48 protein-coding genes and 1 tRNA gene (1 of these 49 only partly in view) are annotated in these 57,671 nt (G+C 67.5%); 3 read left to right on the top strand and 46 right to left on the bottom strand.

Going from position 1 to position 57,671, the window contains the following annotated elements; genetic code table 11:
- Window positions 1-49 precede the first annotated feature (49 nt).
- The 10 genes from E3O28_RS02470 to polA form a co-directional block, all read right to left on the bottom strand.
- The gene (locus E3O28_RS02470; protein ID WP_134415123.1) at window positions 50-676 is read right to left on the bottom strand and encodes a superoxide dismutase; all 627 of its coding nucleotides are present in this window, start codon (window positions 674-676) and stop codon (window positions 50-52) included.
- A gap of 125 nt (window positions 677-801) precedes the next feature.
- Window positions 802-1,782 carry a DNA-binding protein WhiA gene (gene whiA / locus E3O28_RS02465; protein ID WP_104100550.1) on the bottom strand — a complete coding sequence of 327 codons (981 nt, stop codon included), beginning with the start codon at window positions 1,780-1,782 and terminating at the stop codon, window positions 802-804.
- 98 nt (window positions 1,783-1,880) lie between these two features.
- The gene (rapZ, locus tag E3O28_RS02460; RefSeq protein WP_104100549.1) at window positions 1,881-2,756 is read right to left on the bottom strand and encodes an RNase adapter RapZ; all 876 of its coding nucleotides are present in this window, start codon (window positions 2,754-2,756) and stop codon (window positions 1,881-1,883) included.
- A gap of 62 nt (window positions 2,757-2,818) precedes the next feature.
- Entirely contained in the window at window positions 2,819-4,687 is a 1,869-nt protein-coding gene (uvrC, locus tag E3O28_RS02455; protein ID WP_104100548.1) for an excinuclease ABC subunit UvrC, read from the bottom strand.
- 17 nt (window positions 4,688-4,704) lie between these two features.
- A complete protein-coding gene (uvrA, locus tag E3O28_RS02450; protein ID WP_233191356.1) occupies window positions 4,705-7,572 on the bottom strand; it encodes an excinuclease ABC subunit UvrA in 2,868 nt (955 codons plus the stop codon).
- A 98-nt stretch (window positions 7,573-7,670) separates the two neighbouring features.
- Window positions 7,671-9,734, bottom strand: a complete 2,064-nt coding sequence (gene uvrB / locus E3O28_RS02445; protein ID WP_134342446.1) for an excinuclease ABC subunit UvrB — start codon at window positions 9,732-9,734, stop codon at window positions 7,671-7,673.
- A 10-nt stretch (window positions 9,735-9,744) separates the two neighbouring features.
- On the bottom strand, window positions 9,745-10,374 hold the full coding sequence (coaE, locus tag E3O28_RS02440; protein ID WP_104100572.1) for a dephospho-CoA kinase: 630 nt from the start codon (window positions 10,372-10,374) through the stop codon (window positions 9,745-9,747).
- Window positions 10,375-10,473: 99 nt separating this feature from the next.
- Window positions 10,474-11,931: a 30S ribosomal protein S1 gene (rpsA, locus tag E3O28_RS02435; RefSeq protein ID WP_104100545.1), complete on the bottom strand. Its 1,458-nt coding sequence runs from the start codon at window positions 11,929-11,931 to the stop codon at window positions 10,474-10,476.
- A gap of 178 nt (window positions 11,932-12,109) precedes the next feature.
- Window positions 12,110-13,786, bottom strand: coding sequence for a DUF885 domain-containing protein (locus E3O28_RS02430; RefSeq protein WP_134415122.1), 1,677 nt, complete (start codon window positions 13,784-13,786; stop codon window positions 12,110-12,112).
- Window positions 13,787-13,861: 75 nt separating this feature from the next.
- Window positions 13,862-16,540, bottom strand: coding sequence for a DNA polymerase I (gene polA / locus E3O28_RS02425; RefSeq protein WP_134415121.1), 2,679 nt, complete (start codon window positions 16,538-16,540; stop codon window positions 13,862-13,864).
- 56 nt (window positions 16,541-16,596) lie between these two features.
- On the opposite strand from polA, the gene E3O28_RS02420 reads away from it, so the two are divergent.
- The gene (locus E3O28_RS02420; protein ID WP_134415120.1) at window positions 16,597-17,073 is read left to right on the top strand and encodes a hotdog fold thioesterase; all 477 of its coding nucleotides are present in this window, start codon (window positions 16,597-16,599) and stop codon (window positions 17,071-17,073) included.
- Between the two features lie 19 nt (window positions 17,074-17,092).
- Here E3O28_RS02420 and E3O28_RS02415 read toward each other — a convergent pair whose 3' ends face one another.
- On the bottom strand, window positions 17,093-17,698 hold the full coding sequence (locus E3O28_RS02415; protein WP_104100541.1) for a response regulator: 606 nt from the start codon (window positions 17,696-17,698) through the stop codon (window positions 17,093-17,095).
- A gap of 38 nt (window positions 17,699-17,736) precedes the next feature.
- Between E3O28_RS02415 and E3O28_RS02410 the strand changes: the two genes are divergently transcribed.
- Window positions 17,737-17,822, top strand: a tRNA-Leu gene (locus E3O28_RS02410).
- A gap of 93 nt (window positions 17,823-17,915) precedes the next feature.
- Here the strand turns inward: E3O28_RS02410 and E3O28_RS02405 are convergent.
- The 32 genes from E3O28_RS02405 to pyrR all read right to left on the bottom strand — a co-directional run bounded on the left by E3O28_RS02405 (window position 17,916) and on the right by pyrR (window position 55,347).
- A complete protein-coding gene (locus tag E3O28_RS02405; protein WP_233191355.1) occupies window positions 17,916-18,395 on the bottom strand; it encodes a hypothetical protein in 480 nt (159 codons plus the stop codon).
- Window positions 18,392-19,312 (bottom strand): DUF6545 domain-containing protein, encoded by a 921-nt coding sequence (locus tag E3O28_RS02400; RefSeq protein WP_134415119.1) that lies wholly within the window; start codon window positions 19,310-19,312, stop codon window positions 18,392-18,394. The genes E3O28_RS02405 and E3O28_RS02400 overlap by 4 nt, the downstream gene beginning before the upstream one ends.
- 122 nt (window positions 19,313-19,434) lie before the next feature.
- Entirely contained in the window at window positions 19,435-19,929 is a 495-nt protein-coding gene (locus tag E3O28_RS02395; protein WP_134415118.1) for a hypothetical protein, read from the bottom strand.
- 322 nt (window positions 19,930-20,251) lie between these two features.
- Window positions 20,252-21,697, bottom strand: coding sequence for a pyruvate kinase (gene pyk / locus E3O28_RS02390; RefSeq protein WP_104100538.1), 1,446 nt, complete (start codon window positions 21,695-21,697; stop codon window positions 20,252-20,254).
- 110 nt (window positions 21,698-21,807) lie between these two features.
- Window positions 21,808-23,265 (bottom strand): glutamate synthase subunit beta, encoded by a 1,458-nt coding sequence (locus E3O28_RS02385; RefSeq protein ID WP_104100537.1) that lies wholly within the window; start codon window positions 23,263-23,265, stop codon window positions 21,808-21,810.
- Window positions 23,258-27,835, bottom strand: coding sequence for a glutamate synthase large subunit (gltB, locus tag E3O28_RS02380; RefSeq protein ID WP_134415117.1), 4,578 nt, complete (start codon window positions 27,833-27,835; stop codon window positions 23,258-23,260). The genes E3O28_RS02385 and gltB overlap by 8 nt, the downstream gene beginning before the upstream one ends.
- Window positions 27,836-27,959: 124 nt before the next feature.
- Complete coding sequence (gene lgt / locus E3O28_RS02375) at window positions 27,960-28,937, bottom strand: prolipoprotein diacylglyceryl transferase (RefSeq protein WP_241972972.1); 978 nt, start codon at window positions 28,935-28,937, stop codon at window positions 27,960-27,962.
- Window positions 28,938-29,027: 90 nt separating this feature from the next.
- Window positions 29,028-29,864 carry a tryptophan synthase subunit alpha gene (gene trpA / locus E3O28_RS02370; RefSeq protein WP_104100534.1) on the bottom strand — a complete coding sequence of 279 codons (837 nt, stop codon included), beginning with the start codon at window positions 29,862-29,864 and terminating at the stop codon, window positions 29,028-29,030.
- Window positions 29,861-31,078 (bottom strand): tryptophan synthase subunit beta, encoded by a 1,218-nt coding sequence (trpB, locus tag E3O28_RS02365; protein WP_104100533.1) that lies wholly within the window; start codon window positions 31,076-31,078, stop codon window positions 29,861-29,863. Before trpB ends, trpA begins: the two co-directional genes overlap by 4 nt.
- A complete protein-coding gene (gene trpC / locus E3O28_RS02360; protein ID WP_104194870.1) occupies window positions 31,079-31,849 on the bottom strand; it encodes an indole-3-glycerol phosphate synthase TrpC in 771 nt (256 codons plus the stop codon).
- A gap of 4 nt (window positions 31,850-31,853) precedes the next feature.
- Entirely contained in the window at window positions 31,854-32,078 is a 225-nt protein-coding gene (locus E3O28_RS02355) for a DUF6704 family protein (protein ID WP_104100531.1), read from the bottom strand.
- Window positions 32,079-32,178: 100 nt separating this feature from the next.
- Complete coding sequence (locus E3O28_RS02350) at window positions 32,179-32,826, bottom strand: Trp biosynthesis-associated membrane protein (RefSeq protein ID WP_134415115.1); 648 nt, start codon at window positions 32,824-32,826, stop codon at window positions 32,179-32,181.
- Window positions 32,827-34,368 carry an anthranilate synthase component I gene (locus tag E3O28_RS02345; protein WP_134415114.1) on the bottom strand — a complete coding sequence of 514 codons (1,542 nt, stop codon included), beginning with the start codon at window positions 34,366-34,368 and terminating at the stop codon, window positions 32,827-32,829.
- A gap of 2 nt (window positions 34,369-34,370) precedes the next feature.
- Window positions 34,371-34,790 (bottom strand): phosphoribosyl-AMP cyclohydrolase, encoded by a 420-nt coding sequence (hisI, locus tag E3O28_RS02340; RefSeq protein WP_104100528.1) that lies wholly within the window; start codon window positions 34,788-34,790, stop codon window positions 34,371-34,373.
- Window positions 34,791-34,828: 38 nt separating this feature from the next.
- Window positions 34,829-35,590: an imidazole glycerol phosphate synthase subunit HisF gene (hisF, locus tag E3O28_RS02335; protein ID WP_104100527.1), complete on the bottom strand. Its 762-nt coding sequence runs from the start codon at window positions 35,588-35,590 to the stop codon at window positions 34,829-34,831.
- A gap of 51 nt (window positions 35,591-35,641) precedes the next feature.
- Window positions 35,642-36,481 carry an ATP phosphoribosyltransferase gene (gene hisG / locus E3O28_RS02330; RefSeq protein ID WP_104194874.1) on the bottom strand — a complete coding sequence of 280 codons (840 nt, stop codon included), beginning with the start codon at window positions 36,479-36,481 and terminating at the stop codon, window positions 35,642-35,644.
- 78 nt (window positions 36,482-36,559) lie between these two features.
- On the bottom strand, window positions 36,560-36,823 hold the full coding sequence (locus E3O28_RS02325; protein ID WP_104100525.1) for a phosphoribosyl-ATP diphosphatase: 264 nt from the start codon (window positions 36,821-36,823) through the stop codon (window positions 36,560-36,562).
- A 12-nt stretch (window positions 36,824-36,835) separates the two neighbouring features.
- Window positions 36,836-37,504: a ribulose-phosphate 3-epimerase gene (gene rpe, locus E3O28_RS02320; protein WP_134342455.1), complete on the bottom strand. Its 669-nt coding sequence runs from the start codon at window positions 37,502-37,504 to the stop codon at window positions 36,836-36,838.
- Between the two features lie 774 nt (window positions 37,505-38,278).
- Window positions 38,279-39,727, bottom strand: a complete 1,449-nt coding sequence (locus E3O28_RS02310) for a transcription antitermination factor NusB (RefSeq protein ID WP_134415113.1) — start codon at window positions 39,725-39,727, stop codon at window positions 38,279-38,281.
- Window positions 39,724-40,641, bottom strand: coding sequence for a methionyl-tRNA formyltransferase (gene fmt / locus E3O28_RS02305; RefSeq protein WP_104100522.1), 918 nt, complete (start codon window positions 40,639-40,641; stop codon window positions 39,724-39,726). The genes E3O28_RS02310 and fmt overlap by 4 nt, the downstream gene beginning before the upstream one ends.
- A complete protein-coding gene (locus E3O28_RS02300; RefSeq protein ID WP_134415112.1) occupies window positions 40,642-42,732 on the bottom strand; it encodes a primosomal protein N' in 2,091 nt (696 codons plus the stop codon). It abuts the gene before it with no gap.
- 19 nt (window positions 42,733-42,751) lie between these two features.
- The gene (gene metK, locus E3O28_RS02295) at window positions 42,752-43,945 is read right to left on the bottom strand and encodes a methionine adenosyltransferase (RefSeq protein ID WP_104100520.1); all 1,194 of its coding nucleotides are present in this window, start codon (window positions 43,943-43,945) and stop codon (window positions 42,752-42,754) included.
- Between the two features lie 167 nt (window positions 43,946-44,112).
- Entirely contained in the window at window positions 44,113-45,327 is a 1,215-nt protein-coding gene (gene coaBC / locus E3O28_RS02290; protein ID WP_104100519.1) for a bifunctional phosphopantothenoylcysteine decarboxylase/phosphopantothenate--cysteine ligase CoaBC, read from the bottom strand.
- A 20-nt stretch (window positions 45,328-45,347) separates the two neighbouring features.
- Complete coding sequence (rpoZ, locus tag E3O28_RS02285) at window positions 45,348-45,605, bottom strand: DNA-directed RNA polymerase subunit omega (protein WP_104100518.1); 258 nt, start codon at window positions 45,603-45,605, stop codon at window positions 45,348-45,350.
- A gap of 61 nt (window positions 45,606-45,666) precedes the next feature.
- On the bottom strand, window positions 45,667-46,587 hold the full coding sequence (gmk, locus tag E3O28_RS02280; RefSeq protein ID WP_134415111.1) for a guanylate kinase: 921 nt from the start codon (window positions 46,585-46,587) through the stop codon (window positions 45,667-45,669).
- Entirely contained in the window at window positions 46,580-47,494 is a 915-nt protein-coding gene (gene pyrF / locus E3O28_RS02275) for an orotidine-5'-phosphate decarboxylase (protein WP_174720170.1), read from the bottom strand. Before pyrF ends, gmk begins: the two co-directional genes overlap by 8 nt.
- On the bottom strand, window positions 47,491-50,778 hold the full coding sequence (carB, locus tag E3O28_RS02270; protein WP_104100517.1) for a carbamoyl-phosphate synthase large subunit: 3,288 nt from the start codon (window positions 50,776-50,778) through the stop codon (window positions 47,491-47,493). Before carB ends, pyrF begins: the two co-directional genes overlap by 4 nt.
- Entirely contained in the window at window positions 50,778-51,953 is a 1,176-nt protein-coding gene (gene carA / locus E3O28_RS02265) for a glutamine-hydrolyzing carbamoyl-phosphate synthase small subunit (RefSeq protein WP_233191353.1), read from the bottom strand. The genes carB and carA overlap by 1 nt, the downstream gene beginning before the upstream one ends.
- A gap of 1 nt (window position 51,954) precedes the next feature.
- Window positions 51,955-52,488: a hypothetical protein gene (locus E3O28_RS02260; protein WP_104194880.1), complete on the bottom strand. Its 534-nt coding sequence runs from the start codon at window positions 52,486-52,488 to the stop codon at window positions 51,955-51,957.
- Window positions 52,481-53,830, bottom strand: coding sequence for a dihydroorotase (locus tag E3O28_RS02255; RefSeq protein WP_134415110.1), 1,350 nt, complete (start codon window positions 53,828-53,830; stop codon window positions 52,481-52,483). Before E3O28_RS02255 ends, E3O28_RS02260 begins: the two co-directional genes overlap by 8 nt.
- Window positions 53,831-54,781, bottom strand: coding sequence for an aspartate carbamoyltransferase catalytic subunit (locus tag E3O28_RS02250; protein WP_104171013.1), 951 nt, complete (start codon window positions 54,779-54,781; stop codon window positions 53,831-53,833).
- Window positions 54,781-55,347 (bottom strand): bifunctional pyr operon transcriptional regulator/uracil phosphoribosyltransferase PyrR, encoded by a 567-nt coding sequence (gene pyrR / locus E3O28_RS02245; RefSeq protein ID WP_134415109.1) that lies wholly within the window; start codon window positions 55,345-55,347, stop codon window positions 54,781-54,783. Before pyrR ends, E3O28_RS02250 begins: the two co-directional genes overlap by 1 nt.
- Window positions 55,348-55,517: 170 nt before the next feature.
- Here pyrR and E3O28_RS02240 point away from each other — a divergent pair, with 170 nt between their 5' ends.
- A complete protein-coding gene (locus E3O28_RS02240; RefSeq protein ID WP_134400845.1) occupies window positions 55,518-55,727 on the top strand; it encodes a hypothetical protein in 210 nt (69 codons plus the stop codon).
- Window positions 55,728-55,744: 17 nt separating this feature from the next.
- Here the strand turns inward: E3O28_RS02240 and E3O28_RS16575 are convergent, their stop codons facing one another.
- From E3O28_RS16575 to efp, 3 genes are all read right to left on the bottom strand, one after another.
- Window positions 55,745-56,623, bottom strand: coding sequence for a DUF4190 domain-containing protein (locus tag E3O28_RS16575; RefSeq protein WP_347232362.1), 879 nt, complete (start codon window positions 56,621-56,623; stop codon window positions 55,745-55,747).
- A 141-nt stretch (window positions 56,624-56,764) separates the two neighbouring features.
- Window positions 56,765-57,184: a transcription antitermination factor NusB gene (nusB, locus tag E3O28_RS02230; protein WP_104100510.1), complete on the bottom strand. Its 420-nt coding sequence runs from the start codon at window positions 57,182-57,184 to the stop codon at window positions 56,765-56,767.
- On the bottom strand, window positions 57,184-57,671 hold the 3' portion of the coding sequence (gene efp / locus E3O28_RS02225) for an elongation factor P (protein ID WP_104100509.1). It continues 73 nt past the right edge of the window; the window shows 488 of its 561 coding nt (coding positions 74-561); the start codon falls outside the window, past its right edge; its stop codon occupies window positions 57,184-57,186. Before efp ends, nusB begins: the two co-directional genes overlap by 1 nt.

The following is a 57,671-nucleotide window of genomic DNA, read 5'->3' as shown; positions in this document are numbered from 1 at the left end:
TGGTGGGTGAATCGGACGGGCTGCGGGCCCCCGTGGGGGCCCACTCCTCTCAGGAAAGGAGCAGCAGTCCGGTGGTCTTTTCGCGTGCGATGGTGAAGCGTTCCTGGACGTTGGCCCAGTTGACGATGTTCCAGAACGCCTTCACATAGTCCGCACGAACGTTGCGGTAGTCGAGGTAGTACGCGTGCTCCCAGACGTCGAGCATCAGCACCGGAATCGTGCCGGCCGCAAAGTTGGCCTGCTGGTCGAAGAACTGTTGAATGATCAGGCGCTGGCCGATCGAGTCCCAGGCGAGAACCGCCCAGCCGGAGCCCTGTACGCCAAGGGCCACGGCCGTGAAGTGGGCCTGGAACTTGTCAAAGGAACCGAAGTTGTCCTCGATTGCGCTAGCCAGGTCACCGGTGGGCTTGTCTCCGCCATCGGGCGACAGGTTGGTCCAGAAGATCGAGTGGTTGACGTGGCCGCCCAAGTTGAACGCGAGGTCCTTCTCGAGCTTGTTCACAAAGGTGAGGTTGGCGCTGTCGCGAGCCTCGGCCAGCTGGGCCAGGGCTGTGTTGGCCCCGGTGACGTAGGCCTGGTGGTGCTTTCCGTGATGGAGTTCCATGATGGTGCCGCTGATACTCGGCGCAAGAGCCGAGTAGTCGTAGGCCAGAGCCGGAAGTGTGTATTCAGCCAAGGTGCATCTCCTCTGTAGTTGTCGGCGCGAAACGCTCCGCCACCCGTTCGTAAGCAACCATTCCAGTCTACTCAGGATGCGCTGTGGCTGTGACGAACGTGGATGAACGCTGAACGCCGGGCAGGTCAGACGTCATCGAGGTCGGCCGGGAGGTTCGCGTCCGTGCCCGGGATGCCCAGGTCGGCGGCCTTCTTGTCGGCCATGGCCAGCAGGCGACGGATGCGGCCGGCGACGGCATCCTTCGTCATGGGCGGGTCCGCGTGGTGACCGAGCTCGTCGAGGCTGGAGTCGCGGAAGGAGAGGCGCAGCTCGCCCGCATACCGGAGGTGCTCCGGGATCTCCTCGTCAAGGATTTCCATGGCGCGCTGCACGCGCGCGCACGCGGCCACCGCGGCCTGAGCGGAGCGGCGCAGGTTCGCGTCGTCGAAGTTGACCAGTCGGTTCGCAGTCGCGCGCACTTCGCGACGCTGGCGGAGGGCCTCCCAGTTGAGCACGGTCTCCTGCGCCCCCATCTGCACGAGCATGGCGCCGATGGCGTCGCCGTCGCGGATGACGACCCGGTGCACACCCCGAACCTCACGCGCCTTGGCGACGACTCCGAGGCGGCCGGCGGCTCCCACGAGGGCCATGGCAGATTCGTTCCCGGGGCAGGTGACCTCCAGCGCCGCCGAACGACCCGGGTCGGTCAACGAGCCGTGGGCGAGGAAGGCTCCACGCCAGACAGCGGCGATCTCTTCCTTCGAGCCCGTGGTGAGCCGGTTCGGCAGACCGCGAATCGGGCGCCGTCTCGCGTCGAGCAGCCCGGTCTGGCGCGCGAGGGTTTCGCCGCCGTCAAGCACTCGCACCAGGTAGTGGCTGGCGCGCCTCAGGCCGGCGGCGGGGATCACGGTCACGTCGCTGCGCACGCCGTAGAGCTCGGCGAGATCTTTGCGCACCCTCCTGGCGAGGAGAGGGGTGTCGAGCTCTGACTCGATGGCGATCCGGCCGGAAATCATGTGCAGTCCGCCGGAGAAGCGGAGAATGGTGGCCAGTTCCGCTGCACGCACCGTGGTCTTTGAAATTTCGACGCGAGCAAGCTCGTCTTTGACGTCGGCGGTGAGTGCCAATCGCTTGTCCATTCTGTCGTCCTGGCCTGATGTGGGGCCGAGTTGTAGTCGTTCTGGCCGGAGTGGGCGTCTGCTGGATGCAGTCGCCCGTGACCGGGTTATTCCCGTCCGAGGTCGCGGTTCTTGACGCTGACCGCGACACCGGGGAAGTCCTTGACCAGGGCCGCGATTTCCGCGGCCATGGCGACCGAGCGGTGCTTGCCGCCCGTGCACCCGACCGCGATGGTCGCGTGGCGTTTGTTCTCCCGCTGGTACCCCGCGAGGACCGGTTCCAGGGCCGCCGCGTAGTGCGAGATGAACTCCCGCGCCCCGGTCTGGGCGAGAACAAAATCCCGCACCTCGGAGTCTTGGCCGTTGTGGCTGCGCAGTTCGGGAACCCAGAACGGGTTGGGAAGGAAACGCACATCGGCGACCATGTCGACGTCGGTGGGAAGGCCGTACTTGAAGCCGAAACTCATCAGCGTGACGTGCACCCCGGCGGCGTCCTCGGCGGCGAAGCGGTCCGAGATCGACGTGGCCAGCTGGTGGATGTTGAGATCGGAGGTGTCGATGACGAGGTCGCAGGACTCGCGCACGGCGCTGAGCTTGACGCGCTCGGCCGCGATGCCGTCAAGGATCGTGCCGTCGCCCTGCAGCGGATGCGGTCGTCGCACGGATTCGAACCGTCGCACGAGCACGTCGTCGCGGGCTTCGAGGAAAATGACCCGTACCTGGGACGTCTTGCGCAGCGAGTGCAGGATCTCCTGGAAATCGGTGAAGAAGTCTCGGCCGCGGATATCGACCACGGCAGCGATCTTCGGCAGGCTGGTGCCGGCCCGGCCGACGAGTTCGGCCAGCGGGCGCAGCATCTGCGGCGGAAGGTTGTCGACGACGTACCAGCCCAGGTCTTCCAGCGCGTTGGCCACGGTGGAGCGGCCTGCGCCGGACATCCCCGTCACGATAAGCATTTCCTGCCTGTCGTTCTCCGTTGTCATTCTGGACTGCGCCTTCGATCGGGTGGAACCTAAGTGTCCAGCCTACCGATCAGCCGGACCGTTCAGGCGCGCAAGTGGCGATGAATCGCCTCGGCCAGCACCGGACCGATGCCGCGAACGTCGGCAATCGCCTCCGCCGGCGCCTCCTTGAGCCGGGTGACGGAGCCGAAATGCTGCAGGAGCACCTTGACTCTGGCCGGGCCGAGACCGGGGACCTCGTTCAGCACCGACGTGATGTCCCGCTTCCTTCTCGAGCGCTGGTGCATGATCGCGAACCGGTGCGCCTCGTCGCGGATGCGCTGGATCAGGAACAGGGCGTCACTGTTGCGCGGCAGGATCACCGGGTAGTCGGAGTCCGGCAACCAGATTTCCTCGAGCCGCTTCGCGATTCCGCACAGCTGGATACCGGTGACGCCGGATTCGCGCAGCGCCCGCGCCGCCGCGGCCACCTGAGGCTGGCCGCCGTCGACGATGAGCAGGTTCGGCTGGTACCGGAACTTCTTGCGCGTCACCGTGGCATCGGCCTCGCTCTCCGGCGCCGCTTCCTCGTCGGGGATCAGGTAGGCCAGGCGGCGGGTAAGCGTGCGGTAGATGGAGTCCGTGTCATCCGTGGACTCGGGGATGCTGAACCGGCGGTACTCGTCGGTTCGCGGCAACCCGTCTTCGAACACCACCATGGAGGCGACGATGTTGGTGCCGCTCAGGTGCGAGACGTCGTAGCATTCCATCCTGAGCGGCGCGGAGGGCATCTCCAACGCCTCCTGGATGTCTTCGAGGGCCTTGGACCGGGCGACGAAGTCGGAGCTCCGCCGGGTCTTGTAGAGCATCAAGGCATGCTTGGCGTTCTGGGTCGCCGTGGCGAGCAGGGCGGCCTTCTCGCCCCGCTGGGCAGCGACAAGCCGGACCTTGCGTTTGCCGACGCCGGCCAGCCAGGTTTCCAGCGCCGCGGCGTCGTCGGGCAACTCCGGCACAACGATCTCCCGCGGAGGCACGGCTCCGGAGCCGTAGGCCGTCAGCATGATCGAGTCGATCAGGTCGCTCGTCGTGAGGTCCAGTTCCTTGTCGACCATCCAGCCGCGCACACCGCGGATGCGGCCGCCCCGCACGATGAACAACTGCACCGCCGCGGCGAGTTCATCCTGGTCGATGGCGAACAGGTCGATGTCGACGCTGTCGCGGAGCACGACGGCGCTCTTCTCCAGAACGGCGTTCAGCGCCCGCACCTGGTCGCGCCGTTTGGCGGCGACCTCGTAGTTCTGGCCCACCGCGGCATCCTTCATCTCCGCGGTCAGCTGGTTGATCAGCTTGCGATCCTGGCTGCCCATGAAGCTGACGAACTCATTTACGATCACCCGGTGCTCCTCGATGGAGACCAGGCCGGAGCAGGGGCCGAAGCACCGCCCGATCTGCCCGCCGAAGCAGGGCTTGCCGGACTGAATGGCCCGTTTGTAGTTGGCGTTGTTGCAGGTACGGATGGGGAAGGCTTTGAGCATCAGCTCGATTGTCTCGTGCACGGCCCAGACCTTCGGGTACGGTCCGAAATACCGGGCGCCGCGGATGCCGGTGGTGCGGGTGACGAGAGCCCGCGGCGCCTCGTCGGCGAGGGTCACCGCGAGGTACGGGTAGGACTTGTCGTCCTTGAACCGCACGTTGAAGGGCGGGTCGAACTCGTTGATCCAGGTCCACTCCAGCTGGAGGGCCTCGACCTCGGTGCCGACGACCGTCCACTCAACCGAGCTGGCCGTGGTGACCATGCGCCGGGTGCGCTCATGCAGGCTGCTCAGCGGGGCGAAGTAGTTCGCGAGCCGCGCCCGCAGGTTCTTGGCCTTGCCGACATAGAGTACCCGCCCGGTTTCGTCACGAAATCGGTACACCCCGGGACTCGTGGGGATCTCGCCCGTCTTGGGGCGGTAGCTCAGCGCATCGGACATGATGGTTCCTGAGGCGGTCAGTGTGCCGCCAGGATCTCCTTCAGGAACACGCCCGTGTGGCTCTTCTTCACGGTGGCGACGTGCTCCGGGGTTCCGGTGGCAAGCACGCGGCCCCCGCCGGAGCCGCCCTCGGGACCAAGGTCGATCACCCAGTCCGCGGACTTTATCACGTCGAGGTTGTGCTCGATCACGATTACGGTGTTGCCCTTGTCGACCAGGCTGTTCAGCACAAGCAGCAGTTTGCGCACGTCTTCGAAGTGCAGGCCGGTCGTGGGCTCGTCGAGCACGTACACGCTGCGGCCATTGGACCGGCGCTGCAGCTCGGTGGCCAGCTTGACGCGCTGGGCCTCGCCGCCGGACAGCGTCGTGGCGCTCTGGCCGAGGCGCACGTAGCCGAGGCCGACCTCGACGAGGGTGTTCAGGAACCGGTGGATGGACGAGATCGCCTCGAAGAAATCGGCGGCCTCGCTGATCGGCATGTCCAGCACCTCGGCGATGCTTTTGCCCTTGTAGTGCACGGTGAGGGTGTCGCGGTTGTAGCGCGCTCCCCCGCAGACCTCGCAGGCAACGTAGACGTCGGGCAAGAAGTTCATCTCGATTTTGATCGTGCCGTCGCCTGAGCAGGCTTCGCAGCGGCCGCCCTTGACGTTGAAGCTGAACCGGCCGGGCAGGTAGCCGCGCGCCTTAGCCTCGATCGTCTCGGAGAAGAGGGTGCGGATCTTGTCGAAGACGCCGGTGTAGGTGGCAGGGTTGGAGCGCGGCGTGCGCCCGATCGGGGCCTGGTCGACGTGGATGACCTTGTCGAGCTGCTCGAGCCCGGTGACGCGAGTGTGCCGGCCGGGGAGTTTGCGGGCGCCGTTGAGCCGGTTGGCCAGTACCCGGTACAGGATGTCGTTGACGAGAGACGACTTGCCCGATCCGCTGACGCCGGTCACGGCCGTGAACGTGCCGAGCGGGAAGCTGACCGACACCTTCTTGAGATTGTTGGCCTCCGCGCCGATAACCGAGATTTCGCGCGCCGGGTCGATCTCGCGCCTGGTGGCCGGGGTCGGGATGGATCTGCGGCCGGCAAGGTAGTCCCCGGTCAGCGACTCCGTGTTGGTGAGCAGGTCGGCGTAGGAACCGGAATGCACGACATGGCCGCCGTTGACGCCGGCGCCCGGACCGATGTCGACTACCCAGTCGGCCGTCTTGATGGTGTCTTCGTCGTGCTCAACCACGATCAGGGTGTTCCCGAGGTCGCGCAGGGTAACCAGGGTCTCGATCAGCCGTCGGTTGTCGCGCTGGTGCAGGCCGATGCTCGGTTCGTCGAGCACGTACAGCACCCCGGTCAGGCCGGACCCGATCTGGGTGGCCAGACGGATGCGCTGCGCCTCGCCGCCCGACAGGGTCGCCGCGGCCCGGGCCAGATTGAGGTAGTTCAGGCCGACGCGGATCAGGAAGTCCAGGCGCGCCTTGATCTCTCGCAGCACCTGCGCGGCGATGACGGCCTCCCGGTCGGTCAGCTCGAGCTTGTTCATGAAATCGCGGGCGTCGGTGAGACTGAGGTTGCAGACATCAGCGATGCTGGCCCCGTGCACGAGCACGGCGAGGACCTCGGGCTTGAGCCGGGTTCCGGAGCAGACGGGGCAGTCGACTTCGCGCAGGTATTCTCCCCAGCGGGCGCGCTGGGTGTCGGACTCCGCCTGCAGGTACTGACGTTCAATGTAGGGCACGACGCCCTCGAAGCCGGAGGTGTAGCTCATCTCCCGGCCGTAGCGGTTCTTCCACTTCACCTTGACCTCGAAGTTGTCGCCGCGCAGAACGGCGTCCTGCACCTCGGCGGGCAGTTCGCCCCACGGGGTGTCGAGGGAGAAGTCCAGGTCTCGGGCGAGCCCGTCGAGGAGCTTCTCGTAGTACTGGAACAGTCCCTTGCCCTGCGTGGTCCAGGGCAGCACGACGCCGTCCGCGATGCTGAGCTCGGGGTCGCCGAGAAGCAGGTCTGCGTCGACCGACATGCGCGTGCCGAGCCCGGAGCACTCAGGGCAGGAGCCGAAGGGCGCGTTGAAGGAGAATGTGCGCGGCTCGATCTCGGTGAGCTGCACGGGGTGGTTGTTGGGACAGGAGAGCTTCTCCGAGTAGCTTTGCCAGGCCTCGTCGCCCTCCCGGTCGACGTAGTTGATCTGCACGATGCCATCGGTCAGCTTGAGCGCCGTCTCAAGGGAGTCTGTGAGCCGGCTCAACAGGTCGGGGCCGGCGACCAGACGGTCGATGACCACGAAGATGTCGTGTTTGAGCTGCTTCTTCAGAACGGGCGGCTCGTTGAGCTGGATCGGGGTGCCGTCGACGATGGCGCGGGAATAACCGCCCGCTGCCAGTTCCTTGAACAGGTCGACGAACTCGCCCTTTTTTTGGGATACGACCGGGCTGAGCACCTGGTAACGGACGCCCTCATCGAGTCCCATCAGCTGGTCGGCGATCTGCTGCACGGTCTGTGCCTGGATGACCTCGCCGCAGACGGCGCAGTGCGGCACACCGATGCGCGCCCAGAGCAGCCGCATGTAGTCGTAGACCTCGGTGATGGTGCCCACGGTCGACCGAGGGTTGCGGTTGGTAGATCTCTGGTCGATGGAGACGGCAGGGCTCAGGCCCTCGATGAAGTCGACGTCGGGTCGGTCGACCTGGCCCAGGAACTGCCTGGCGTACGCGGACAGCGATTCGACGTAGCGCCGCTGGCCCTCCGCGAAGATGGTGTCGAACGCGAGCGAAGACTTGCCCGAGCCGGACAGCCCCGTGAAGACGACGAGCGAATCGCGCGGAATCTCGAGGTCCACGTTGTGCAGGTTGTGCACACGGGCGCCACGAACGTTGAGTTTTGATCCGGTCTCTACCTTGGAAATTGACACCATTCGATTCTATGCAGCGTCACGCGTCCAACCCTGCGAATCAGCACGCCCTGAGCGAACAAATGTTCGAAGTCTAGCCAGCCAGTCCAATCATCCGATCAGATGTGGCCGGCCTTCTCCATCTGGCGCAGCTCGCGCTTCAGCTCGGATACCTCGTCGCGGAGCCGGGCCGCGAGCTCGAACTTGAGCTCCCCCGCCGCCTCGAGCATCTGGCCGTTCAGGTCGGCGATAATCGACTCAAGGTCGTTCGCGCCGTTCGCGGCCAGTCCCTGCCGGCGCGGTGTCGCCGCGACGCCCTTGCGGCGGGTGTCGCGGCCGGCCAAAAGCTCGGCGGTGTCCGCCTCTTCCCGAGCGAGAACCTCAGTGATGTCAGCGATCCGTTTGCGCAGCGGGGTGGGATCGATGCCGTGAAGGGTGTTGTAGGCCACCTGCTTCTCGCGGCGGCGGTCGGTCTCGTCGATCGCGCGCTCCATCGAGGCTGTGAGCCGGTCGGCGTACATATGCACCTCGCCGGAGACGTTGCGGGCCGCGCGGCCGATGGTCTGGATCAGCGAGGTCGCCGAACGGAGGAAGCCCTCCTTGTCGGCGTCGAGGATGGCGACAAGCGACACCTCGGGCAGGTCGAGCCCCTCGCGGAGCAGGTTGATGCCCACGAGGACGTCGTAGACGCCGGCCCGCAGCTCAGTGAGGAGTTCGACACGACGGAGCGTGTCGACATCCGAGTGCAGGTACCGCACCCGCACGCCGGCCTCAGTGAGGAAGTCAGTGAGTTCCTCGGACATCTTCTTGGTGAGCGTGGTGACCAAGACGCGTTCGTTGCGGTCGACGCGCTTGTGGATTTCCTCGAGAAGGTCGTCGATCTGGCCCTTACTGGGCTTGACGATGATCTGCGGGTCGATCAGCCCGGTGGGACGGATGATCTGTTCAACGATGCCGTCGGCGATGCCCAACTCGTACTTGCCGGGGGTGGCGGAGAGGTAGACGGTCTGGCCGACGCGCCCCTTGAACTCCCCGAATTTGAGCGGTCGGTTGTCGAGGGCGCTCGGGAGCCGGAACCCGTGATCGACGAGTGTGCGCTTGCGCGAGGAGTCGCCCTCGTACATGGCGCCGATCTGCGGCACCGTGACGTGGGACTCGTCGATGACCATCAGGAAGTCGTCAGGAAAATAGTCGAGCAGGCAATGCGGCGCCTCCCCCGGTTGCCGCTGGTCGATGTGCCGGGAATAGTTCTCGATGCCGGAGCAGAAACCGATCTGCTCCATCATCTCCAGGTCAAACTGCGTGCGCATGCGCAGGCGCTGGGCCTCGAGCAGTTTGCCCTCGCGCTCCAGCTGTTCAAGCCGTTCGGCGAGCTCCTCCTGAATGGTGCCGATGGCGCGCTCCATCACGTCCGTGCTGGCCACGTAGTGCGAGCCGGGGAAGACGGCAACGGAGTCGAGCTTCCTCACGATGTCGCCGGTGAGCGGATGCAGGCTGTAGAGCGCCTCGATCTCGTCGCCGAACATCTCGATGCGGATGGCGAGTTCTTCGTACATCGGGATGATCTCGATGGTGTCGCCGCGCACCCGAAAGTGGCCGCGAGAGAAGTCGATGTCGTTGCGCTGGTACTGCATGGCAACGAACTTGCGGATCAGCCAGTCCCGGTTGACCTGTTGACCGACCTGGAGAGCGACCATGGCCTCGAGGTAGCCTTCGGGCGTGCCGAGGCCGTAAATGCAGGAAACCGTGGAGACCACGATGACGTCGCGCCGGCTGAGCAGGGAGTTCGTGGTGGAGTGCCGTAGGCGCTCGACCTCCGCGTTGATCGAGGAGTCCTTCTCGATAAAGGTGTCGGTCTGGGGCACATAGGCCTCGGGCTGGTAGTAGTCGTAATACGACACGAAATACTCGACGGCATTGTTGGGCATCAGCTCACGGAATTCGTTCACGAGCTGCGCGGCGAGGGTCTTGTTATGGGCGAGCACCAGGGTCGGCCGCTGCACCTGTTCGATCAGCCAGGCCGTGGTCGCCGATTTGCCCGTTCCGGTGGCGCCGAGCAGCACGATGTCGGTCTCTCCGGCGTTGATGCGGCCGGCCAGCTCGGCGATCGCTGTGGGCTGGTCGCCGCTCGGCGTGTACTCGCTCACCACCTCGAACGGATTAACAGAGCGCGTGGGTTCCATGCTCGTCAGTCTACGGAGCGCCTCTGACAATGCGCTGCTGACCCTGACCCCGCACCTGGTCCCACAGCACGTCGACCTGCTCCAGGGTCTGCTCAAGAGTGCCGCCCGTGTCGATGACGACGTCGGCGATCCTGTGACGGTCGGCGTCACTGGCCTGGGCGCGGATCCGGCGCTCCGCTTCGCCGACATCCATCGCCCGCAGCTCGACCATGCGGCGCACCCGGGTCGGCTCGTCGGCCTGGGTGACGACGACGAGGTCGAAAGGATGGTCGACGCCTGCCTCCACCAGCAGGGGCACGTCGTACACGACGATCGCGTTGCGGTCGGCATCTTCCGCCTCGCGGATCAGTGCGTTCGAGCGCGCGCGCACCTCGGGGTGCACGATCGCGTTGAGGCGGTCCAACGCCTCCGGGTCGCGGAACACGACCGCGCCGAGCGCCACCCGGTTCAGGCTGCCGTCGGGCAGCAACACCGCGTCACCGAAAGCATCCGCGATCTTGACGAGCCCCGGGGTGGCGGGCCCGACCACGACCCGCGCGAGTTGGTCGGCGTCGATGTGCACGGCCCCGTGCTGCACTAGCCGCCGCGCGACGGTGCTTTTTCCGGATGCGATCCCGCCGGTCAGTCCAATCAAGTACACACTTGCCATGCTAACGGCCCTCGATGGACGAACCGGCATCCGCCGGCGAAGCGAAAAAAGGCCGCACCCCGGAGGGTGCGGCCTTCAGTCAGCTCGGTGCTAGTTGGAGCTGGAGAGCTTCTCGCGCAGTGCTGCGAGGGCCTCGTCGTCCGCGAGCGTGCCGGCGCCGGCCGTCTCGTTCGAGAAGGTGTTGCCTGCGGCGGACGGGACATCGCTGACGGCGGTGATCTCGTCGTTCGCGGAGGCAACCTGCTTCTTGTGGGCTTCCCAGCGAGCCTGGGCCGCAGCGTAGTCCTGCTCCCACTTCTCGCGCTGGGTCTCGAAGCCTTCGCGCCACTCGTTGGTCTCCGGGTCGAAGCCCTCGGGGTACTTGTAGTTGCCCTGGTCGTCGTACTCGGTGAGCATTCCGTAGAGCGCCGGGTCGAACTCGGTGCCCTCGGGGTCGACACCGTCGTTGGCCTGCTTGAGGCTCAGCGAGATGCGGCGACGCTCGAGGTCGATGTCGATGACCTTGACGAAGACCTCGTCGCCGACCGACACGACCTGCTCGGCGAGCTCGACGTGCTTGCCGGAGAGCTCGGAGATGTGAACGAGTCCCTCGATGCCCTCGGCAACGCGAACGAACGCGCCGAACGGAACGAGCTTGGTGACCTTACCCGGTGCAACCTGGCCGATGGCGTGGGTGCGAGCAAAGACCTGCCACGGGTCTTCCTGCGTGGCCTTGAGGGAGAGCGACACGCGCTCGCGCTCGAGGTCGACCTCAAGGATCTCGACGGTGACTTCCTGGCCAACCTCGACGACCTCGCTGGCGTGCTCGATGTGCTTCCAGCTGAGCTCGGAGACGTGAACCAGACCGTCAACGCCACCCAGGTCGACGAACGCACCGAAGTTGACGATCGACGAGACAACACCCTTGCGGACCTGTCCCTTCTGAAGGTTGTTGAGGAACGTGGTGCGGCTCTCGGACTGAGTCTGCTCGAGCAGCGCACGACGGGACAGCACGACGTTGTTGCGGTTCTTGTCGAGTTCGAGGATCTTGGCCTCGATCTCCTGGCCCAGGTACGGGGTCAGGTCGCGAACACGGCGCAACTCGATGAGCGAGGCCGGGAGGAACCCGCGGAGTCCGATGTCCACGATGAGGCCACCCTTGACAACCTCGATGACCGAACCGGTGACAACGCCATCCGACTCCTTGATCTTCTCAACGTCGCCCCATGCACGCTCGTACTGAGCACGCTTCTTGGACAGGATGAGACGGCCTTCTTTGTCTTCCTTCTGAAGAACGAGGGCCTCAACCAGGTCGCCGACCTTGACGACCTCAGAGGGATCGACGTCGTGCTTGATGGAAAGTTCGCGGGAGGGGATGACGCCCTCGGTCTTGTAACCCACGTCGAGGAGAACCTCGTCGCGGTCGATCTTCACCACGGTGCCCTCGATGAGGTCTCCGTCGTTGAAGAATTTCAGAGTCTTTTCGACCGCGGCAAGAAAGTCTTCAGCAGATCCAATGTCGTTGATGGCGACCTGCTTGGGTGCCCGTTCGGTCGTTGCGTTTGTCATGTAGTAGTTGCTCCAGGATGGACATAGTTCGGGCCACACACGGGAAGAACTCGTGCTTGTGCACCATGCATGGCGGTGGACAGTTCGTCACAAGCGTGACAGTCAAGCTTAGCTGTTTGCGGGAGAGGCCGGCAACTTGCCCGTCCCCCACGGAAGCTACGCCGATCGACCCCGAACGTTAACCGAGCATCGCCGCCTGGAGGGTGTCCAGGCCGACCCCGCCGAGATCGAGGGCCTTGCGGTGGAACTCCTTGATCGAGAAGGCGTCACCCTCGCGCTCCCTGTAACTGTCCCGCAGCTGCTCCCAGATGCGCTGGCCGACCTTGTAGGACGGGGCCTGCCCCGGCCAGCCGAGGTACCGGTTCACCTCGAACTTGACAAAGCTCGCGTTCATGTTCACGTTCCGGCCCAAGAACTCCAAGGCGTAGTCGGCGGTCCAGGGGCCCGAACCGTCGGGCAGCCGCTTCTCGAGGTGCACGCCGATGTCGAGGACGACGCGGGCGGCGCGCATCCGCTGCCCGTCCAGCATGCCGAGACGGTCGGCCGGGTCATCGAGGTAGCCCAGCTGCTCCATCAGACGTTCCGCGTAGAGCGCCCAGCCCTCGGCGTGACCCGAGGTGCCGGCCAGCTGGCGGCGCCAGGTGTTCAGCTTGGCCCGGTTGTAGACGGCCTGGCCGATCTGCAGATGGTGGCCGGGCACGCCCTCGTGGTAAACGGTGGTCAATTCGCGCCAGGTGTCGAATTCGGTGATCCCGACCGGCACCGACCACCACATCCGGCCCGGGCGGGAGAAGTCGTCCGTAGGCCCGGTGTAGTAGATGCCGCCTTCCTGGGTGGGGGCGATCAGGCACTCGAGGCGTTTGATCTCGTCGGGGATGTCGAACTGGGTCTCGGAGAGCTCGGCGACGGCTCGGTCGCTGGTCTCCTGCATCCATTTCTGCAGGGCGTCGGTGCCGTGCAGCTTGCGGCTGGGTTCGGTGTCGAGGAACGCAATGGCCTCGGGCACGCTCGCGCCCGGCTTGATCAGGTCGGCGATGCTCTCCTGCTCGGCGACCATCCGCGCCAGCTCCTCCACGCCCCACTCATAGGTTTCGTCGAGGTCGATGGTCGCGCCGAGGAAACGGCGGGACTGCAGCAGGTAGAGGTCGCGACCGATGGCGTCACGGGTGGGGGCCCTGCCCTCGAGCTCGGTGCCGAGGAAGTCCGCCAGCGTTCCATAGGCCGCGGCAGCGGCACGCGCCCGGGTGTCGAGATCCTTGGCCAGCGAGGCCGGGAGCGCTCCCGTGTCGTGGCCGGCGTTGGCGGCGAGCTCGGCGAAGAAGCCGTCGTTCGCCGCGTGGCGCCGGGCCTGCAGGATGACTTCCTGCACTTGACGCCGGGCAGGCATACTGCCGCGCTCGATGCCGAGACGCAGGGTCTGGATGTAGCCGTCGATGGCCCCGGGCAGGGCGCGCAGACGGGCGCAAACGGTGTCCCAGTCGGCGACGGTGGCGGTGGGCATCAGGTCGAAGACCTCCCGGATGCCCTGGGCCGGCGACGCGATCACGTTCAGGTCGCGCAGCGGCAATCCGGCTTCGGCGCTCTCGACGTCGAGGGCGAGCGAGCTGCGCAGGTCGGTGCGGGTGACGACGTCGACGTCGTCGACTGCCGTGGCCGCGTCGAGGCGGGTGATGAAGGATCGGGCCGCGTCGACCCTGCGGTCCAGCCCGTCCGGGGAGTAGTCGCCGAAGCGGCCGTCAACCTCGGTGCGGCCGATGTACGTGCCCACGGTCGGGTCGATATCGACGAGGGTGTCCACCCAGTCCTCGGCGATCCGGTCGATCGGCGTGGGGGTGCGCTGCTTGTCGGTTGTCATGACCCGAGCCTAGAACACGCGCTCGACCGCGGGCGGAGCGCCGGACCTCGCATTCGGGCGGCTGGTAGTCGGTGCCTAGTGGGCGGCGGCATCCCAGTTGTCGCCGCGGCCGACCTGCACGTCGAGCGGCACCAACAGGTCCGCTGCGGTCTCCATCCGGTGCGTCACGACCTGGCGGAGCGCATCCCACTCCCCCGGGGCAACCTCAAAGATCAGTTCGTCGTGTACCTGAAGCAGCATGCGCGACTCCAAATTGCCGTCGATCAGGTCCACGGCGATCCCGTTCATCGCGATCTTCATGATGTCGGCGGCCGACCCCTGGATCGGCGCGTTGAGGGCCGCGCGCTCCGCGTTCTCGCGTACGACCCGGTTGGCGCTGTGCAGCTCGGGGAACGGGCGGCGGCGGCCGAATATGGTGGCCGTGTAACCATCTATTTTGGCCTGCTCGACGACATTGCGCAGGTAGTCGCGTACCGCGCCGAACCGGGCGAAGTAGTCTGTGATGAGCTGCTTGGCCTCCTTCGTCTCGATGCGCAGCTGCCGGGACAGCCCGAAGGCGCTCAATCCGTAGGCCAGGCCGTAGGACATGGCCTTGACCTTGGAGCGCATCTCGTTCGTGACGTCTTCCGGCGCCACGCCGAACACGCTTGCGCCGACGAACCGGTGCAGGTCTTCGCCGGCGTTGAAGGCCTCGATCAGTCCCGCGTCGCCGGAAAGGTGCGCCATGATGCGCATCTCGATCTGCGAGTAGTCGGCGGTGAGCAGGCAGTCGGCCCCGTTGGCCGCGTGGAATGCGGCCCGGATGCGGCGGCCCTCCTCGGTGCGCACCGGGATGTTCTGCAGGTTGGGGTCGGTGGAGGAGATCCGACCGGTGGCCGTGCCGATCTGCACGTACGTGGTGTGGATACGTCCCGTCTCGTCGATGGCCTTGTCCAGGGTCTCCACGATCTGGCGCAGCTTGGTGGCGTCGCGGTGCTGCAACAGCATGTCAAGGAACGGATGCGGGTTGCTGGCCTGCAGGTCGGCCAGAGCCCCGGCATCCGTGGAGAACCCGGTCTTGTTCGCCCGGGTCTTGGGCATGCCGAGCTGGTCGAACAGCACCTCCTGCAACTGCTTGGGTGAACCGAGGTTCACCTCGCGGCCGATCTCGGCGTAGGCGCCGGCGGCCAACCCGGCGGCGCGCTCGCCCAGCTGGCCGGACAGTGCCGACAACTGGTCATGGGAGACGGCCACGCCGGCCAGTTCCATGTCGGAGAGTGCCAGCAGGGTGGGCATCTCGATGGTGGTGAGCACCTCGCGGGACCCGTCGTCGAGCATCGCGTCGATGGCCGCGGCCACCCGGAACGTGTACCAGGACTCCACCGGCACGCCCCCGGCCTCGTTCTCGGCCGGGATCAGCTGGTTGGGGTCGGTCACCGGCAGGGTTTCGCCCAGGTATCGCAAGACGAGGGTAGCGAGGGTTTTGTCCGGCACCCCGGGGCGCAGTAGCCAGCCCGCGATCAGGCTGTCGAACACCAGCCCCGAAAAGTCCAGGTTGCTGCGGCGGAGCGCCTTGATCTGGCTCTTGGCGTCGTGCATGATCTTGGGCGAGTCGCTGGCCAGCCAGGCCTCGAATGCGAGGTAGTCCGTGCGTCCGGGCTGCCAGGGCAGGTTTACCGACTCGGTCGGTCCGGACACTCCGAAGCCGATGGCCTTGCCCTCGTGTACCTCGACGGAGAGAGCGAGGCCCTGCGGGGAGGCGACCGTGGCCCGGGCGATCCACGCGGCCAGCTCCTCGTCGAGCAGGTCCTGGGCGGCGGGGGCCTGAGGCGCGGCGACCAGCACTTCCTCCGGCACGACCACGGCGACGCCTCCGGTCGCGCCGGCGCCCTCAAGCTTGATCACGCGGTCAAGCAGGGTGCGAAACTCGAGCCGACCGAACACAGCGCGCACGGCCGGTTCGTCGATGGGGCGCCGCACGAGGTCGGGGAGCTCCACCGGGAGGTCGAGGTCGGTGACGAGGTGGTTGAGTCGCCGGTTGCGGATCGCGTTCTCTTTCTGCTCGCGCAGGTTGTTGCCGACGACGCCCTTGATCTCCTCGGCGTGTTCCAGGATGCCGTCGAGGCTGCCGTAGAGGCCGAGCCACTTCACGGCGGTCTTCTCCCCCACCTTGGAGATCCCGATCAGGTTGTCGCTGGTCTCGCCGACCAGGGCCGCGACATCCGGGTATTGTGCCGGCTCGATGCCGTACTTCTCGCGCACCCGGGCCGGGTCGTAGCGGGTGAGCGCCGAGACGCCCTGGCTGGCCGGGTAGAGCAGGGTGACGTTTTCGTTGACGAGTTGGATCGTGTCCCGGTCCCCCGAGACCACCAGGACATGGAAGCCTTCCTGGTTGCCGCGCACGGACAGTGTTGCGAGGATGTCGTCGGCCTCGAAGTCTTCCTTGGTCAGCGTCGTGATGTTCATCGCAGCCAGGGCCTCCTGCAACAGCGGCACCTGCCCGATGAACTCGCTTGGCGTGCTGGCCCGCGTGCCCTTGTAATCGGCGTATTCGCGCGTTCGAAAGGAGAACCGCGAGATGTCGAACGCCACGGCGATGTGCGTGGGCTTCTCGTTGCGCAGCAGACTGAGCAGCATGGACAGGAACCCGTGGATGGCGTTGGTGTGCTGCCCGTCGTGGGTCTGGAAACTGTCCACGGGGAGGGCGTGGAACGCCCGGTAGGCCAGGGAATGGCCGTCGATGATCATCAGGGTAGGCTTTTCGGAATCTGACACAGAGATAGCCTACAAGCGTCATCCGGCGCGGGCAGGTGCAGCGACCGAAGGTGACTATGATCCAGCAGACCACGGACGCCCTCGAGTGGGTCCAGCAGCGGGGAGCCGGCTCCCTGGCCGAAAAGATGGGCATCGAGTTCGTCGAGTTCACCATCGAGCGCGCGGTGGCACGGATGCCCGTCGAGGGCAACACGCAACCGGCGATGCTCCTGCACGGTGGCGCCTATGTCGTGCTGGGCGAGTCGCTGGGCTCGATGGCCGCCAATCTGCACGCCGGTCCCGGCCGCCTGGCGGTGGGGATCGAGATCAATGCCACGCATACCCGGTCGGCGACGTCGGGCTTCGTCACGGGTGTCTGCACGCCGGTGCACCTGGGCCGTACGCTCACGACGCACGAGATCGCGGTCACGGATGATCAGGGCAGGCGCTGCTCGACGATCCGGATCACCAATCTGATCAAGGAACTGACGAACCGGCCCGAGACGCAAGACCTTAGGCTTGAAAAACGGCCAGGCATCAACCCCGAAGGGTGATCTGCCCGGCCGCCGAAGGTTACTTCTTGGCGCTGAGTTGCTCGATAATCGCCTGGGCGACGTCGTGCATGGTGAGCCGGCGGTCCATGGACGCCTTCTGGATCCACCGGAAGGCCTCGGGCTCGGTGAGCCCCATCTTCTCGTTCAGCAGGCCCTTGGCCCGGTCGACGAGCTTGCGGGTCTCGAAGCGCTCGACGAGGTCGGCCACCTCGGCCTCGAGGGTGATGATCTGGCTGTAGCGCGACAGCGCGATCTCGATGGCGGGCAGCAGGTCGTTCGGGGTGAACGGCTTGACCACGTAGGCCAGCGCGCCCGCTTCCGTGGCGCGCTCGACGAGTTCTTTCTGGCTGAACGCGGTCAGCAGCACGACGGGGGCGATGTGCGCCTTGGTGATGCGCTCGGCCGCGGAAATTCCGTCGAGGTGCGGCATCTTCACGTCCATGATGACCAGGTCGGGCCGCAGCTCGGTGGCCAGGGCGACAGCGGTTTCTCCGTCGCCGGCTTCACCGACCACCTCGAATCCGGCGTCACGGAGGATTTCGACGATATCGAGGCGGATGAGGGACTCATCCTCGGCAACGACAACGCGGCGAGGAGGTACTGGGGTGGAGTCTTGGTCGGTCACGGGGGAAAGCCTACGGTATTCTGGAGCAGGTGTTGTGAGCCGGTGTGGCGGAATGGCAGACGCGGAGCACTCAAAATGCTTTGTTCGCAAGGACGTGTGGGTTCGAGTCCCACCACCGGTACCAACACCCCCAGGCAGAAATTTCCGCCGAGTCGGGCCGTTTCGGCTCTGCCGGGGCGTCAGCGCCAGTCGGTGCGTCGGCCAGACCGTCAGCCCGTCAGCCCTCAGCGGGTCGCGCGGCATCGCCGCGCTGCATGTCCTCTTCCAGGAGCGCGGTGATCGACCGCAGCGTCTCCGGGGACACATCCCCGAGCGTGCGTGCCGCGAAGTTGACCACGCGCTGGGCACGCAGGCTTTTCACGAACGCGAGCTGGGAATCGACGCGGTCGGGGAGGTCGCAGTCAGAGCCCAGCAGGTACTCCGGCGGGATACGGAAGAACTCGCCGATGCCCGTGAGCAGGTCGACGTCTGTCACGAGAGGCCCGTCCCCGGTGATCATGTAGGCCCACCGGGCTCGGGAGAGCGACAGGCCCCGCGCCTGCAGTCCCGCGGCGATCTGCTTGTAGGTGTGCGGCGTGTTGCCCTCGGCGACGACCACGTCAAGCAGGAGGTTGAGCTTGCGTGCCAGTTCCCGCTGCGGACTGATCGGTTCGCCGGGGATGCTGGGCCCGTCGTCGGCTGCTCGCGGGTCAATCACGATGTGTGGTCCTGTCGGGGTGTCGCGGGGCGGGCAAGGGTGGTGACGATCGAAGCTGCGGCGGGGATGGCCCGCACGTGGTTCTCGGCGGCGTTGATCAGTGTCCGTTCGGATACCGTCAGGCTCTGGTCTGGGTTGAGGAGCAGGCTATCCCGCACCTCGACGTAACGCCGGTACAGGTGAGCGCCGGGAGCCCGCACGAGGAGCAGCCCGACGCGCGAGAGGTCGCGCTCGATGCTGAGCTCCGGAGATCCGGCCAGCAGGCGCTCCCACAACGGAGTGATCTGCCACAGCAGCACCCGGTTGCGGCTGGTCTTCGCCAGGGCCTGGATACCCACTTCCATGGCAGTCAGACCCAGACCCAGGCCGAGGCAGACGGGAGCGGTGGCGAGGGCGATGTGGTAAGCGGTGTATGGCCACCCGTCAAAGGAGAAGACCGGACTGAGAAGGGCTGCGGTCACGCTCGCGAAGCTGACGATCGTGTAGACCAGAACCCCGAGGCAACCGAGCACAACGAGAGCGAGAGACGCCCGAGTGATCAACCGATGCTGAAGGCGCAGATCGGACGCGCATGCCGCACCTACCGACACGGAGAAGAGGGCCATCGCAATCCACGTGGTGGACGAGTAGGCGGCGAAATCCCAACGATTCGGAAAAGCCTCGTGGATCTGGTCTCGAAAACGCCAGTCTCCGCCGAAGAATAGGACAGCTTGGGCGGTGACAATTGCGCCGGTGACGAGTGCGGTCACCTGATTCCTACGCCGCGTGAGACCGCCCACGGACACGGCCTCCTGCACGATGCCGTCCAGGAGACCAATGGTAACGATCGCCGTTGCATGAAAGCTGAAGTAGGCGACGTTGTCCCCACCCAGTAGTCCGTCGACGGCGTTGTACACGACGTAAGGCTGCAGGGTCATTGTCGTCCCGAAAGCAACGAGGACCCAGAAGAGACGGCGACGACGACCGCGAAGGAGTGACGGCACGCACAATATTGTGGCGATCCAGATCAACGCCGACACCGATAGCAGGATGATCTGCACTACAGCACCCGGCCGAAACCGGTTCGGGGGCCGTTGGCCGTTTCGGCGCTGTCTCCGGACATGATCAGGGCCAGCCGGTCGCCGATCGCCTCGGCCAGGGCTTCCTGCTCGTCGGTGAAGTTGCTGCGGGACAGCGCGTATGCGATCGAGTCGAGCGGGATGAGGGGTGCGAGCAGCGCGACCCGCTCGGCCGGCATCAGCTGCTTCTCATGCCGCAGGATCATGTGGCCGAACTCATGGTTGATGAACTGCTGGCGGTGCACGGCGGAGTCCGTCGGCGCATGGTGGATGCGCTCGAAATTCTCCCCGGCGACCTCGATCCACAGCCCGCAGACTCCGGATTCTACGAGCCGCGGACTCGCCGCACGAATCAGGATCGCCTTGCCGCGCAGACCTTCCATGTACCGGTGCAGCGTCGCGGCGGTCAGCGGACGCGGGAGGGTGAGGGTGGCCACCAGTTCGCGCGCCCGCTCGGTGCGTGCTTCGTAGTTCACGTCCTGCTCCCCCCTGTGCGCCGCTGTCCCGTGGCGCCGGACCATGACATTAGACATGTCCAACAGGTGCTAGCCTGAAATGAGGTTGGACATGTCCACGCTACCGGGTCGGGGGACCCGCGCACGCCACGGACCGTCCAGTCGCGCTCCGGCTCGGAGTGTTCACGCGCACAGCCTCATGGGCGACACTGAAGGGGAACAGGGTGTCGCCCGGGGGCGGTGGGTCACAGAATCACGGCGCTCGGCTGTGCCGCGCAGATTTGACAGCACGAGAAAGCCCCGCCACCCGAAGCCGGGCGGCGGGGCTTTCTCCGTCGCGGCGCTACTTCTTCGCGTACGCCGGGTGAACTTCATTGTGGGCATCGCCGACGCGGTGCACACGGATGTCGTTCGTGGAACCCGCGATGCCGGGAGGGGAACCGCTGATGACGACGACCTTGTCACCGAGCTGTGCCAGACCCTGGCCCAGCAGGATGTCATCCACCTGTCCGAACATGGCATCCGTGTGGGTGACCCGGTCGACCAGGTAGGTCTGGATGCCCCAGGTGAGGGCCAGTCGACGACGGATACCGGGCTCCGGGGTGAAAGCCAGCATGGGGATCTTCGACCGCAGCCGGGACATCCGTCGGGCCGAGTCACCGGACTCCGTGAAGATGCACAGGAACTTCGCTTCGACGAACTCGGCGACCTCGATGGCGGCGAGGGTAATCGCACCGCCCTGGGTACGCGGCTTGTTCGTCAGCGGAACGATACGCTCCAGGCCGTGGTCCTCGGTCGACGCGACAATCCGCGCCATCGTCTGGACCGTGACGACGGGGTACTCGCCGACGCTGGTCTCGCCACTGAGCATGACCGCATCCGCGCCGTCGAGCACGGCGTTGGCGACGTCAGACGTCTCCGCGCGGGTCGGCACCGGGCTGTGGATCATGGACTCGAGCATCTGCGTCGCCACGATGACCGGCTTGGCCATGCGACGAGCGAGCTCGACCGCCTGCTTCTGCACGATCGGAACGGCCTCGAGCGGCAGCTCCACGCCCAGGTCGCCACGGGCCACCATGATGGCGTCGAACGCGTCGACGATGCCCTCGAGGTTCTCCACGGCCTGCGGCTTCTCGATCTTCGCGATCACGGGAACGCGGCGTCCTTCTTCGGCCATGATCTCGTGCACGCGGGTGATGTCGGCGGCGTCCCGAACGAACGACAGCGCGATCAGGTCCGTGCCGAGGCGGAGACCCCAGCGCAGGTCGGCCTCGTCCTTTTCGGACAGGGCCGGCACGTTGACGGCGACACCGGGCAGGTTGATGCCCTTGTTGTTCGACACGGGGCCGGCAACGATCACCTTGGTCGTCACGACGGTGTCGTTCGTGGCCACCACCTCGACCTTGACCTTGCCGTCGTCGATCAGCAGGAAGTCGCCGGGCCTGACGTCCTGGGGCAGGCCCTTGTACGTGGTGCCGGAGAGTTCCTTGGTACCCAGGATTTCTTCTGTGGTGATCTTAAAAATGTCTCCGAGGGCAAGTTCGTAAGGGCCGCCTTCGAATTTTCCGAGACGGATCTTCGGTCCCTGCAGGTCGACCATGACGGCGACGGCACGACCGGAGTCGTTCGCTGCTTTGCGTACATTCGCATAAACACCCTCGTGGACCTGGTAGTCCCCGTGGCTCAGGTTCATCCGGCAGACGTCGACACCGGCATCGATAAGGGCACGAATTTGATCGTAGCTGGCTGCTGCCGGCCCGAGCGTGGCGACAATTTTGGCGCGTCTCATTCTGAAAGAACTCCGGTTTCCGCGCTGTTTCGGCGCATATTCTCTGTTGATGGTTGGGAGACCACGGGGTGGTGGATCTCTTGGAATCGAATCACTGGATCAGTGACCAATCAGATTGCGAAGGCATGATCGGACGGTTTGACCGGTGCAGGCAGTTGCGTCTCGCCTTCGAGGAATTTGTCGACGGCTGCCGCAGCAGCCCGACCTTCGGCGATCGCCCAGACGATGAGCGACTGGCCACGGCCGGCATCACCAGCAACGAACACGCCTTCATGGCTGGTCTGGTAATTAACGTCACGCTCGACATTACTCCGCCCATCGACCGGCACGTGCAGCTGGTCGGTCAGCTCGCGTGATTCAGGACCGGTGAAGCCCATGGCCAGGAGAACCAGATCCGCAGGGATCTCGCGCTCCGTTCCGGCCTTGGGCACCCGGCGTCCGCCCCGGAATTCGGTCTCGGCCACGCGGATGGCGCGCACCTCACCCGCTTCGTTGGCCAGGAACTCCACCGTCGACACCAGGTACTCGCGGTTGCCGCCCTCTTCGTGGGCGCTCGACACCTCGAACAGCGTCGGTGACAGCGGCCACGGCTGGTGTTCCGCCCGTTCCATGCCCGGTTGGCGGCCGATGGCGAGATTCGTGACGGATGCCGCGGCCTGGCGGTGCGCGGTACCGATACAGTCGGCGCCGGTGTCGCCGCCGCCGAGTACGACCACGTGCTTGCCCTCGGCGGTGATCTGCTGGTCAACAGTGTCGCCGGCGCCGACCTTGTTCTGCTGCACGAGGTATTCCATGGCGAAGTGCACTCCGGGCAGGTCGCGCCCGGGGATCGGCAGGTCGCGGGGTACCAGGGCCCCCGTGGCGACCACCACAGCGTCATAGCGGGCCCGGAGGTCATCCCAGGTGATGTCGACCCCGATGGTGACGCCTGCTCGGAAGCGGGTGCCCTCGGCCGTCATCTGGCCGAGTCGGGTCTCGAGGTGCTTCTTCTCCATCTTGAAGTCCGGGATGCCGTAACGTAAAAGCCCGCCGATCCGGTCGTCGCGCTCGAAGACCGCCACCGTGTGACCGGCCCGCGTGAGCTGCTGCGCGGCCGCGAGGCCGGCCGGGCCAGAGCCGACGACCGCGATCGTCTTGCCGGTGAGGCGTCCGGGCGGCTGGGGCTGCACCCATCCGTTGGCGAAGGCCTGGTCGATGATGGAGACCTCAACCTGCTTGATCGTGACCGGCGGCTGACTGATTCCGAGAACGCAGGCCGACTCACAGGGTGCCGGGCAGAGACGCCCGGTGAACTCCGGGAAGTTGTTGGTGACATGGAGACGTTCGATGGCCTGTCGACCCTCGTCCCGCCAGGTGAGGTCGTTCCATTCCGGAATGATGTTGCCGAGCGGGCAGCCCTGCTGACAGAACGGCACACCGCAGTCCATACAGCGGCCGGCCTGGCGTTTCAGTTGCGTCGCGTCGCCCTGCTCGTAGACCTCTTTCCAGTCCATCAGACGAACGGATACGGGACGGCGGGCCGGAAGCTCCCGGTCCGTGGTCTTGAGGAATCCTTTCGGATCAGCCATTGGTTGCCTCCAGAATGCGGTTCCAAACGACGACGCCATCGGGGTCGAGGCCCTCGTCGACGGCGATCTGCCTGGTTGCCAGGACGGCCGCGTAGTCGCGCGGTAGCACCTTGACGAATGTGGACATGGTGGTCTCGAAATCGGCCAGCAGCCGGGCCGCCAGGGCGGACTCGGTCTGGTCATGATGCTGTCCGAGCAAGTCGCGCACGATCTCGCGGTCCGCGCCGCCGAGCGGCAGAAGTGTGAGTTCGCCGGAGTCGAGGGCCTGCCGGTTGACATCCTCGGTACGAAGACCGTAGACGTAGGCGGTTCCGCCAGACATACCGGCACCCAGGTTGCGCCCCGTTTCGCCCAGGATGACCGCCAGTCCCCCGGTCATGTATTCGAGGGCGTGATCTCCGACGCCCTCGACGACGGCGGTGGCCCCGGAGTTGCGCACCAGGAAGCGTTCGCCCACGATGCCGCGGATGAACATGCTGCCCTGGGTCGCGCCGTAGCCGATGACGTTACCGGCGATCACGTTCTGCTCGGCCGGGAACAGGCTGCCCCGGTCGGGTCGCACGGTGATCTGGCCACCGGAGAGACCCTTGCCGACGTAGTCGTTGGAGTCACCCTCGAGCCGCAGGATGATGCCGCTCGGCAGGAACGCGCCGAAGGACTGTCCGGCACTACCGGTGAGGGTGACGTCGATGGAACCGGACGGCAGCCCGTTCTCGCCGTGGCGCACGGTGACCTCGTGGCCGAGCATGGTGCCCACGGCCCGCTCGGTGTTTCGGATGGGCAGGGAGATCGAGACCTGCCCACCATGTTCAAGCACACTGGCGCTCTGCCGGATCAGTTCGTTGTCGAAGTGGAGCTCAAGTTCGTGCTCCTGAGGGCGACCGGACTGCCGGGGCTCCCCCGCGGAGAAGTCCGGACCGACGAGGATGGGCGACAGGTCGAGTCCGGAGGCCTTCCAGTGCGTAAGCGCCCCGTTGACGTCGAGCACCTCCCGGTGGCCGATGGCCTCGTCGAGGCTGCGGAATCCGAGCTCGGCGAGGTACTCGCGCACCTCCTGAGCGATGAACTCGAAGAAGTTGATCACGTGCTCGGCCTTGCCAGTGAAACGTTTGCGCAGCTCGGGATTCTGGGTGGCCACCCCGACGGGGCAGGTGTCCAGGTGGCAGACGCGCATCATGACGCAGCCCTCCACGATCAGCGGGGCGGTAGCGAAGCCGAACTCCTCGGCGCCGAGCAACGCTCCGATGATGACGTCACGGCCGGTCTTCAACTGGCCGTCGACCTGCAGCACGACCCGGTCGCGCATCCCGTTGAGCATCAGGGTCTGCTGCGTTTCGGCCAGGCCGAGTTCCCAGGGGGTCCCCGCGTGCTTGAGGGAGTTGAGCGGGCTCGCGCCGGTTCCGCCGTCGTGACCGGAGATGAGAATGACGTCGGACAGGGCCTTGGCCACTCCGGCGGCGACCGCGCCGATACCGGACTGGCTGACCAGCTTGGTGTGGATGCGTGCGGCCGGATTCGCCCGCTTCAGGTCGAAGATCAACTGTTTGAGGTCTTCGATCGAGTAGATATCGTGGTGCGGGGGCGGCGAGATCAGGCCGACGCCGGCGGTCGCGTGCCGGGTGCGGGCGATCCACGGGTAGACCTTCGTGGGCGGCAGCTGGCCGCCCTCGCCGGGCTTGGCTCCCTGCGCCAGCTTGATCTGGATGTCGTCGGCGTGGGACAAGTACATGCTGGTCACACCGAACCGGCCGGATGCCACCTGCTTGACGGCGCTGCGTCGCTCCGGGTCGAGCAGGCGGTCAAGGTCTTCTCCACCCTCACCGGTGTTGGACTTGCCCCCAAGGCGGTTCATTGCGATGGCGAGGGTCTCGTGCGCCTCGGCGGAGATCGATCCGTAGCTCATCGCCCCCGTCGCGAAGCGCTTCACGATCGAGGAGATCGGTTCCACCTCGTCCAGCGGCACGGGGTGGCGCTTGCCGGTGGTGAAGGTGAACATGCCGCGCAGCGTCATCAGGCTCGTCGCCTGGTCGTCGACGAGTTTCGTGTACTCGCGGAAGATGTCGTAGCTGCGCGTGCGGGTGGAATGCTGGAGCCGGAAAATGGTGTCCGGGTTGAACAGGTGCGGAGACCCGTCGCGGCGCCACTGGTACTCACCTCCGGTCGCGAGGCGTTCGTGCGCGGTGACCGCGGCATCCTCGGGGTAGGCGGCCCGGTGCCGGGCCTCATTCTCGGCCGCGACCACCTCGATGCCGATGCCGCCGAGCTTGCTCGTGGTGCCGGTGAAGTACTGGTCGATGAATTCCTGGCTCAGTCCCACGGCCTCGAAGGTCTGCGCGCCGGCGTAGGAGGAGACGGTCGAGATCCCCATCTTGGACATGATCTTGAGCACGCCCTTGCCGAGGGCCTTGATCACGTTGCGCACGGCCTGTTCGGGCGTGCCGGTCGTGATGTAGCCACTGCGCACCAAATCCTCGCACGTTTCCATCGCAAGGTAAGGGTTCACGGCGGATGCGCCGTAGCCGATCAGGAGGGCGACGTGGTGCACCTCGCGCACATCGCCGGCCTCGACCACGATGCCGACCTTCATGCGGTTCTCGGTGCGGATCAGGTGGTGGTGAACCGCGGCAATCATCAGCAGCGACGGGATCGGGGCCAGATCCTTGTTGGAATCCCGGTCGGACAGGACGAGGAACATCGCGCCGTCGTCGATGGCGGCGTCGGCCTCGGCGCACATCTCCTTGATGCGGGCCTCCAAGGCGTCCGGCCCGTCTTCGAACCGGTAGAGCCCGCGAATGGTCCTGGTGGTGCGGCTGCCCGGCGCGGTGTCGATGTGCTGGATCTTCGCCAACTCGTCGTTGTCGATCACGGGGAAATCGAGCACGACCTGCCGGGCGTGCTCGGGGCCCACCGAGAGGAGGTTGCGTTCCGGACCGAGCCCGAGCTTGAGGGAAGTGACAACTTCCTCGCGGATCGAGTCGAGCGGCGGGTTGGTCACCTGAGCGAACTGCTGCGTGAAGTAATCGAAGAGCAGCCGGGGTCGGTCGCTGAGCACGGCGATGGGGGTGTCGGAGCCCATCGCGCCGAGCGGTTCCCCGCCGAGGCGAGCCATCGGCGCGAGCAGGATGCGCACCTCCTCCTCGGTGTAGCCGAAGGTGCGCTGGCGGCGCACGACGGATGCCGGCGGGTGCACGATGTGCTCCCGCTCGGGCAGATCCTTGAGGTTGATGCGCCCAGCGTCCAGCCAGGTTCCCCACGGCTCGCTGGCCGCGAGGTCGGCCTTGATCTCGTCGTCTTCGATCAGGCGTCCGGCGACCGTGTCGACCAGAAACATCTTGCCGGGACGCAGGCGGCCCTTGCGCACCACCCGGTTGGGGTCGATGTCGAGCACCCCGATCTCGCTGGCGAGCACGACGAGGCCGTCGTCGGTGATGAGGTAGCGGCCGGGGCGCAGCCCGTTGCGGTCGAGGGTGGCGCCGACGAGGGATCCGTCGGTGAACACGATCGCGGCCGGGCCGTCCCACGGCTCCATCAGCATGGAATGGTACTCGTAGAACGCACGGCGTTCGGCGTCGAGGTCGGTCTGGTTCTCCCAGGCCTCCGGCACCATCATCATGACGGCGTGCGGGAGCGAACGCCCCGACAGGCTGAGCAGCTCAACGACCTCATCGAACGAGGCCGAATCGCTGCCGCCGGGGGTGACGATCGGGAGCAGCGGCGCCAGGTCGCCGAGCAGGTCGGATTCGAGCTGCGACTGGCGCGCCTGCATCCAGTTGCGGTTGCCCTGAACCGTGTTGATCTCGCCGTTGTGCGCGATCATGCGGAACGGCTGCGCGAGCGGCCAGGACGGGAACGTGTTGGTGGAGTAGCGGGAGTGCACGAGGGCGAGCTTGGAGACGAAGCGCGGATCGGACAGGTCCGGGTAGAACGGCTCCAGCTGAAGCGTCGTGACCATACCCTTGTAGACCACGGTGCGACAGGACAGTGAGGCGAAGTAGATCTCCAGCTCGCGTTCGGCACGCTTCCGCAGCCTGACTGCCTGGCGGTCCAGCGCGATGTCGCCGAGCGTGTCGCCGGCCTCGGTCGTGCGGGCGCTCTGCACGAACAGTTGCTGGATGGCCGGCATGGCCGCGCGCGCCAGGGTGCCGACCTCGTCGGGGCGCACGGGAACTTCGCGCCAGCCGAGGATCACCAGTCCCTCTTCGAGGGCGATCCGGTTGATCTGACGCTTGATGCCGCTGCGCTTGGTGGGATCGATCGGCAGGAACACATTGCCGACCGCGTAGCGGCCCGCCGCGGGCAAGGCGAAATCGGTGACCGACCGCAGGAACTCGTCGGGAACCTGAGTGATGATGCCCGCGCCGTCTCCGGTGCCGGCATCCGATCCGACCGCACCGCGGTGCTCGAGGTTGCGCAGCGCGTCGAGGGCGAGGGTGATGATGTCGTGCCCGGCGGTGCCCCGAAGCGTGGCAACCATGGCGAGGCCGCAGGCATCGCGCTCATCGGCCGGGTTGTACAAGCCCTGCGGCTTCGGCACTGCGCTGAAGCGCGAGAAGAGGGGTGTTTGCGGCATTGGACCGTCCTCACAAAAGTAACTGGCGAGTGGGGACGACGCTGGCCCGCTCAGGTAGACATGTGCGCGGCGGCCCGTCATACCGGGTCACAAGCCGTGGAACAGGTTGGAGTCAACCTTGAGCCTAGAGGCGCGAGTTGCTGGTGCTTGTGGCTGCAACGTCGCCTGATCCGGCGGGACCGACGGCCTCATCACCGTGATCCTTGGGGTCCGAATCAAACTCATCAGATTCTACCTCAGCGTCGGGCCCCTTCCACTCGCGGCCGGGAATGTACACGCTCGCGGGCAGGCCCGTGTGGCGCTTGCTCTGCACGACGATCAGGATGATTCCCAGCAGGATGGCGGCGAAAGCGGCCCACACATTGGTGCGGAGGCCGAAGAACATCTCGCTCGGGTCGACCCGGATCGATTCGAAGAAGCTGCGGCCGAGGCCATACCAAATCAGGTAGACGCCGAAGGCCTTGCCCCAGCGGAGCGCGACCTTGCGTTCGATCGCGAGGATCAGGACGACGCCGACCACGTTCCAGACCATCTCGTAGAGGAAGGTTGGGTGAAACAACGTTTCGGGGGGAAGCCCGATCGGGAGGGCCGGGTTCGCCGCGGACACCTCGAGGCCCCAGGGCAGGTCGGTCGGCAGACCGAAGAGCTCCTCGTTGAACCAGTTGCCGAGACGGCCCATGGCCTGCGCCACGAGCATCCCCGGTGCCAGGGCGTCCGCGAAGGCCCAGAACCGGATGCCCGAGATGCGGCAGCCGATGTAAGCGCCGACGGCCCCGCCCAGGAGCGCTCCGAAGATGGCGTTGCCGCCGTTCCAAATGGCGAACACCTCGAGAGGGTTGGCACCCTCGAAGAAGTAGTCGGAGGGGTGCGTGAGCACATGGTAGAAGCGCGCGCCGACGATGCCGAGCGGAACGGCCCACAGGATGATGTCCAGCACCACGCCCGGCTCTCCGCCGCGCGCAGACAGTCGGCGGCTCGTCATGACGGTGGCGGCGATGATCCCTGCCAGAATGCAGAGGGCGTAGGCGTGGATGGTGAACGGGCCGAGGGTGAACGAGCTCCATTCGGGGCTCGGGCTCGGGATGCTCAGAAGAAAAGACACCTGGGGACTACCTTTCATCGTGGCGCCGGGGAGGCCCCGTGACCGCCTCGGTCAACTTACCTTAGCTTTTGGGTGCTTCGATGGCGGGGATCAGACGGCGGGGCGCAGATCCCGGGCACTGGCCGCGAGGTCACGGGTGAGGACGGCCAGGGCCGGCACTCCCCCGTCGGACAGTGCCTTGACCAGGGCGGAACCGACGATGGCGCCATCGGCGTAGGCGAGGATCTCCCGCACCTGCTCCGGGGTGGAGATGCCGAGTCCGACGCACGCGCTGGTGGACCCGACGGCGCGGAGGCGGTCGACGAGCACCCGCGCGGCGGAGTCCACGTCGCCACGGGCGCCGGTGATTCCCATGGTGGAGGCCGCGTAGACGAAGCCGCGGCTGGCGTCCACTGCCTGACGCAGCCGGGCGTCGGACGACGACGGGGCGGCGAGGAAGACACGGTCGAGTCCGGTTCGCGTGCTGGCTCCCACCCAGGCGGCCGCGTCGTCGGGGATGAGGTCGGGCGTGATCAGCCCGGCGCCTCCCGCCGCGAGCAGGTCGTCGGCGAACCGGTCCACGCCGTACTGCATGATCGGGTTCCAGTAGGTCATGACCAGAACGGGCACGTTCACCTGGGCGGTGATCGCCGCGACGGCCTCGATCCCGTGCCGCAGCCGAAAGCCGTTGGCCAGAGCCTGCTGGGTGGCCGCCTGGATCACTGGCCCGTCCATGACGGGATCGGTGTACGGCAGGCCCAGCTCGATGACGTCGACACCGTTCTGCGCGAGTGCCACGGCCGCGTCGATGCTCTCGGTCAGGGTGGGAAACCCGACGGGCAGGTAGCCGATCAGAGCACCGCCGCCCTCGGAGCGGCGACGGGCGATTGTCGCCTCGACCGTGCTCGTCGTTCCGGTCGTGGAGCCCGTACCTGTTTCCGTGCTCATGACTGTTCCGCGCCCTTGTCGAGCAGGTCGAAGTACCGACCCGCGGTTTCCATGTCCTTGTCGCCGCGTCCGCTGAGGTTTACCAGGATGGTGGCGTCAGGTCCGAGCTGCTTGCCGAGGTCCAAGGTGCCGGCGAGGGCGTGCGCCGACTCGATGGCGGGGATGATGCCCTCCGTGCGGCTGAGCAGCCGGAGGGCGCTCATCGCCTCGTCATCGGTGACCGGCAGGTAGGTGGCCCGGCCGATACTGGCGAGCCACGCATGTTCCGGGCCCACCCCCGGGTAGTCCAGACCCGCAGAGATGGAGTGCGACTCCACGGTCTGACCGTCTTCGTCCTGCAGCAGGAAGCTGCGGGCGCCGTGCAGGATGCCGGGGCGCCCCTTGGTGATCGTCGCCGCATGGCGCAGGGTCTCCGCGCCGTCACCGCCGGCCTCGTAGCCGACCAGGGCCACCTCCGGGTCGTCGAGGAACGCGTGGAAGATACCCATGGCGTTCGAACCACCGCCGACGCAGGCGGTGACCGCGTCGGGGAGGCGGCCGGTGAGGTCCAGCACCTGCTGGCGGGCCTCCTCGCCGATGATCTTCTGGAAGTCGCGCACCATGGCCGGAAACGGATGCGGCCCGGCGACGGTACCGAAGATGTAGTTGGTGGTCTCAACGTTGGTGACCCAGTCACGCATGGCGTCGTTGATGGCGTCTTTCAGGGTGCGGGACCCGGTCTTGACCGGCACGACCTCGGCGCCGAGCAGTCGCATCCGGGCCACATTCAGGGCCTGGCGCTCCGTGTCGACCTCGCCCATGTAGACGACGCAGTCGAGCCCGAACAGGGCGGCGGCCGTCGCGGCCGCCACGCCATGCTGCCCGGCGCCCGTCTCGGCGATGACGCGGGACTTGCCGATGCGCTTGGTGAGAAGAGCCTGGCCGAGCACATTGTTGATTTTGTGCGAGCCGGTGTGGTTGAGGTCTTCCCGCTTGAGGATGATGCGGGCACCGCCGGCGTGCGCGGCGAACCGGGGCACCTCGGTGATGATGGACGGGCGCCCGGTGTAGCTCCGGTGCAATTCCATCAATTCGGCCGCGAAGGCCGGGTCCTGCCGTGCCAGAGCGTACTCGTCGGTCAGCTCGTCGAGGGCAGCCACGAGGGACTCCGGCACGAACCTCCCGCCGAAGTCGCCGAAGTACGGGCCTGCTTCTGTTCTGAGGGACGTTGACATTTAAACCGCCAGGAATTCGGAGAGGGTTCGGATGGGATCGTTTGTGACGAGGGCCTCGCCGACGAGCACGATGTCGGCGCCGGCGGCGCGGTAGTGCGCCACGTCGGCGGCGGTCTTGACGGCCGATTCGGCGACGCGGACGACGCCCGAGGGGATCCGGTCCGCGAGCCTGCCGAACAGGTCCTGATCGAGTTGGAACGTGGACAGGTCGCGGGCGTTTACCCCGACGAGGCTTGCGCCAATGGCCAGGGCACGGTCGACCTCCTCGGCGCTATGGGTCTCGACCAGCGCGGTCATGCCGAGCTGGCGCACGAGGTCGTGCAGGGAGACCAGGGTGGTCTGGTCGAGTGCGGCGACGATGAGCAGAACCATGTCGGCACCTGCCGCCCTGGCCTCGAAGACCTGGTACGGCAAGCCGATGAAGTCTTTACGCAGCACCGGGATGCGCACGGCGGATCGCACTTGCTCGAGGTCTGACAGGGAGCCGAGGAACTTGCGACCTTCGGTGAGCACGCTGATCGCGCTGGCGCCGCCAAACTCGTAGGAGACGGCGAGGGCGGCAGGGTCCGAAATCTCGGCCAGGGTGCCCCGGGACGGGCTGGCGCGCTTGACCTCCGCGATGATCTTGACCTGATCGGCGGGTGCGAGCACCGCCAGGGCATCGATCGCGGGAGTTTGGTCGAGAGCGGTTGCCTCGACGATGGCGAACGGACGGGCGGCCCGACGAAGTTCAGCGTCGGCGACGGCCCCGGCTAGAAGATCAGACAGCACTCGACTAGTGGCCCAGGTGAGCCGTATCGGCTACGCCGTAACCGATTTTGGCGAGGATCCGGCCGACCAGCAGGCCAACCACCAGCAGGCCGACGGATGCCCAGACGAGCCAAGGGATCACCAGAAAGAAGGCAACGGTGCCGATCGCGACGGCGAGAAGCATGATGGTGACGGCGGTCCAGGCCGCGATCGAATGGCCTTCACCTGGGTCTACCGATTCAAAGCTCATGATTCTCCTCTTGTGCGCTGACGGACAAGTCAAGTCTAGCGGCCCCACGGTTCCCCGGCCTCCCCAGCGCACCAGGTGAAACCGGGAATCAGGTCTCGATTCACTGCGGGGTGGTGGGGTCTTCGCCGCGGCTCAGCCCGTCCCAGTCGTCGATGGCGTCACGTTCGGGTGCGGAAACGTCCGCGGCGTCGGAATCGCCGGCATCCGTCGCCTCGGCCGACTCGGCCGCTTCGAATCGCACGGCCTGGTAGCGGGACGTCGGTCCGGGCCAACGCCGGGACGTGACGAGCACCCCGACCCCGGCGCCGCCCATGACCACGCCGGCGAGCAGCGCGATGAACGGCCACGGGGTCACGGCCGCCGAGGCGACGGTGTCGACGACCGAGTCTGCGCCGGAGATTCCGGTGGCATCGGTGACCGCGCCGGCACTGGCCGCCGCCGGATCGGTGACGGCCAAAATAGCCGAAAGGCACACGGAGAAGCCGAGCAGAACCTGAAGCAGGCCGAGGACCACCCGGATGCCGGGACCGGCGATACTCAGGGCACCGGCGAGGGCCAGTCCGGCGAGGGCAAGGGCTGTCACCCCGGGGGCGGCCGTGGAGCCGGACACCTCGAGGCTGTGCACAGCCGAGCCGGACTGCTCCACGATGACGTTCACCCAGACCTGGGTCCAGGCCAGCAGGGCCAGACCGCTCGCCGCCAGCACCACGAGGATGTGCCCGAGCTTGAGGCGCCGTGCGGATGCCACCTAGCGCACCCGCTTCATGGCGTTCGCGACCGCGACTGCGCGAAGGGGCGCCGCGGCCTTGTTCTGCGACTCCTGGTATTCCGACGCCGGGTCGGAGTCCGCGACGAGGCCGCCGCCGGCCTGCACGCGGGCGACGCCATTCATGATCGTTGCGGTCCGAATGGCTATGGCCAGGTCCGCGTCCCCGGCGAACCCGAAGTAGCCGACCACCCCCCCGTACACGCCGCGCTGCGCGGGCTCGAGCGCGTCGATGATCTCGAGGGCGCGCGGTTTCGGGGCCCCGGAGAGAGTGCCGGCCGGGAACGTGGCGCGGAAGACGTCGATCGCGGACCGGCCCGGCAGCAGGTTCCCCTCCACCGAGGAGACGAGGTGCATGATGTGGCTGAACCGCTCGATGCGCATGAACTCGGTCACCTCGACCGAGCCGGGTGCACACACCTTGAGCAGGTCGTTGCGGGCCAGGTCCACGAGCATCAGATGCTCGGCGCGTTCCTTGGCGTCGCCCGCGAGCTCGGCTTCGAAGTCGGCGTCGGCCTCCGGGGTCGTGCCGCGCGGCTTCGAGCCCGCGATCGGATGCGTGAACACGCGGTCGTTCTGCACCTTCACCAAGGCCTCCGGGGAGGAGCCCACGATCCAGTAAGTCTCCTTCTCCGGCGATTCCAGGCTCAGCAAGTACATGTAGGGCGACGGGTTGAGGCTGCGCAGCACCCGGTAGACGTCGATGGGGTCCGCCGTGCACTCCTGGTCGAACCGCTGGGAGACGACCACCTGGAACACGTCACCGTCGACGATGTGCTCCTTGGCGACGTCGACAGCGGCGAGGAAGTCCTCACGTCGGGTGCGGTTCGTCGGGGAGGCGGGCGTGGCGAGGTCGACCTCTGCGAGCCAGGTCTCGGAGGGCTCGGCCAGGCGAGCCTGCAGGGCGTCGAGCCGGTCCTGGGCGGCCGCCCAGAGGGCATCCGGTTCGTCGTGGCCGTCGTTCAGAACGTTGGCAATGAGCTGCACGGTGCCGAATTTGTGGTCGATCACGACGAGGTCGGCCACGAAGCTGAAGGCCTGGCCCGGCACGTCGTAGTCCGCCGGCGGGCGATTCGGCAGGCGCTCGATCTGGCGGATCGCCTCCCAGCCGATGAATCCGACGAGGCCGCCGGTCAGGGGTGGGTGGCCGGGCATCCGCGGGGTTTCCCAGCGTTCGTGGAGGGCCGCGAGAGCCGCCAGCGGGCCGAGGCCGGTGGCGTCGCCGAGGGCGCGCTCAGCCGAGAGGCCATAGTCGAGCCAGCGGGTCTCGTCGCCCTGCTGGGTGAGCACGCCGAACGAGGACACGCCCACGAACGAGAACCGCGACCAAATGCCGCCCTGCTCGGCGGACTCGAGCAGAAAGCTACCGGGCTGGCCGGCAGCGAGCTTGCGGTAGATGCCCACCGGGGTTTCGCCGTCGGCGAAGAGTTCGCGCACCACGGGGAACACCCGGTGGTCGTCGATCTGGAGCGCGAACTGCCCGGCGGTGGTCGTCGGGGCTGGGCCGGAGCTGTTCGGTGCCATGGTCAGTCCTTCGGTTTTTGGGTGGTTGCCCGGTCTGCTGCCACGTCGGGTGCCGCGGGGCGGGCGCCGGTCACGACCTCGATGCCGCGCCCGTCGAAACAGGTGCGGGAGCCGGTGTGGCAGGCTGCTGCGACCTGGTCCGCCTGCACCAGGAGGGTGTCCGCGTCACAGTCGAGCGCGGCGGACTTCACATACTGGCCGTGGCCGGAGATGTCGCCCTTGCGCCAGAATTCCTGGCGACTGCGCGACCAAAACGTCACGCGCCCCTCGGTGAGCGTGCGGCGCAGCGCTTCCCGGTTCATCCAGCCGAGCATGAGCACCTCACCGGTGTCCCACTGCTGGATCACCGCCGGCAGCAGGCCGTCGGAGTTGAAGACGGCCCTGGCCAGGGCGTCGTCGAGGGTGGAGAGTACATCGGTCATTTACGGAGCCGTTTCGGGTCGGGTAAGGCACAGCATCATCAGCGCACGGGCATTCCGGCGTGCCGGAGCTCCGCCTTGATGTCGCCGACGGTCAGCTGGCCGCTGTGGAACACGGATGCCGCGAGCACGGCATCCGCCCCCGCCGCGATGGCCGGGGGAAAATCCTCGACCCGGCCGGCGCCGCCGGAGGCGATCACCGGAACGGTGCTCAGGGCGCGCATCAGCGTGATGAGTTCGACGTCGAAGCCCGCCTTCGTGCCGTCGGCATCGATGGAGTTGACGAGCAGCTCGCCGACCCCCAGCCCGACGGCCGTCTGCGCCCAGGCGAGAGCGTCCAGGTCGGTTTCGGTGCGGCCACCGTGGGTGGTGACGACGAAGCCGGACTCGGTGCGCCCGCTGCGCTTCACATCAAGCGAGAGCACGAGCACCTGGGAGCCGAACCGGTCGGCGATCTCGCCGATCAGGGCGGGCCGCTTGATGGCGGCGCTGTTGACTCCGACCTTGTCGGCACCACTGGCCTGCAGCCGGGACACGTCCTCGACCGTGCGGATGCCGCCGCCCACCGTAAGCGGGATGAAGACCTGCTCTGCGGTGGCGCGCACGACGTCATAGGTGGTGGCACGGTTGTCCACCGTGGCGGTCACATCGAGGAAGGTGAGTTCGTCGGCTCCCTGCTCGTAATACCGGCGGGCGAGTTCGACCGGATCGCCCGCGTCTCGCAGATTCTGGAAGTTCACGCCCTTGACCACGCGGCCGTCGGCCACGTCGAGGCAGGGTATGACCCGCACCGAAAGACTCACGATTGTGCCTCCATTGTGTGTCGCCGCATCTGGGTACCGCCGGTCAGCCCGTTACAAGCGGGCGTTGTGAATGGAGCTGATCAGGATGGCGCGCGCCCCGAGCTCGTAGAGGGCGTCCATGACATGGTTCGTGTTCAGGCGCGGGATCATCACACGCACGGCAACCCATTCCGGGTCGTGCAGGGACGATACGGTGGGCGACTCGATGCCGGGCGCCAGCAGGCAGGCGTCGTCGAGGAGCGTCTGCGGGATGTCGTAGTCCATCAGCACGTACTGGCGGGCCACGAGCACGCCCTGCAAGCGGCGCAGGAGGGTCGCGATGCCGGGCTTGTCGTTCTCGGAGCTGATCAGCACGGCCGTGGACTGCAGGATGACCGGGCCGAAGATCTCGAGGCCAGCCTTGCGCAGAGTGGAGCCGGTGGAGACGACGTCGGCGACGGCATCCGCCACGCCGAGCTGAACGGCTGACTCGACCGCGCCGTCGAGGGTGACCAGTGTCACGCTGACGTCGTGCTCGGCGAGGAAGGCCTCGACCAGTCCGGGGTAGCTGGTGGCGACGCGATGGCCGGACAGGTCGGCCAGGTCGGTGAAGCGGCCTGCGGGGCCGGCGAAGCGGAAGGTGGAGTCGCCGAAGTCGAGGCTGGCGATCTCCTGGGCGGTGGAGCCCGAGTCGAGCAGCAGGTCGCGCCCGGTGATTCCCACGTCGAGGGCTCCGGAGCCCACATAGGTGGCGATGTCGCGGGGACGCAAGTAGAAGAACTCCACGTCGTTGCGGGGGTCGGCGACGACGAGGTCGCGCGGGTCGCGGCGGCCGGTGTAGCCGGCCTCGAACAGCATCTGCGCGGCGGTTTCGGACAACGAGCCCTTATTGGGCACGGCAATTCTCAGCATTTGGGCACTCTCTGCGTCTTCAGGTTCTGGCGAACAGGTCTCACGGGGTCAACCGGGTGGAGTCTCTCTGATGACGCGTCACAGATGGCGGTACAGGTCGGCGGGGGTCAGCCCCTTCGCCAGCATCATCACCTGTACGTGGTACAGCAGCTGGCTCATCTCGGCGGCGGTTTCGTCGTCGCTCTGGAACTCGGCGGCCATCCAGACCTCGGCGGCTTCTTCGACGATCTTCTTGCCGATGGCATGTACGCCGGCGTCGAGTTCGCGCACGGTCCCCGAACCGTCGGGGCGGGTCCGTGCCTTGTCGCTCAGTTCAGCGAACAGGTCGTCAAAAGTCTTCACCTGACTAGGGTACTAGTGCGCGTGCTGGTGTTCGGTCGCGGCGGCGCGCAACAGGGCGATCTGCTTCGCCGGGTCCGCGGCGTTGAACACGCTGGAGCCGGCGACGAACGTGTTCGCCCCGGCCTCGGCGGCGATGACGATGGTGTCCTCGGTGATGCCGCCGTCGACCTGCAGCCAGACGTCCAGGCCGGACTTCTTCACGGCCTCCGACAGGGTGCGGAGCTTGCGCATGGTGGAGGGCATGAAGCTCTGCCCCCCGAAGCCGGGTTCGACGGTCATCACGAGCACCTGGTCGAATTCGGGCAGAAGCTCGAGGTAGGGCTCGATGGCCGTGCCGGGCTTGAGGGCGATGCCGGCCCGGGCGCCGATCGAGCGCAGCTTGCGGGCCAGGCCGACCGGGTTGGTCGTGGCCTCCGCGTGGAAGGTGACCGAGAACGCGCCGGCTTCGGCGTAGCCGAGCGCCCAACGCTCCGGGTTCTCGATCATCAGGTGCAGGTCGAAGGGCAGCGGGGAGACCTGGGCGAGGCGGTCGACGACGGGCGGTCCGAACGTCAGATTCGGTACAAAATGGTTGTCCATGATGTCGACGTGCACCAGGTCGGCGGTGCGGATGCGCCCCAGGTCCCGTTCGAGATTGGCGAAGTCGGCGGCGAGGATGCTGGGGTTAATCCGGGTGACCATGCCTTCACCCTACTGCGGCGAGCCCCGGCGGCTCGAAAGTCCCCTGCCGGTCGAGTCCAAGGCCCTGGAGCGATCCCGTCCCGAACGAATTCGACGGAGATTTTGCCGAAATGGGCCTAGAACCTTTCAAAAAAGTAGTTTTCAACCAGAATCTCCGTCGAATTCGTTCGGGCTGCGACGGAGAAGGATGCGAGTGCCTGGACCTCACAAGCCCTGCCGCAGATCCGGCGCGCGTTGTGGCTTACGCAGGAGATCCGTCCGGCTACACCGGCATTCGAACTGGTCCCGTACTGGTCCGCGGCGGCTGGGCAGCCCGGACGACGGATGTCCTGAGTTGGCCACGCGACGCGCGGGCGCGGCCGGGGCGACGTCCGCCCGCCCGCATGCCGGCTGGCCGAGGCAGAGCCGCAGCCGCAGGAACGACGCATCCACCGGTTGCCGTCGGGCGGGACGGGCACTCGCCCCGCCCGCGCAAGAACCGCTGCGCATTCGCGAGTGTCGTGGTCAACTCAGGAGATCCCGCCGGCCAGGTTGGATATCTACCCCGGTGCCGCACTGATTCGCGGCACCGGTGAACGCGCGGGACGGATGTCCTGCCTTAGCCACACGCGCGGGCTCGGCCAGGCCATGCTCACGGAAGAACCAGGGGAGCCAGAATCTCCGTCAGATTGGGTCGAGGCCGGGGCCCGAATGCGCAGGGCCCGAATGCGCCGGGTCCGGGTGCGCGGGGTCCGGGTGCGCGGGGTCCGGGTGCGCGGGGTCCAGGTGCGCGGGCTACTCCATGCGCTCGAGCAGGGTGATGAACATAGCGTCAGTGCCGTGCCGATGCGGCCACAGTTGCACGCTGCCCCCGTCGCCGGGCAGGTCGAGCTCGGAGCTGCTCAGCCCCTGCAGCACGGATGCCGTGTCGAGAGTGCGCACACGGCCCTCCCATCTCTTGAGCGCGGTAGCCACGATCCCGCGGGTCTCCGCGATGTGCGGTGAGCAGGTGACGTAGGCCAGCACCCCGCCCGGCTTGAGCGCGCCAAGGGCCGCGTGGATCAGCCCGGACTGCAGATCGGAGAGCTCGGCGACGTCCTTGGGCTGCTTGCGCCAGCGGGCCTCCGGGCGCCGACGTAGCGCGCCGAGCCCGGTGCAGGGAGCATCCAGCAGGATCCGGTCGAACTCCTTCGGATGATCGTCTCCGAACCGGGTGCCGTCCTCCTCCCAGACAGGCACCTCTCCGGGCACGGCGGCCAGCGCCTTACGCACGAGGGCGGCCCGGGCCGGGACGAGCTCGTTGGCGACGAGGCTGGCCCCGCCGGCCAGCGCCTCGGAGGCAAGCAGGGAGGCCTTGCCGCCGGGGCCCGCGCAGAGGTCGAGCCAACGCTCTCCCGGCGCCACCGGGCGGGCCCGACTGAGCGTGAGGGCCGCCAACTGGGATCCCTCGTCCTGCACTCGAAGGCGTCCGCCGCTGTCCTGCATCAGGTGCACGGGGTCGCCGCCGGCCAGCACAAAACCGATGGGCGAGAAGTCGTTGGCAACGCCGAGACCGTCGGTGTCTTCGGTGTTGCTGAGGCCGGGCAGAATGACCATGTTCACCTTGGGCGCGGCATTGTCGGCCGACAGCAGCTCCTCGAGCTCGGTCTCTCGGCCCTCGAGGCGCAGCGACTGCCGGAACGCCCGCACCACCCAGATCGGGTGTGAGTGCTCCGCGGCAAGGCGGTCATCATCACTGGTGGCTTCGGTGAGCACGCGTTCGCGCCACTCGTCGGCGCTGGAGCGGGAGATGGTGCGCAGCACCCCGTTGGTGAAACCGGTGGTGGCGCGGGAGCCCACCTGACGGGCGAGTTCGACGGACTCGTTCACGGCGGCGTGGGTGGCCACCCGGGTGGCGAGCAACTGGTGCGCACCGAGACGTAGCACGTCCAGGATGGCCGGGTCGATCGCGGTGACGGGCCGACCGGCCGCGTCGGCGATCACCCGGTCGTAGAAGCCCTGCATACGCAGGGTGCCGTAGGTCAGCTCGGTGGCCAATGCGGCATCCGCGGTGCTGAGCGCCGCCCGCTTGATGAGGCTGGGCAGCAGCAGGTTCGCGTAGGCGTCTGATTCCCGCACGGCGGCGATGACTTCGTAGGCCACCCGCCGGGCCGGCTGCACGAAGTCGGTCTGCGGGCGCTCCAGGCCGCGGCCGCCCTGAGCACGGACGTCGTTCTTTCGCCCCTGGCGACGGTCGTCGCTCATGAGGCGACAACCTCCGTCCAATTCACTCCGCGCCACCAGTCGATTGCCTTCATCTGTGTCTTTCCGGCCGGTTGCACGGTGACCAGCTCGAGCGGCTCGGTCCCCGTTCCAATCAGCACTTTCTTGTCGATCTCACGGATCAGGCCGGCCGGTTGCGGCTCGGATCCCTGGGTCAGGGCAACGCCCTGGAGTTTGAGGCGGGCGTCGCCGAGCACAGTGAACGCGCCCGGCTCCGGGGTGACCCCGCGCACCCGGTTGCGCACCGAGACGGCCGGTTCGGACCAGTCGATACGGGCATCCGCGAGAGTCAGCTTGGGGGCCAGGGTGACCGGACCGGACTGCGGGGTCGCCTGGACGCCGCCGGCTTCGAGGGCGTCGATCACCTGCAGCAGCAGACGCGCGCCGCTGTCGCTGAGCGCCCGCAACAGGCTGCCCGCGGTGTCGTCCTCGACGATCGCCCGCGTCAGTTGCGCGAACACGGCGCCCGCGTCGAGTTCCGGAACCAGCTGGAATACGGCGGCACCAGTCTGCTCGTCGCCGGCCATGAGTGCGCGCTGCACGGGAGCGGCACCGCGCCAGCGCGGGAGCAGGGAGAAGTGCAGGTTGATCCAGCCGAGCCGGGGCACCGACAGGAGCGGTTCACGCACGAGCCCGCCGTAGGCGACGATGACGCCGAGGTCGGGTCGCAGTGCGGCGATCTCCACGGTCGCGGCCTCGTCGAGGCGATTGGCCTTGATCACGTGCAGCCCGTTCTCGACGGCGGCTCGCGCGAGCGGCGAGGGGGTGAGCACGCGTTTGCGGCCGAACGGGGCATCCGCCCGGGTGATCACGGCCGCGAGGTCGTGGTGGGACTGAGCCAGGGCGCCCAGGCTGGGCACGGCCGCCTGCGGCGTGCCGGCGAAGACGAGTTTCATTTAGAGCAGCTCCGGGTCGTCGAATCGTACTTTGAGTGTAGGCGCGGGGCGGAAGGCCGCCCCCTTCGGGCGCCGGCGGCGGGCGGCATTGCGCACGACCGCGGCCTTGAGCGCACGGGCCACGGCGTCACCGCTGGCGTACGGCAGCCGCACGATCGCACGCACCAGGGGGTCCTCCGTGGTGACCGGGCCGAGTACATCGACGCCGTCCATCCCGGCCAGCTCTGCCAGGGCCAGGGCGACGTCGGCGTCGGTGCCGGTGACGGATGCAGCACGCACCGCGGGCGGGAATCGCAGTTGGCGGCGATCGGCCAGTTCCGACGCGGCGAGCATCTCGGGCTGCCAGGAGTTCAGCGCCCGGGCGACGAGCCCGCCCACGCCGACCAGGACCACAGCGGCACCTGGGGCCGCCAGGGATGCGGCGTTGGACCACCAGCGCAGGCAGTCCTCCCCGACCCGCAGGGATTCCCGGGCGAGCATCCGTTCGCCGTCGAGCAGCAGGATGGCTCGGTATCCACCCGTCGGGATGGGCTCCGCGCCGCGGGTGGCGATCACCAGGGCCGGGGCGTCGCCGAGGTGCTGCAGCGGATGGTCGCCGTCGGCGACGATAATGCGCGCGCCGGGGAACGCCCGGCCGAGTTCTTCGGCGGTTCGCCCGGTGCCGAGGGTGACGACCCGCAGGGCGCGCCCCTCGCAGTGCGTGCAGCTCCAGTTGGCGGCCAGCGCCCCGCACCAGCGACACGACGGGGTGGAGTCCTTGGAGGCCAAAGCGAGCGGCCCCTGACAGGTGGTGCAGCGGGCGGCCTTCTTGCAACTCTGGCAGGCGAGCATCGGGGCGTAGCCGGGGCTGGCCACCTGCACCAGCACGGGGCCGTGGGCCAGCGCCTCCTTGGCGGCCCGCCACGCGGCCGTCGGGATGCGCGCGGCGCGGGCCTGCTGGTCGGGCTCGGACTGGAAGTCGGTAGGGATGATCCGCGGATGCCGGTTCTGCGCGGGGTGCACCGCAGTGAGCCAGCCCAGCTCGACCAGGCGATGCACCTCGACGGTGCGGGTATGGCCGAGGAAGACGAGGGCGCAGCCGGACTGGCCCTGGCGCACGAGCGCGGCGTCGCGGGAGTGCGCGTAGGGGCTGAGCGGTTCGCCGTGCAGCGGGTCGCCGTCGTCGAAGAGCGCGATCAGACCGAGGTCGTGGGCCGGCGCGTAGACGGCCGACCGATTGCCGAGCACGATCCGGGGTTCCGGGGCAAGGGCGGCCAGGAAGGCCCGATAGCGTTCCGGGTTGGGCTGGCGTGCATCGACGCGGCTGACCGAGTCGGCCGGGGCCAGCAGGTCGAGGGCGGCCTGAAGCTGGTTCTGGTCGCGGTAGTCCGGCACGACGAGGATGGCGCTCCGCCCGGCGGCCAGGCCGGCCACCGCGAGCTCGGCCAGGGTGATCGCCCACTTCCCGATGGTCTGCCCGTCCGGCAGCCGTTGCAGCTCGGGCACCGCGGCCACGCAGAGGCGCGCCCCCGTGGCGACGGCCGTGTCGAGGGTGCCGGCCGGGTAATCGGAACAGGCCGGCCCGGCGGGGGTGGCGGGGTCGGCCACATCGCCAGGCTCGGCCACGGTGGCAACACCGGCCGTCCCGTCGGCCGGGGCGGAAGCATCCGCTGTTCGCGCCGCCAGCCAGGTTTTCTCCACCCGGACCTGGCGCGGGGGCACGGCGAGACGGATGATGTCGCTCGCGTTCCCCGAGGCCCGGTCGGCGACCCGACGGGCGAGCTCCCAGACCTCGGGGGTGAGCACCTGGGCGGCGGAGACCACGCTCTCGATCGGGCTGAGCGCGCCCCGGAATTCGGTGCCAGCCTCGAGACCCGGCAGCGCCTCCGGGCCTGCGGCCGGTCCGACCGCACCGCGCCCCTCGGCCGCACCCAACACCTCGATCAGGTATCCGTCGGCGACGCGACCGGCCGAGCGCAGCGGCACCCGCACGCGCACGCCGGGCCGGGCGATGCCGGCGAGCTCATCGGGAATGCTGTAATCGAACAGGTGGTCGAGCTGCGGCAGCGGCGAGTCGATGAGCACCCGGGCCACGAGGCCGGAGCGGGTCATCGGCGCCGCGCCTGCCCGGTCACAGTCCGGCAGCGCTTCTCAGCTCGTCGACCCGGTCGAGGCGCTCCCAGGTGAAGTCGGGAAGCTCGCGGCCGAAGTGGCCGTAGACGGCGGTCTGCGCGTAGATCGGGCGCAGCAGGTCAAGGGAATGGATGATCGCGGCCGGGCGCAGGTCGAAGACCGCGCGGATCGCCGCGGTGATGTCCCGGTCGGCCATCACCCCGGTGCCGAAGGTCTCCACGTAAAGTCCGACGGGCGAGGCCTTGCCGATGGCGTAGGCCACCTGAATCTCGAGACGGTCAGCCAGCCCGGCGGCCACGGCGTTCTTGGCCACCCAGCGCATCGCGTACGCTGCGGAGCGGTCGACCTTCGACGGGTCCTTGCCGCTGAACGCACCCCCGCCGTGCCGGCTGGAACCGCCGTAGGTGTCGATGATGATCTTGCGCCCGGTGAGGCCGGCGTCGCCCTGAGGGCCGCCGATCTCGAACCGCCCGGTCGGGTTGATCAGCGTATTCAGTTCAGACGAGTCCAGTTCCACTCGGTCGAGCACCGGGCGGATGACGAGTTCCTCGACCTCCGCACGCAGCTGCTCGTTGGACACCTTCGGCGAGTGCTGGGTCGACAGCACGACGGTCTCGACCGAGCGCGGCGTGATGCCGTCGTAGCCGATGGTGACCTGGGTCTTGCCGTCGGGCCGAAGGTAGTCGAGTTCGCCGGACTTGCGCACCTCGGCGAGGCGTTCGGCGAGGCGGTGTGCGATCCAGATCGGGATCGGCATCAGCTGGGGGGTCTCCCTGGTGGCGTATCCGAACATGATGCCCTGGTCGCCGGCCCCCTGGCGGTCGAAGTCCTCGACACTGGACTCTTCCCGACGCTCGAAGGCGTTGTCCACGCCCTGCGCGATGTCGGGCGACTGGCCGCCGATGGAGATCTCCACGCCGCAGGAGCGGCCGTCGAACCAGACGTCCGAAGAGTCGTAGCCGATATCGGTGATGCACTTGCGCACGATTGAGGGGATCTCGACGTAGGCCTCGGTGCTGACCTCGCCGGCGACGTGTACGAGCCCGGTGGTGACGAGGGTCTCGACGGCGACCCGGCTGTGCGGGTCTTCCGTCAGGAGCGCATCCAGAATGCTGTCGGAGATCTGGTCGCAGATCTTGTCGGGGTGACCTTCGGTTACCGACTCCGAAGTGAAAAGGCGTAGATCGCGCATCTTGCCCGTCTCTGTTGCAGAACAACGTGTAGAAGAAATGAACGTGAAAAATTCTCCGCTGAGACCGGGCCGAGCCGACCGGGCACCCGGTCGTGCCGGTCGGGAAGCGCCGGAGACCCTGCCCTTGCCGGCGACGGCAACCCAGGTGACCGGATGCCCGAGCGGTTTCAGCCGATCAGGTCAAGGATGCGCCCGGCCACCGACATTTTGGTTCCGGAGACCTCACACACTATATCTCCGTCGTGATCGAGCACCGTGATCGCGTTACGGTCCGAGGCGAAACCCTCCGCCCAGCCCACGCGGTTGACCACCAGGAAGTCGCAGCCCTTGCGCGCCATTTTCTCGCGGCCGAGTACAAGCAGGCGAACCGGATCCGGCTCCGTCTCCGCGGCGAACCCGATCAGTACCTGGCCCGTGCGCTTCGTCCGGGCGAGCCCGGCGAGGATATCGGGATTGCGGGTCAGTTCGAGCAGCAGGGTGTCGCCGGTCTCGTCTTTCTTGATCTTGCCGGCGCTCACCTGCACCGGCCGGTAGTCGGCGACCGCGGCCGCCATGATCACGGCGTCGGCCCCGGCGGCGGCATCCGTGACGGCCGCCTCGAGCTCGAGCGCGGTGCCCACGAGCCGCAGTTCCACCGCTGTTGGTGCGGCAACCTCGAGATTCGCGGCGATCAGGGTCACGGACGCACCCCGAGCCAGGGCGGCCTGCGCCAGGGCGACCCCCTGCTTACCGCTGGAACGGTTGCCGAGGAAGCGCACGGGGTCGAGGGGCTCGCGAGTGCCGCCAGCGGTGATCACGACGTGCTTGCCGACCAGGTCGGCCCCTGGCCCATCGGTGCGGTCGGCCAAGGCAAGGGCGGCGAGGGCCGCGGCGACGATGGTGTCGGGCTCTTCCATCCGCCCGGCTCCGGCGTCGGCGCCGGTGAGCTGGCCGACCCCAGGCCCGACGACGATGACGCCGCGGGCGCGGAGGGTGGCCACATTGGCGACCGTGGCCGCGTTGTTCCACATCTCCGTGTGCATCGCCGGGGCGATCACGAGCGGGGCGGTGCTGGCCAGGATGGTGTTGCCGAGCAGGTCGTCGGCGAGGCCGGTGGCGAGCTTCGCGATGGTGTTCGCGGTGGCCGGGGCCACGACGATCAGGTCGGCGGATTGGCCGATGGCCACGTGCCGCACCTCGGCGACGCCCTCATAGAGATCCGTGTGCACGGGGTTGCGGGAGATAGCCTCGAGGGTGGGCTTGCCGACGAATCGCAGCGCCGCCGGCGTCGCCACGACGTGCACGCAGTCCCCCCGCAACACGAAAGCGCGCACGACGTTCACGGCCTTGTAGGCAGCAATGCCGCCGGTTATCCCGACGACGATCGTGCGACCTGACGACATCCTGCGCGCTTGTGGGTGCGTTACTCGGCGATGGGGCGGGAGGTGAGCTTGTCTTCGTTGATCTCGCGGAGGGCGACGGACAGCGGCTTGTCGTCGACGGTCGAGTCGACGAGCGGGCCGACATTGTCGAACAGGCTGCCTTCGTGCAGGTCCGCGTAGTAGTCGTTGATCTGACGCGCGCGCTTGGAGGCGAAGACCACGAGGGCGTACTTGGAGTCGGCCTTGGTGAGCAGGTCGTCGATGGGCGGGTCAATGATGCCAGTGAGCTTGGTAGCCATTGGTGTCACTCCTTCAGAGCGGTTTGTGCTGCGGGACGCGCAGAATCACGGAAAACGGGCGCTACGGCAGCAATGGCGCCGTACGCAGATTCATCAAGTCTACGACCTCGCGCGCCGCTTCGCCCACGTCGTGGTTTACGACCCGATAATCGAACTCCCCCTGGGCGGCCAATTCGAGTTTGGCCGTCTCGAGCCGGCGGGCCTGTTCGGCGGGCGCCTCGGTGTCCCGGCCGATCAGCCGGCGCACCAGTTCGTCCCAGCTCGGCGGAAGCAGGAAGACCAGTCTGGCCTCCGGCATGGCCCGGCGAACGGCCCGGGCTCCTTGGATGTCGATCTCGAGGAGCACGCTGTGACCCTCGTTCAAGGCCTCCGTGACTGGACCCCGCGGGGTGCCGTAGCGGTGCGCGTTGTGCACGGTCGCCCACTCGAGCAGGTCGCCGGCCGCGACCATCCGGTCGAATTCGGCGTCGTCGACGAAGAAGTAGCTCACGCCCGCGGTCTCGCCTGGGCGAGGTGCCCGGGTCGTGGCCGACACCGACAGGTGCACGCCCGGGTGATGCTGACGGATGTGCGCCGCGACGGTTCCCTTGCCGACCGCGGTGGGACCGGCCAGCACGACAAGCTTCGCGGAGGAATCGCTGCGCCTCGCGACGGTGCGCGTGGTGAGAAAATCTCGCAACCGATCGCGTTGGTGCTTGCCCAGCCCCCCCAATCGCTTCGACGGCGAGATCTCGAGCCGCCCCATGATTCGGTGCATCTTGGTGACGCCGATCGCCGGAATGCTGATCAGGAACTCGGTCACCCGCAGGCGCCCTTCGACGCCGTCCGGGCTCTCGGTCGCGGCGGACAACACGTCGAGCGCGCTACGTTTTCCCTGCGCAATCTGGCTTTTAACTGCGGCGCGTGCGCGGCGAGCCGCCACGGCGGCGCGCGAGGCGGCAACCCGATCGACGTCGGGTGGGGTGGGGCGATTCTCAGCCACGGGCAGCTCCTGCTTCAACTACTCGGCGCGCAATCGCTTGTTTGATTCGGTCGGGGCCGACCTCTAGAACGCTGCGCGATTCACTCACGATAACGCCTTCCGCGTACCCCCCGTACAAGTTCTTCAGATCGGCGACCTGCGCGCCCTGGTGGCCGAAGCCGGGAGCGAGGATGGGGGTGAGACCGCGGGCGGGCGCCACGGAGAGGTCCAGTCCGAACGTGGCCAGGTCCAGTGTGGCGCCGAGCACCACCCCGACCGAGCCGAGAGAGGAAGCCCCGGACCGGGCATTCCGCTCGGTCACGGCGCCGAAGACGGATTGGGCGACGCTTTGGCCGGTCTGATTCCCCTCGGCGATCACGGCCCGCTGAAGCGCCGCCGCCTCGGGGTTCGAGGTGGCGGCCAGCACAAAGATCCCCTTGCCGGTCTGGGCTGCAAGGCGGAACACCGGTTCCAGCGACCCGACGCCCATATACGCGTTCACGGTGATGGCGTCGACCTCCAGGGGGGACTCCTCGCTCAGCCAGGCCTGGCCGTACGCCTCCACGCTGGTACCGAGGTCGCCGCGCTTGACGTCCGCGATCGTGAGCAGTCCGGCGGCGCGGGCATCCGCCAGCACCCGTTCCAGGGCGAGGTACCCGGCGGAGCCGAAACGCTCGTAGAAGGCCACCTGGGGCTTCACCAGGCCGACCTGGCCGGCAGCGGCGGCCACGACCTGGCGGCCGAAAGACTCCGCCCCGGCGGCCGTGTCCGGCAGACCCCAGTCGGTCAGGAGCCAGGTGTGCGGGTCGATGCCGACGCAGACTTGTCCCCGGACCGAGAAGACATCACCCAGCCGGTCGCCGAAGGCGGCCGGTGCGGCCGGGCCGACCGCTGCGGTCGACCCGTCCTGTTCGTGCGCGCGGCTCACAGGGCCGCCGTCCGGGTGAGGGCGTAGTCCTGCAGCGAGGTCACCTCGAAGCCGCCGCGAATCGCGTCGATCGAGGCCACTGCGGCGCTCAACTCGGCGATGGTGGTGAACAGCGGCAGGTCCGCGGCGACCGCGGCCGCGCGGATCTCGTAGCCGTCGGCTCGGGCGGTGCGACCGCCGGGGGTGTTGATGACGATCTGCACCTCTTCGCGGCGGATCAGTTCCACGATCGACACGTCCGCCTCGTCGGCCTTCTCACTGAACTTGGTGACGATGGCGGCGCGGATGCCGTTGCGTTGCAGAACTTCGGCGGTCCCCTCCGTGGCGGTGATCGAGTAGCCGAGCTGCTGGAGGCGCAGCATGGGCAGGATGATCGCGCGCTTGTCCCGGTCGGAGACCGACACGAACACGGTGCCGGTGAGCGGGATTCCGCCGTAGGCGGCGAGCTGGCTCTTGGCGAAGGCCCGCGGGAAGTCGCGGTCGATGCCCATGACCTCACCGGTTGAGCGCATCTCCGGGCCGAGCACGGAGTCCACGACGAGACCCTCGGGCGTGCGGAACCGGTTGAACGGCAGCACGGCTTCCTTCACGGCGACCGGAGCATCCATCGGCACCCGCGAGCCGTCGATCAGAGGTAGCTTGCCCTCGGCCTTGAGTTCGGCGATGGTCTTGCCGACCATGATCAGCGCGGCGGCCTTGGCCAAGGTGATGCCGAGGGCCTTGGCCACGAACGGTACCGTACGCGAGGCGCGCGGGTTCGCTTCGAGCACGTAGAGCACGCCGGCGCCGATCGCGAACTGCACGTTGAGCAGGCCGCGCACGCCGATGCCGCGGGCGATGCCCAGCGTCGCCTCGCGCACGCGGTCGATCTCCGCACGGCCGAGGGTGACCGGAGGCAGGGTGCAGCTCGAGTCGCCGGAGTGGATCCCGGCCTCCTCGATATGCTCCATCACGCCGCCGATGTAGAGCTCGGTGCCGTCGTAGATGGCGTCCACGTCGATCTCGATGGCGTCGTCGAGAAACCGGTCCACGAGCAGCGGATGCGACGGGCCGATGATGCCCTGTCCGGCCATCCGGTTGAAGTAGTCGGCCAACGCTGCGGAGTCGTAGACGATCTCCATGCCGCGGCCGCCGAGCACGTAGCTCGGGCGCACGAGCACGGGATAGCCGATCTCCTCGGCAACGACCACAGCGCCGGCGTAGTCGGTGGCGACGCCGTTGCGGGGGGCGAGCAGGCCGGCCTGGTCGAGGATGCCGGAGAAAAGTCCGCGCTCCTCCGCCAGGTCGATGGCCTCCGGGGTGGTGCCGAGTATCGGGATGCCCTCGGCCTCGAGGCCCTTGGCGAGGCCGAGCGCGGTCTGGCCTCCCAGCTGCACGACCACGCCGACGAGCTCGCCGCTCTGGCTTTCTGCGTGAATGACCTCGAGCACGTCCTCGAGGGTGAGCGGCTCGAAGTAGAGCCGGTCGGAGGTGTCGTAGTCGGTCGAGACCGTCTCCGGGTTGCAGTTGATCATGATGGTCTCGTAGCCAGCCTCGGAGAGGGCAAACGAGGCGTGCACGCAGGAGTAGTCGAACTCGACGCCCTGGCCGATGCGGTTCGGGCCGGAGCCGATGATGACGACCTTTTTGCGGTCACTGGGCACGACCTCGGTCTCCTGGTCGTAGCTGGAGTAGTGGTACGGCGTGAGTGCGGGGAACTCCCCCGCGCACGTGTCGACGGTCTTGAAGACCGGGCGCACGCCGAGGATGTGGCGCACCGTGCGCACATCCGCTTCGCCGAAGCCGCGAAGCTCGCCGATCTGGGCGTCGGAGAAGCCGTGGTCTTTGGCGGTGCGGAGGATGTCTGTGTCGAGGCGCTCGGCGGCGGCGATCTCGTCCGCGATCTCGTTGATCAGCACGATCTGGTCGATGAACCACGGGTCGATCTTGGTGGCGTCGAAAACCTGCTCGGTGGTGGCACCCTTGCGGAGCGCCTGCTGCACGGTGACGATCCGGCCGTCGGTGGGTACTTCGGCGACCGTGAGCAACTCGTCGACCGTGCGGGTCTCGGCTCCCCAGTGGAACGACGAACCGCGCTTCTCGAGCGAGCGGAGCGCCTTCTGCAGCGCGGAGGCGTAACTGCGGCCGATGGCCATCGCCTCGCCCACGGACTTCATGGTGGTGGTCAGGCGCTGGTCGGCGGCGGGAAACTTCTCGAACGCGAACCGGGGCACCTTGACCACGACGTAGTCGAGGGTGGGTTCGAAGCTGGCCGGGGTGACACCGGTGATGTCGTTCGGGATCTCGTCGAGCCGGTAGCCGAGCGCGAGCTTCGCGGCGATTTTGGCGATCGGGAAGCCCGTCGCCTTGCTCGCCAGGGCGGAGGAGCGGGACACGCGCGGGTTCATCTCGATCACGATGATGCGACCGTCGGCCGGGTTGATCGCGAACTGGATGTTGCAGCCGCCGGTGTCCACTCCCACGGCGCGGATGATGTCGATGCTGATGTCGCGCAGCTTCTGGTACTCACGGTCGGTCAGGGTCAGCGCCGGGGCGACGGTGATCGAGTCGCCGGTGTGTACGCCGACCGGGTCGACGTTCTCGATCGAGCACACGACGACCGTGTTGTCGGCCGTGTCGCGCATCATCTCGAGCTCGAATTCCTTCCAGCCGAGGATGGATTCCTCGAGCAGGACCTCGCTGGTGGGGCTCTGGTGCAGCCCGTCGCCGACGATGCGGCGCAGTTCCGGCTCGGTGTAGGCGAAGCCGGAGCCGAGGCCGCCCATGGTGAAGGAGGGGCGCACGACGAGCGGGTAGCCGAGGTCCTCGGCGAAGCCGACGGCCTCCTCGACCGTGTGGGCGATGTAGGACCGGGCGACGCCGGCGCCCGTGTCCAGCACCAGTTGCTTGAAGATCTGGCGGTCCTCACCCTTCTGGATGGCGTCGAAGGAGGCACCGATGAGTTCAACGTCGTACCTGGCCAGGATGCCGCGCTCGTGAAGCTGGATGGCGGCGTTCAGCGCTGTCTGCCCGCCGAGGGTCGGCAGAATCGCGTCGGGGCGTTCCTTGGCGATGATCGTCTCGAGGATCTCCGGGGTGATCGGCTCGATGTAGGTGGCGTCGGCGAAGTCGGGGTCGGTCATGATCGTGGCCGGGTTGGAGTTGACCAGGATGACCCTGACCCCCTCGGCCCGCAGCACCCGGCAGGCCTGAGTTCCGGAATAGTCGAACTCGCAGGCCTGGCCGATCACGATCGGACCCGATCCGATGACAAGAACGCTGTTGATGTCGTCGCGCTTGGGCATTACTTGGCGTCTCCTGCTCCGGTGGCCGCACGATGCGCGACCACCACATCCCTGAACCGATCGAAAAGGTACTCGGCGTCGTGTGGGCCGGCCGCCGACTCCGGGTGGTACTGCACCGAGAAAGCGGGGATATCGAGGCAGCGGATGCCCTCGACCACCTGGTCGTTGAGGCTGTAGTGGCTCACCTCCACCCGGCCGAAGCCGGTGCGGGACTCATGCACTCCCTCGATGGGCATGTCCACGGCGAACCCGTGGTTCTGCGAGGTGATTTCCACCCGGCCGGTGGTCTTGTCGAGCACGGGCTGGTTGATTCCCCGGTGCCCGAATGGCAGCTTGTAGGTGCGGAAGCCGAGGGCGCGGCCGAGCAGCTGGTTGCCGAAGCAGATCCCGAAGTAGGGCACACCGGCTCGCAGCACCTCCTGTAGGAGGTTCACGTGTAGGTCGGAGGCTGCCGGGTCGCCGGGGCCGTTGGAGAAGAACAGGGCCGACGGGGTGAGGGACAGCACGTGCTCGGCGGTGACCGACTGGGGCAGCACCAGCACCTCGAATCCGCGCGCGGCGAGGTGGCCCAGGGTGGAGGTCTTGACCCCGAGGTCGAGCACGGCGACCGAGCCGATGCGCTCGCCCTGCGCGGGCACCGAGAACGGTTCGACCGTGGAGACCTCATCGGACAGGTTGCGGCCACGCATGCCGGCGCCGGCACGCACCAGCTCGAGCTGCTCGCCATCGGAGAGGCCGAAACGGTCGCCGGAGAAGATCCCGCTCTTCATGGCCCCGGACGAGCGGATGTGACGGGTGATCGCACGCGTGTCGACACCGCTGATCCCGACCACTCCCCCGCCCGTCAGGTCGTCATCGAGGCTGCGGGTGGACCGGAAGTTGGAGGCCATGCGGGCAGGCTCGCGCACGACGAAGCCGGAGACCCAGATGCGGCGGGATTCCATGTCCTCGTCGTTGGCACCCGTGTTGCCGATGTGCGGCGCCGTCATCAGCACGATCTGCCCGGCGTAGGACGGGTCGGTGAGGGTCTCCTGGTAGCCGGTCATGCCGGTGGCGAAGACGATCTCGCCGAGGGTCTGCCCCACGCTGCCGTAGGAACGGCCTTCGTAGCGGCGGCCGTCCTCGAGTACGAGCACGGCAGGAGTCGGTCGGTCGGGGGTCGTTGCGTTGCTCACGCTACGCCTCGCTTTCATCGCGCGCGGCCGGGCGCCGGGCGTCGGCCGCAATGGTTCGAATGGCGTCGTTCACGCTGACGCGGTCGGATGGGTCAAGGATTCGGAAATAGCTGTCGACGATCTGTCTGTCGGCGCCGGGCAGCCGCCAGCCGAGCAGCAGCAGGCCGTCGGTCTCGACGGCGCGGTCGATTGCCACGGTGGCGTCTTCCAGCACGGCGATGGCCGAGGCAGGGATGAACACCGCCTCCTCGCCGGCCAGGGCCAGGATCAGACCCGCGTCGGTCACGGTCAGGCGGGCCCGGGCCCGGAAACCCAGGCCAGGGATGTTCAGGCGTTCGAGCGGCTGGGCGCGGAGGGTCGTGGCGACGTAGAACACGGCGGCGGAGGCCAGCTCTAGTGCCGCGTCGACGGGCAGCGGGTAGCCGGCCGGCAGGGCGGCGTCCCGGCGGCTGCGGCCCCGCCAGCTGCGCAGCATGAGGCCGAGCAGGCCGAGCAGCACGGCGACGGTGATGACGGTGGCGATGGTCCTAGCCATGGGTTCGCTCCTCGAGTGCCGCGATCTCGTCGGCGGGCCGCAGCGCACCGTCCAGAACCGTGGCGTAGCCCCGGTGGAATGTGGCCAGCACCCGACCCGGCAGGGTCATCGCCAGGTAGGGCGAGTTGGCGCTCCTGCCGGCCAGGTTGCCGCGCTCGAAGACGCGGCTCGCGGCGGGATCGTAGAGGGTGAGCTCGGCGGGAGCCCCGACGAGCAGACCCTGGCCCTGGCCGGCGAGCCGGCCGATCCGGGCGGGGCTGCTGGAAAGCACGCGAGCGATGTCCGTCCAGTCGAGCAGCCCGGTGTTGACGACGGCCGCGTGCACCACGGAGAGGGCGGATTCGAGGCCGACCATGCCGTTCGCCGCGGCGTCCCACTCGCAGTCCTTCGCCTCGACCGGGTGCGGGGCGTGGTCGGTGGCGACGATGTCGATGGTGCCGTCGGCGAGGCCGGCGCGCAGGGCTTCGACGTCTTCGCGGCGGCGGAGCGGCGGGTTGACTTTGAACCGGGCGTCGTAGCCGACGACCAGGTCCTCGGTGAGCAGCAGGTGGTGCGGGGTGGCCTCGGCGGTCACCTGGATGCCGCGGGCCTTGGCCCAGCGGATGACGTCGACCGAGCCGGCCGTCGACACGTGGCACACGTGCAGACGCGACCCGACGTGCTCGGCGAGCAGCACATCGCGGGCGATGATCGACTCCTCGGCGACCGCGGGCCAGCCGACCATCCCGAGTTCGCTTGAGAGTGCCCCCTCGTTCATCTGCGCCTTCTCGGTCAGGCGCGGTTCCTGGGAGTGCTGGGCGACAACGCCGTCGAACGCCTTCACGTACTCGAGGGCCCGGCGCATCAACAGCGGGTCGGAGACGCAGAAGCCGTCGTCGGAGAAGACCCGAACCCGGGCACGACTGGTGGCCATGGCGCCCAGTTCGGCCAGGCGCTCCCCCGCAAGCCCGACGGTGACGGCGCCGATCGGCTGCACGGTGACATAGCCGGCGCGCTCACCGAGGGTGAGAACCTGGTCGACGACGCCGGCGGTGTCCTGCACGGGCGAGGTGTTGGCCATCGCAAACACGCTGGTGAAGCCGCCCACGGCCGCGGCCTGACTGCCGGTCAGGATGGTTTCACTCTGTTCGAAGCCCGGTTCGCGCAGGTGCGTGTGCAGGTCGACCAGGCCGGGCAGAGCGATCAGGCCGGCCGCGTCGACGACGGTTGCGCCGGCACCAGAAAGCCCGGAACCGATCTCCACAATCTTGCCGTCGTCGAGGATAAGGTCGGCGCGGGTGCCGTCCGCGAGTGTCGCACCTCGAATCAGGTACGGCGTGCTGGCCGCGCTGTCGCTGGACATCTATGAATCCTCCCGATCGCCGGACAACAGCAGGTACAGTGCCGCCATCCGCACTGAAACCCCGTTTGCGACCTGTTCGCGCACGGTTGAGCCGGCCGAATCGGCCGCCGCTGAAGATATTTCCAAGCCGCGATTCATGGGGCCGGGGTGCATCACAATGGTAGTCGGGGCCAGACGGCCGAAGCGCTCATCGTCCAGGCCCCAGCGGCGCGAGTACTCGCGGCTGTTCGGGAAGAAAGCGGCGTCCATGCGTTCCTGCTGGATGCGCAGCATCATCACCACGTCGGGCCCGGCGTCGATGGCCGCGTCCAGGTCGAAGCCCGACTCGGCCGGCCAACCGCTCATGTCCATCGGCAGCAGGGTGGGCGGAGCGATCAGGCTCACGTGCGCGCCGAGCGTGGTGAGCAGCCAGAGGTTCGAGCGGGCCACCCGGGAGTGCAGGATGTCACCGACGATGGTGACCGTGACGCCGTCCAGGCCCCGACCGCGCGCGGCACCCTGGTGCAGCCGACGACGGATGGTGAACGCGTCCAGCAGCGCCTGGGTCGGATGCTCATGGGTGCCGTCGCCCGCGTTGATGATGCCGGCGTCGATCCAGCCGCTTTCGGCCAGCACGTGGGGTGCCCCGGAGGCCGGATGGCGGATGACGACCCCGTCGGCACCCATCGCGGCGAGGGTTTGAGCGGTGTCCTTGAGGCTTTCGCCCTTCGACACGCTCGAGCCCTTGGCGCTGAAGTTGATCACGTCCGCGCTCAGCCGTTTCGCGGCGGCCTCGAAGGAGATCCGGGTCCGCGTCGAATCCTCGAAGAACAGGTTGACCACGGTCTTGCCGCGCAGGGTGGGCAGCTTCTTCACCTCGCGGTTGGCGACATCAGCCATGTCCTCGGCGATGTCGAGCAGCAGGATCGCCTCGTCGCGACTCATGCCCTTGGTCGAGAGGAGGTGCCTCATCACGCGACCCCCTCGTCAGCGCCTTCGAGGGGTCCGCCGTCGATGCTGACGAACTCGTCGCCGTCGACCTCGAGCAGGTGCAGGTTGATGCGTTCCGCGGTGGAGCTGGGCAGGTTCTTGCCCACGAAGTCGGCCCGGATCGGCAGTTCGCGGTGGCCGCGGTCCACGAGCACGGCCAGGCGCACGACGGTCGGCCGCCCGTGGTCGCCGAGTGCGTCGAGGGCGGCGCGGATGGTGCGGCCCGAGTAGAGCACATCGTCGACGAGCACCACCGTGACGCCGTCGACGTTGCCGGGCACCAGGGTGCGGGTCGGCGTGCGGGTGCGGGTGTGGCCGAGGTCATCGCGGTACATGGTGACGTCGAGGGAGCCGACCCGGACATCCGTCGCCGTGGGCTCGATGCGCGCGATGGTCTCGGCGATGCGCCGGGCCAGAACGACCCCGCGAGTGGGGATGCCGAGGATCACAAGGTTCTCGGCGCCTCGATTGGACTCCAGGATCTCGTGGGAGATCCGAGTCAACGCTCGAGCGATATCAGCCTGGTTCAACACGGTGCGTGCCATCAACCCGACCTCCTTCCCCGCCTCACCGGACGGCTGTTAAAGGATGTCATTTCCGGGTCTTACACTAGCACCCGACGCGGGCTCCCTCGTGCTGGGCCTAACCGCCCCCAGGGGCGCCGAAGTGGCTGCCGACCTTGATTGGTTGCCGGCCCCAGGCGAGGGAGGACGACGCCATGTCGCCCCATGGCAGCGAGAAGAACATCGAGAGGTCCCCGGGCCCATCCCCGTCCGCGTCCGAGGTGAGCGCCCCGGCCGTCAGCAGCCAGCGGTGGGCATTCACGGACCTCGACGTCACCCTGCAGCTGCAGGGCACCACCCCTATGCGCTCGGCCTGGCCATCCTTCATCGCCGGCACCGTTACCGGCATCACGGTCTCCACCTGAGACCTTCGCGGCTGAGCTCAGCCGACCGAGTTGCTACTGAGGAAGTCCAGGAATTCCGCCGGGTCGGTCAGTCCGCCGTAGTAGACCCTGCCGTTGACGAGCACGGTCGGCGTGCCCCGGATCCGGGTGATCTCGGCATCCGCAATCACGCCGTTCAGGGCTTGCTCGGTGTTGGCCCGGGACCAGGCCTGGTACTCGCCGGCCGCGAGGCAGTCGTCGATGTCGACGGGGTTGTCGACGAGGGCCGCAAGCTCCGGATCGCCGAGCCCCGCGGTGTTCTCGGCGGGCTGGTTCGCAAACATGGCCGCCTGGTAGGCGAGCAGGTTCTCCGGGTTGAGGGTGGCTTGGCAGGTAAGCGCGGCGGATGCCCTGGTCGAGTAGGCCGTTCCCTGCGAGACCCGGTCGAGGAAAGTGAGCGAGTGCAGCCGCAGGGTGAGGGTCCCGTCAGAGGCGAAGGCAGCCAGCTCGCCGCCGTTCGTCTCCTCGAACTGCCGGCAGTACGGGCACATCGGGTCGAAGTAGACGTCGACGAGCGCGGCGCCGGTGCCGACCGACAGGTAGCCGTCGTCGAAGTGGGCCGCACCGACGGTGCCGGTGGGCAGGGCTTCCTGCGACGCATCCCCGTTCGCCTCATCCGCCTGCGGCTCGCTCGTGGACGAACTCCACGGCTGGTCGCCCACGGCTCCGTTCACGGCCGCCACGATGAGCGGAATCACGGTCGCGGTGACGACGAGGGCGATCACAAGCGCCAGGGTGGTGGCGGCGATGCCCACGTAGCCGAGAACGAGCCCGGTGATCGCCAGACCCCGGCCGCCCTCATGGGTGCGCCTGATCTGCCCCAGGGCGAGGTGCCCGGTGATCACGGCCGCCAGGGACACGAAGAACGCCGACACCAGGGAGATGATCGCCAGTGTGTTCGTCTTCGGCGCCGCCGGGAAGGGCGACTGTCCGTAGGCCGGCGGATACGGCTCCGGGGCGCGGGGCGGGGCGGGGCGGGCTCGGTGTTGGTCATGCGTTCCCCCCCCTGGCAGAACGGATTACGCGGATGGTGCGGTCTGGGCGATGCGCCCGAGGAGTCCGTTCACGAATCCGGCCGAGTCATCCGTCGACAGGATTTTGGCGGCCTCGACCGCCTCGTCGATGGCGACAGCGTGCGGGACGGCGTCGTTGAAGAGGATCTCCCAGATGCCGATGCGCAGGATGGCGCGGTCGAGGACGGGCATGCGAGCCAGCGTCCAGCCCTGCGAGTACGTCTCGATGAGTTCGTCGATCTCCTCGCGGTGATCCACGACGCCGTCGATGATGTCCCGGGCGTAGAGCCAGGAGGCCATCCGGGCCGGCTCGCTCGCGGCGCGCTGCGCCTCGAGGGCGAGCGACTCCGGGATGGTGCTCTGCCGCACGTCTGCGGCATACAGGATGTCGATCGCACGCTTGCGTGCCTTGGTCCGAGCGCTCACTAGTTGACGCGGCCCAGGTAGTCCCCGGTGCGGGTGTCGACCTTGACTCGGGTGCCCTGCTCGAGGAACAGGGGAACCTGGATCTGGAAGCCCGTTTCGACGGTGGCCGGCTTGGTGCCGCCAGTTGAGCGGTCGCCCTGAAGGCCCGGCTCGGTGTAGGTGATTTCGAGAACGACGGAGGCCGGCAGCTCGACATAGAGGGGGTTGCCGTTGTGCAGGGCGATCGTCACGTTCTGGTTCTCGAGCATGAAGTTGACGGCGTCGCCCACAACGACGGCCGGAACGTGCAGCTGATCGAAATCGGACACGTCCATGAAGACGTAGGAGTCGCCGTCCGCGTACAGGTACTGGAAGTCCTGGCGGTCGACGTTCTCGGTCTCGATCTTCGCGCCGGCGTTGAAGGTGCGGTCGACGGTCTTGCCCGTCACGACGTTCTTCAGCTTGGTGCGGACGAAGGCGCCGCCCTTGCCCGGCTTGACGTGCTGGA

It is taken from the genome of Cryobacterium sp. TMT2-14 (assembly GCF_004402465.1).
GTDB lineage: Bacteria > Actinomycetota > Actinomycetes > Actinomycetales > Microbacteriaceae > Cryobacterium > Cryobacterium sandaracinum.
This window is presented reverse-complemented; position numbering and strand designations above follow the sequence as displayed.

Bases quoted from the DNA above. Each gene is read 5' to 3' on its own strand.
- uvrC (WP_104100548.1), bottom strand. From the start codon at position 4,687: ATGTCCGATGCGCTGAGCTACCGCCCCAAGACGGGCGAGATCCCCACG.
- E3O28_RS02240 (WP_134400845.1), top strand. From the start codon at position 55,518: ATGTCGCCCCATGGCAGCGAGAAGAACATCGAGAGGTCCCCGGGCCCA.
- coaBC (WP_104100519.1), bottom strand. From the start codon at position 45,327: ATGTCGTCAGGTCGCACGATCGTCGTCGGGATAACCGGCGGCATTGCT.
- rpsA (WP_104100545.1), bottom strand. From the start codon at position 11,931: ATGACAAACGCAACGACCGAACGGGCACCCAAGCAGGTCGCCATCAAC.
- pyk (WP_104100538.1), bottom strand. From the start codon at position 21,697: ATGAGACGCGCCAAAATTGTCGCCACGCTCGGGCCGGCAGCAGCCAGC.
- E3O28_RS02300 (WP_134415112.1), bottom strand. From the start codon at position 42,732: ATGACCCGCTCCGGCCTCGTGGCCCGGGTGCTCATCGACTCGCCGCTG.
- metK (WP_104100520.1), bottom strand. From the start codon at position 43,945: ATGCGCGATCTACGCCTTTTCACTTCGGAGTCGGTAACCGAAGGTCAC.
- E3O28_RS02400 (WP_134415119.1), bottom strand. From the start codon at position 19,312: ATGACCCTGCAGCCTTACGTCGTGTACAACGCCGTCGACGGACTACTG.
- hisI (WP_104100528.1), bottom strand. From the start codon at position 34,790: ATGACCGATGTACTCTCCACCCTCGACGACGCCCTGGCCAGGGCCGTC.
- E3O28_RS02355 (WP_104100531.1), bottom strand. From the start codon at position 32,078: ATGAGCTTTGAATCGGTAGACCCAGGTGAAGGCCATTCGATCGCGGCC.
- carB (WP_104100517.1), bottom strand. From the start codon at position 50,778: ATGCCCAAGCGCGACGACATCAACAGCGTTCTTGTCATCGGATCGGGT.
- trpA (WP_104100534.1), bottom strand. From the start codon at position 29,864: ATGAGCACGGAAACAGGTACGGGCTCCACGACCGGAACGACGAGCACG.
- gltB (WP_134415117.1), bottom strand. From the start codon at position 27,835: ATGCCGCAAACACCCCTCTTCTCGCGCTTCAGCGCAGTGCCGAAGCCG.
- hisG (WP_104194874.1), bottom strand. From the start codon at position 36,481: ATGCTGAGAATTGCCGTGCCCAATAAGGGCTCGTTGTCCGAAACCGCC.
- E3O28_RS02430 (WP_134415122.1), bottom strand. From the start codon at position 13,786: ATGACAACCGACAAGCAGCGCACCCCCACGCCGATCGACCGGATCGCC.
- E3O28_RS02310 (WP_134415113.1), bottom strand. From the start codon at position 39,727: ATGAGCGACGACCGTCGCCAGGGGCGAAAGAACGACGTCCGTGCTCAG.
- rpoZ (WP_104100518.1), bottom strand. From the start codon at position 45,605: ATGGCTACCAAGCTCACTGGCATCATTGACCCGCCCATCGACGACCTG.
- E3O28_RS02255 (WP_134415110.1), bottom strand. From the start codon at position 53,830: ATGTCCAGCGACAGCGCGGCCAGCACGCCGTACCTGATTCGAGGTGCG.
- E3O28_RS02345 (WP_134415114.1), bottom strand. From the start codon at position 34,368: ATGGCACCGAACAGCTCCGGCCCAGCCCCGACGACCACCGCCGGGCAG.
- uvrB (WP_134342446.1), bottom strand. From the start codon at position 9,734: ATGGAACCCACGCGCTCTGTTAATCCGTTCGAGGTGGTGAGCGAGTAC.
- E3O28_RS02385 (WP_104100537.1), bottom strand. From the start codon at position 23,265: ATGGCTGATCCGAAAGGATTCCTCAAGACCACGGACCGGGAGCTTCCG.
- E3O28_RS02260 (WP_104194880.1), bottom strand. From the start codon at position 52,488: ATGGCTAGGACCATCGCCACCGTCATCACCGTCGCCGTGCTGCTCGGC.
- E3O28_RS02420 (WP_134415120.1), top strand. From the start codon at position 16,597: ATGATCCAGCAGACCACGGACGCCCTCGAGTGGGTCCAGCAGCGGGGA.
- fmt (WP_104100522.1), bottom strand. From the start codon at position 40,641: ATGAAACTCGTCTTCGCCGGCACGCCGCAGGCGGCCGTGCCCAGCCTG.
- E3O28_RS02250 (WP_104171013.1), bottom strand. From the start codon at position 54,781: ATGAGGCACCTCCTCTCGACCAAGGGCATGAGTCGCGACGAGGCGATC.
- rapZ (WP_104100549.1), bottom strand. From the start codon at position 2,756: ATGACAACGGAGAACGACAGGCAGGAAATGCTTATCGTGACGGGGATG.
- trpB (WP_104100533.1), bottom strand. From the start codon at position 31,078: ATGTCAACGTCCCTCAGAACAGAAGCAGGCCCGTACTTCGGCGACTTC.
- rpe (WP_134342455.1), bottom strand. From the start codon at position 37,504: ATGGTCACCCGGATTAACCCCAGCATCCTCGCCGCCGACTTCGCCAAT.